This is a genomic window from Psychroflexus sp. MBR-150, from assembly GCF_053628795.1.
This window is the reverse complement of the sequence record NZ_JBRJHB010000014.1, coordinates 1-57,671: the sequence shown is the minus strand read 5'-3', so window position 1 is coordinate 57,671 and position 57,671 is coordinate 1. Positions and strand designations below refer to the sequence as shown.

At 32.9% G+C, this 57,671-nt stretch carries 50 protein-coding genes (1 of these 50 running past the window's edge); 28 read left to right on the top strand and 22 right to left on the bottom strand.

Going from position 1 to position 57,671, the window contains the following annotated elements:
• Together ACSSV5_RS08895 and ACSSV5_RS08890 are read right to left on the bottom strand one after the other, a co-directional pair.
• On the bottom strand, positions 1-1,755 hold the 5' portion of the coding sequence (locus tag ACSSV5_RS08895) for a PIG-L family deacetylase (RefSeq protein ID WP_454245589.1). 735 nt of this gene lie to the left of the window's left edge; the window shows 1,755 of its 2,490 coding nt (coding positions 1-1,755); the start codon lies at positions 1,753-1,755; its stop codon lies beyond the left edge, outside the window.
• A gap of 903 nt (positions 1,756-2,658) precedes the next feature.
• Positions 2,659-4,005, bottom strand: a complete 1,347-nt coding sequence (locus ACSSV5_RS08890; protein WP_454245588.1) for an MBL fold metallo-hydrolase — start codon at positions 4,003-4,005, stop codon at positions 2,659-2,661.
• A 417-nt stretch (positions 4,006-4,422) separates the two neighbouring features.
• Between ACSSV5_RS08890 and recF the strand changes: the two genes are divergently transcribed.
• From recF to ACSSV5_RS08870, 4 genes are all read left to right on the top strand, one after another.
• Complete coding sequence (recF, locus tag ACSSV5_RS08885) at positions 4,423-5,532, top strand: DNA replication/repair protein RecF (protein ID WP_454245587.1); 1,110 nt, start codon at positions 4,423-4,425, stop codon at positions 5,530-5,532.
• The gene (locus ACSSV5_RS08880; protein ID WP_211066404.1) at positions 5,519-5,941 is read left to right on the top strand and encodes a hypothetical protein; all 423 of its coding nucleotides are present in this window, start codon (positions 5,519-5,521) and stop codon (positions 5,939-5,941) included. Before recF ends, ACSSV5_RS08880 begins: the two co-directional genes overlap by 14 nt.
• 5 nt (positions 5,942-5,946) lie before the next feature.
• On the top strand, positions 5,947-6,240 hold the full coding sequence (locus ACSSV5_RS08875) for a DUF721 domain-containing protein (RefSeq protein ID WP_211066403.1): 294 nt from the start codon (positions 5,947-5,949) through the stop codon (positions 6,238-6,240).
• A 95-nt stretch (positions 6,241-6,335) separates the two neighbouring features.
• Entirely contained in the window at positions 6,336-6,512 is a 177-nt protein-coding gene (locus ACSSV5_RS08870; protein ID WP_454245603.1) for a CAL67264 family membrane protein, read from the top strand.
• A 666-nt stretch (positions 6,513-7,178) separates the two neighbouring features.
• Here ACSSV5_RS08870 and ACSSV5_RS08865 read toward each other — a convergent pair.
• Complete coding sequence (locus ACSSV5_RS08865; protein ID WP_211066402.1) at positions 7,179-7,625, bottom strand: CYTH domain-containing protein; 447 nt, start codon at positions 7,623-7,625, stop codon at positions 7,179-7,181.
• Positions 7,626-8,005: 380 nt separating this feature from the next.
• On the opposite strand from ACSSV5_RS08865, the gene ACSSV5_RS08860 reads away from it, so the two are divergent.
• From ACSSV5_RS08860 to ACSSV5_RS08850, 3 genes are all read left to right on the top strand, one after another.
• Positions 8,006-8,395 carry a pyrophosphohydrolase domain-containing protein gene (locus tag ACSSV5_RS08860; protein ID WP_454245586.1) on the top strand — a complete coding sequence of 130 codons (390 nt, stop codon included), beginning with the start codon at positions 8,006-8,008 and terminating at the stop codon, positions 8,393-8,395.
• Between the two features lie 78 nt (positions 8,396-8,473).
• Positions 8,474-10,237 carry a TonB-dependent receptor gene (locus ACSSV5_RS08855; protein ID WP_454245585.1) on the top strand — a complete coding sequence of 588 codons (1,764 nt, stop codon included), beginning with the start codon at positions 8,474-8,476 and terminating at the stop codon, positions 10,235-10,237.
• Positions 10,238-10,305: 68 nt separating this feature from the next.
• Positions 10,306-11,433: a hypothetical protein gene (locus ACSSV5_RS08850; RefSeq protein ID WP_454245584.1), complete on the top strand. Its 1,128-nt coding sequence runs from the start codon at positions 10,306-10,308 to the stop codon at positions 11,431-11,433.
• Positions 11,434-11,488: 55 nt separating this feature from the next.
• Here the strand turns inward: ACSSV5_RS08850 and ACSSV5_RS08845 are convergent, their stop codons facing one another.
• Positions 11,489-12,190, bottom strand: a complete 702-nt coding sequence (locus tag ACSSV5_RS08845; protein ID WP_454245583.1) for a DUF4294 domain-containing protein — start codon at positions 12,188-12,190, stop codon at positions 11,489-11,491.
• Positions 12,191-12,283: 93 nt separating this feature from the next.
• On the opposite strand from ACSSV5_RS08845, the gene ACSSV5_RS08840 reads away from it, so the two are divergent.
• Positions 12,284-13,357 (top strand): M42 family metallopeptidase, encoded by a 1,074-nt coding sequence (locus tag ACSSV5_RS08840; protein ID WP_454245582.1) that lies wholly within the window; start codon positions 12,284-12,286, stop codon positions 13,355-13,357.
• 404 nt (positions 13,358-13,761) lie between these two features.
• Here the strand turns inward: ACSSV5_RS08840 and ACSSV5_RS08835 are convergent, their stop codons facing one another.
• The gene (locus ACSSV5_RS08835; RefSeq protein ID WP_454245581.1) at positions 13,762-16,302 is read right to left on the bottom strand and encodes an ATP-dependent Clp protease ATP-binding subunit; all 2,541 of its coding nucleotides are present in this window, start codon (positions 16,300-16,302) and stop codon (positions 13,762-13,764) included.
• A 228-nt stretch (positions 16,303-16,530) separates the two neighbouring features.
• Between ACSSV5_RS08835 and gyrA the strand changes: the two genes are divergently transcribed.
• Both gyrA and ACSSV5_RS08825 read left to right on the top strand, forming a co-directional pair.
• Positions 16,531-19,086 (top strand): DNA gyrase subunit A, encoded by a 2,556-nt coding sequence (gyrA, locus tag ACSSV5_RS08830; protein ID WP_454245580.1) that lies wholly within the window; start codon positions 16,531-16,533, stop codon positions 19,084-19,086.
• A gap of 37 nt (positions 19,087-19,123) precedes the next feature.
• Positions 19,124-20,389 (top strand): tetratricopeptide repeat protein, encoded by a 1,266-nt coding sequence (locus ACSSV5_RS08825; RefSeq protein ID WP_454245579.1) that lies wholly within the window; start codon positions 19,124-19,126, stop codon positions 20,387-20,389.
• Between the two features lie 72 nt (positions 20,390-20,461).
• On the opposite strand, the gene hpf is transcribed toward ACSSV5_RS08825, so the two are convergent.
• A complete protein-coding gene (gene hpf / locus ACSSV5_RS08820; protein WP_454245578.1) occupies positions 20,462-20,764 on the bottom strand; it encodes a ribosome hibernation-promoting factor, HPF/YfiA family in 303 nt (100 codons plus the stop codon).
• 245 nt (positions 20,765-21,009) lie between these two features.
• On the opposite strand from hpf, the gene ACSSV5_RS08815 reads away from it, so the two are divergent.
• Genes ACSSV5_RS08815 through ACSSV5_RS08785 form a run of 7 tightly spaced genes read left to right on the top strand, consistent with a single transcriptional unit; the run spans position 21,010 to position 31,603 of the window.
• Entirely contained in the window at positions 21,010-22,953 is a 1,944-nt protein-coding gene (locus tag ACSSV5_RS08815) for an alpha-1,4-glucan--maltose-1-phosphate maltosyltransferase (protein WP_211066277.1), read from the top strand.
• Positions 22,953-24,587 (top strand): trehalose synthase, encoded by a 1,635-nt coding sequence (locus ACSSV5_RS08810; protein WP_454245577.1) that lies wholly within the window; start codon positions 22,953-22,955, stop codon positions 24,585-24,587. The genes ACSSV5_RS08815 and ACSSV5_RS08810 overlap by 1 nt, the downstream gene beginning before the upstream one ends.
• On the top strand, positions 24,580-26,484 hold the full coding sequence (gene glgB, locus ACSSV5_RS08805; protein WP_454245576.1) for a 1,4-alpha-glucan branching protein GlgB: 1,905 nt from the start codon (positions 24,580-24,582) through the stop codon (positions 26,482-26,484). Before ACSSV5_RS08810 ends, glgB begins: the two co-directional genes overlap by 8 nt.
• A gap of 48 nt (positions 26,485-26,532) precedes the next feature.
• On the top strand, positions 26,533-28,944 hold the full coding sequence (locus tag ACSSV5_RS08800) for a glycoside hydrolase family 31 protein (RefSeq protein WP_454245575.1): 2,412 nt from the start codon (positions 26,533-26,535) through the stop codon (positions 28,942-28,944).
• Positions 28,934-29,854: a DUF368 domain-containing protein gene (locus tag ACSSV5_RS08795; protein ID WP_454245574.1), complete on the top strand. Its 921-nt coding sequence runs from the start codon at positions 28,934-28,936 to the stop codon at positions 29,852-29,854. Before ACSSV5_RS08800 ends, ACSSV5_RS08795 begins: the two co-directional genes overlap by 11 nt.
• Positions 29,855-29,856: 2 nt before the next feature.
• Positions 29,857-30,882, top strand: a complete 1,026-nt coding sequence (locus tag ACSSV5_RS08790) for a DUF368 domain-containing protein (RefSeq protein ID WP_454245573.1) — start codon at positions 29,857-29,859, stop codon at positions 30,880-30,882.
• Complete coding sequence (locus ACSSV5_RS08785) at positions 30,875-31,603, top strand: shikimate dehydrogenase family protein (protein WP_211066283.1); 729 nt, start codon at positions 30,875-30,877, stop codon at positions 31,601-31,603. Before ACSSV5_RS08790 ends, ACSSV5_RS08785 begins: the two co-directional genes overlap by 8 nt.
• 1 nt (position 31,604) lies before the next feature.
• Here the strand turns inward: ACSSV5_RS08785 and ACSSV5_RS08780 are convergent, their stop codons facing one another.
• Genes ACSSV5_RS08780 through ACSSV5_RS08770 form a run of 3 tightly spaced genes read right to left on the bottom strand, consistent with a single transcriptional unit; the run spans position 31,605 to position 36,463 of the window.
• Positions 31,605-33,329 (bottom strand): sodium:solute symporter family protein, encoded by a 1,725-nt coding sequence (locus ACSSV5_RS08780; protein WP_454245572.1) that lies wholly within the window; start codon positions 33,327-33,329, stop codon positions 31,605-31,607.
• A gap of 5 nt (positions 33,330-33,334) precedes the next feature.
• Positions 33,335-33,718 carry a Rid family detoxifying hydrolase gene (locus ACSSV5_RS08775; protein WP_454245571.1) on the bottom strand — a complete coding sequence of 128 codons (384 nt, stop codon included), beginning with the start codon at positions 33,716-33,718 and terminating at the stop codon, positions 33,335-33,337.
• A 15-nt stretch (positions 33,719-33,733) separates the two neighbouring features.
• Positions 33,734-36,463 (bottom strand): putative LPS assembly protein LptD, encoded by a 2,730-nt coding sequence (locus ACSSV5_RS08770; RefSeq protein ID WP_454245570.1) that lies wholly within the window; start codon positions 36,461-36,463, stop codon positions 33,734-33,736.
• A 66-nt stretch (positions 36,464-36,529) separates the two neighbouring features.
• Here ACSSV5_RS08770 and ACSSV5_RS08765 point away from each other — a divergent pair, with 66 nt between their 5' ends.
• Genes ACSSV5_RS08765 through ACSSV5_RS08745 form a run of 5 tightly spaced genes read left to right on the top strand, consistent with a single transcriptional unit; the run spans position 36,530 to position 41,247 of the window.
• Positions 36,530-37,684 (top strand): N-acetylmuramoyl-L-alanine amidase family protein, encoded by a 1,155-nt coding sequence (locus ACSSV5_RS08765; RefSeq protein ID WP_454245569.1) that lies wholly within the window; start codon positions 36,530-36,532, stop codon positions 37,682-37,684.
• Between the two features lie 30 nt (positions 37,685-37,714).
• Positions 37,715-38,662, top strand: a complete 948-nt coding sequence (locus ACSSV5_RS08760; RefSeq protein ID WP_247653607.1) for an MlaD family protein — start codon at positions 37,715-37,717, stop codon at positions 38,660-38,662.
• An 8-nt stretch (positions 38,663-38,670) separates the two neighbouring features.
• Positions 38,671-39,996, top strand: a complete 1,326-nt coding sequence (locus ACSSV5_RS08755) for a 4Fe-4S dicluster domain-containing protein (protein ID WP_454245602.1) — start codon at positions 38,671-38,673, stop codon at positions 39,994-39,996.
• 15 nt (positions 39,997-40,011) lie between these two features.
• Positions 40,012-40,449: an HAD family acid phosphatase gene (locus tag ACSSV5_RS08750; protein WP_211066287.1), complete on the top strand. Its 438-nt coding sequence runs from the start codon at positions 40,012-40,014 to the stop codon at positions 40,447-40,449.
• Between the two features lie 6 nt (positions 40,450-40,455).
• Positions 40,456-41,247, top strand: coding sequence for a (Fe-S)-binding protein (locus tag ACSSV5_RS08745; protein ID WP_454245568.1), 792 nt, complete (start codon positions 40,456-40,458; stop codon positions 41,245-41,247).
• Between the two features lie 78 nt (positions 41,248-41,325).
• Here the strand turns inward: ACSSV5_RS08745 and ACSSV5_RS08740 are convergent, their stop codons facing one another.
• From ACSSV5_RS08740 to ACSSV5_RS08725, 4 genes are all read right to left on the bottom strand, one after another.
• Positions 41,326-43,506 carry a polyribonucleotide nucleotidyltransferase gene (locus tag ACSSV5_RS08740; protein WP_454245567.1) on the bottom strand — a complete coding sequence of 727 codons (2,181 nt, stop codon included), beginning with the start codon at positions 43,504-43,506 and terminating at the stop codon, positions 41,326-41,328.
• A gap of 142 nt (positions 43,507-43,648) precedes the next feature.
• Positions 43,649-43,918 carry a 30S ribosomal protein S15 gene (gene rpsO, locus ACSSV5_RS08735; RefSeq protein WP_211066290.1) on the bottom strand — a complete coding sequence of 90 codons (270 nt, stop codon included), beginning with the start codon at positions 43,916-43,918 and terminating at the stop codon, positions 43,649-43,651.
• Between the two features lie 86 nt (positions 43,919-44,004).
• Entirely contained in the window at positions 44,005-44,376 is a 372-nt protein-coding gene (locus tag ACSSV5_RS08730) for a DNA topoisomerase IV (RefSeq protein WP_211066291.1), read from the bottom strand.
• Positions 44,377-44,393: 17 nt separating this feature from the next.
• Entirely contained in the window at positions 44,394-44,792 is a 399-nt protein-coding gene (locus tag ACSSV5_RS08725; RefSeq protein WP_454245566.1) for a helix-turn-helix transcriptional regulator, read from the bottom strand.
• 286 nt (positions 44,793-45,078) lie between these two features.
• On the opposite strand from ACSSV5_RS08725, the gene ACSSV5_RS08720 reads away from it, so the two are divergent.
• Both ACSSV5_RS08720 and ACSSV5_RS08715 read left to right on the top strand, forming a co-directional pair.
• Positions 45,079-46,233, top strand: a complete 1,155-nt coding sequence (locus tag ACSSV5_RS08720) for a M14 family zinc carboxypeptidase (protein WP_454245565.1) — start codon at positions 45,079-45,081, stop codon at positions 46,231-46,233.
• A 130-nt stretch (positions 46,234-46,363) separates the two neighbouring features.
• Positions 46,364-46,843 carry an Lrp/AsnC family transcriptional regulator gene (locus ACSSV5_RS08715; protein ID WP_454245564.1) on the top strand — a complete coding sequence of 160 codons (480 nt, stop codon included), beginning with the start codon at positions 46,364-46,366 and terminating at the stop codon, positions 46,841-46,843.
• A gap of 54 nt (positions 46,844-46,897) precedes the next feature.
• Here ACSSV5_RS08715 and ACSSV5_RS08710 read toward each other — a convergent pair whose 3' ends face one another.
• The gene (locus tag ACSSV5_RS08710; RefSeq protein WP_211066295.1) at positions 46,898-47,251 is read right to left on the bottom strand and encodes a hypothetical protein; all 354 of its coding nucleotides are present in this window, start codon (positions 47,249-47,251) and stop codon (positions 46,898-46,900) included.
• Between the two features lie 149 nt (positions 47,252-47,400).
• Between ACSSV5_RS08710 and ACSSV5_RS08705 the strand changes: the two genes are divergently transcribed.
• Positions 47,401-48,900, top strand: coding sequence for a DEAD/DEAH box helicase (locus tag ACSSV5_RS08705; protein ID WP_211066296.1), 1,500 nt, complete (start codon positions 47,401-47,403; stop codon positions 48,898-48,900).
• Here the strand turns inward: ACSSV5_RS08705 and ACSSV5_RS08700 are convergent, their stop codons facing one another.
• The 3 genes from ACSSV5_RS08700 to ACSSV5_RS08690 all read right to left on the bottom strand — a co-directional run bounded on the left by ACSSV5_RS08700 (position 48,901) and on the right by ACSSV5_RS08690 (position 52,124).
• A complete protein-coding gene (locus ACSSV5_RS08700) occupies positions 48,901-49,521 on the bottom strand; it encodes a YqaA family protein (RefSeq protein WP_211066297.1) in 621 nt (206 codons plus the stop codon). It abuts the gene before it with no gap.
• 80 nt (positions 49,522-49,601) lie between these two features.
• Positions 49,602-50,813, bottom strand: a complete 1,212-nt coding sequence (locus ACSSV5_RS08695; RefSeq protein ID WP_211066298.1) for an MFS transporter — start codon at positions 50,811-50,813, stop codon at positions 49,602-49,604.
• 48 nt (positions 50,814-50,861) lie between these two features.
• Positions 50,862-52,124, bottom strand: a complete 1,263-nt coding sequence (locus ACSSV5_RS08690; protein ID WP_454245563.1) for a mechanosensitive ion channel family protein — start codon at positions 52,122-52,124, stop codon at positions 50,862-50,864.
• A gap of 191 nt (positions 52,125-52,315) precedes the next feature.
• On the opposite strand from ACSSV5_RS08690, the gene ACSSV5_RS08685 reads away from it, so the two are divergent.
• Positions 52,316-52,477 carry a hypothetical protein gene (locus tag ACSSV5_RS08685; protein ID WP_454245562.1) on the top strand — a complete coding sequence of 54 codons (162 nt, stop codon included), beginning with the start codon at positions 52,316-52,318 and terminating at the stop codon, positions 52,475-52,477.
• Between the two features lie 133 nt (positions 52,478-52,610).
• Here ACSSV5_RS08685 and ACSSV5_RS08680 read toward each other — a convergent pair whose 3' ends face one another.
• On the bottom strand, positions 52,611-52,817 hold the full coding sequence (locus ACSSV5_RS08680; protein ID WP_211066301.1) for a DUF3368 domain-containing protein: 207 nt from the start codon (positions 52,815-52,817) through the stop codon (positions 52,611-52,613).
• 268 nt (positions 52,818-53,085) lie between these two features.
• Positions 53,086-53,343, bottom strand: a complete 258-nt coding sequence (locus ACSSV5_RS08675; RefSeq protein WP_454245561.1) for a UPF0175 family protein — start codon at positions 53,341-53,343, stop codon at positions 53,086-53,088.
• A gap of 79 nt (positions 53,344-53,422) precedes the next feature.
• Here ACSSV5_RS08675 and ACSSV5_RS08670 point away from each other — a divergent pair, with 79 nt between their 5' ends.
• Both ACSSV5_RS08670 and ACSSV5_RS08665 read left to right on the top strand, forming a co-directional pair.
• Complete coding sequence (locus ACSSV5_RS08670; protein ID WP_454245560.1) at positions 53,423-54,457, top strand: IS630 family transposase; 1,035 nt, start codon at positions 53,423-53,425, stop codon at positions 54,455-54,457.
• 294 nt (positions 54,458-54,751) lie between these two features.
• Complete coding sequence (locus ACSSV5_RS08665) at positions 54,752-55,462, top strand: SDR family oxidoreductase (protein ID WP_454245559.1); 711 nt, start codon at positions 54,752-54,754, stop codon at positions 55,460-55,462.
• 52 nt (positions 55,463-55,514) lie between these two features.
• Here ACSSV5_RS08665 and ACSSV5_RS08660 read toward each other — a convergent pair whose 3' ends face one another.
• From ACSSV5_RS08660 to ACSSV5_RS08650, 3 genes are all read right to left on the bottom strand, one after another.
• A complete protein-coding gene (locus tag ACSSV5_RS08660; protein WP_211066305.1) occupies positions 55,515-55,637 on the bottom strand; it encodes a type II toxin-antitoxin system PemK/MazF family toxin in 123 nt (40 codons plus the stop codon).
• Positions 55,638-56,116: 479 nt separating this feature from the next.
• The gene (locus ACSSV5_RS08655) at positions 56,117-56,446 is read right to left on the bottom strand and encodes a hypothetical protein (protein ID WP_211066306.1); all 330 of its coding nucleotides are present in this window, start codon (positions 56,444-56,446) and stop codon (positions 56,117-56,119) included.
• A gap of 57 nt (positions 56,447-56,503) precedes the next feature.
• Positions 56,504-57,232, bottom strand: a complete 729-nt coding sequence (locus ACSSV5_RS08650; protein WP_454245558.1) for a hypothetical protein — start codon at positions 57,230-57,232, stop codon at positions 56,504-56,506.
• Between the last annotated feature and the right edge of the window lie 439 nt (positions 57,233-57,671).

Sequence of the window (57,671 nt, the reverse complement as noted above, 5' to 3'; positions counted from 1 at the left end):
TTCGTCATTAGATTGAACTAGAATTTTAGCATCAACTTTTTCAGTGTTTTTAGGCGGTGTGATTTTAAAATCAAAAGTTTTAGTTTCATCTAATTCAGTCAATTTGACATCATAATATTGAGGTTCAACTTTCCAAGATTTTGGTAAATCTAAACTCACTTTACCATTAAAAGATTTGGTGTAAGATTTTATTTGAATTCTAAAATTATTTGAATTTCCATTTTTGAAAATCGCTACTTCTTTTAAAGGTTTAATAGATATTTTTGGCAGAATTTCAAAATTTTCAAATACTTCTCCATTAATGGGATTATTGTATTTATAAACCACATCAGAATAAAAAGTAATATCTGTGTTTTCTATTTCGAGATTATACTTCAACTGATAAGGATTTGGTGTTTCGGGCAAACCTATTAAATTGGGGTTTGTAACTTGATAAAGTCCTTTTTTTGGCGGTAAATTTAGCCAATAGGGTAAAGTGTTTTTATTGTCAATATCGACATTAAAAGTCTTGTAAATCGCTTGGTTGTTTTTTAATGTTGTTTTGTTTGAAAACAAACTTTCTGAATCCATTTTAATATCTAAGAGTTTGACATCAATTGGACTGCGGTTGATAATTTCTGTATTGACTTTAATATTTTCATTTGAGTTTGCATAAGCATTTTCGCTGATACTTTCAATATATAAACCAAGACAAGCCTTGATAATGGATTTGATTTGCTGAGTTTTAATGCGTTTCCAGTGTTCATTATCAAGTTTTTGGATGAGTTGATAAGTCTTTACTAAATCTGGCACGCTTTGGAAAGGTTTAGAAAAATCGTAATTAGCGATAATCTTTTCAACAAGTTGTTGTATAGGTTGGCCACCTTTAACGCGATTCCAAGACGTATCAACGCCTTCAAAAATATTTTGATTATCAGGCAAATCACCTTTGATGATCTCGAGATATTCTAATTGTTCTCCGCGTCTTGGCGTGTTGCCAAACGCTTGAGATTTGTGTTGACTTCGGCTAAGAGCAGCAATTTCAGAATTAGACAAACCCAAATCGGGATAATATTCGCCAATATCAAACGACATTAGATTAGGTTTATCAGCTTTTTTAAAAGCTTTTTGACTGCCATAAAACCACCACGAGGTGTTAAAAAACAAACGTTTGGCTTGCCAAGTTTGAGTAGATTTTAATTGGTTTTTAAATTGATTTGAATCTGCTGCCAAATCAAAAGCTTCCATACTCAACATTGCCGAAGCCGTATGATGACCGTGCGTGGTGCCTGGAGTGCGGTGGTCGAAACGGTTGATTATAACATCGGGTTTTATGTTTCTTATCGTCCAAACCATATCGTGAAGTATGCTGTCTTTATTCCAGATATTGAGTGTTTCTTCTGGCGATTTAGAATAGCCAAAATCAATGGCTCGAGTAAAGCGTTGTTGACCGCCATCAATGGAACGTGCTTTGAGCAACTCTTGCGTGCGGATAAGTCCCAAAGCTTCTTTTAAGTCAGAGCCTAAAAGATTTTGACCGCCGTCGCCACGTGTAAGTGCGAGATAATAAGTTTGAGCGTGAACTTTATTAGAAAAATAAGAGATTAATCTGGTATTTTCATCGTCAGGATGTGCAGCAACGTAAAGAACTGTGCCGAGAAAGTTTAGACCTTTTAAGTCTCTATAAATTTCTACAGCGTTTGGTTTAGATGGCGACTGAGCTGAAAGAAATGAAAAATGACAACACAACAGAAGAAACCAAAACCGTATTTGCATAAAATTTTTAGTTTCAAATATAATAGCTTTAGTCGAGTTGGATTGATGTTTAGGTTTCTTTAACTTTATCAGGTCTGAACTAAAAATGAATTGCAGTAAAATATTTAATTTTTATTCAAATTTACATTCATACCATCAAACTTCAGCAGAAAGACTTTATAAAAAAAGCATTATCAATGTTTATATCAAAGATGCCTTTGATTATACACAATCTAAAAATTTGTTTAGAAATATACTACTTGAAGAAAAATTTATCAAGTGCTTTTTTAATTCTTTATAATTATAAACCGAAAAATTTGAAGAATTATCTATTTATCTGCCATAACAGGTTGAGAAATATACTCATTTTTTTCTGGCATATTAAATTTTGGTTTTTTACAAGTACTTTGTGAACAATTATTGCAACTAAATTTAAGTAAAATTGCATTGATGAGAAGTAAAATTGATAAAATTATTATCCAATACATAGTTTGGTTTTACTCAATAGAGTTAAAAAAGAAAGAATAGTTGCGTCTAAAACCAAAAAAAAATACAAAATTTTATAATCAGTATTTTTATTCTTAACGGTTTAAACTGTTTTATATTTTATGGTTAATTGGTTTCATTCAGCAATATTGAGCCATTCTTTAATTTTTTCCCAATATTATATTTTGAAAATAGATGTTAAAAAATGTTTTTGTTTTTAGATGTTTTTAAAATCGATTTAAATTGCTTGATATATAAATTCAAACTTTTTGCGTTTTTTTAAAACCATTGGTAAGCATAACGGCAATCTCAATTTTCTTATACAAAAATAGGCTTGATTATTTGAGTTCCAACAAATTGATTAATCCATTTTAAATCTTTTCTCAGATTGATTTCAACAAGGATGATTAAAATATTCAATTTAACATTTTGTATGGCTTATGATTTAAATTCTTCGATGGCAAAGCTTAAATCATAAACTTCTGCATTTGGTTTTGCTTTGTTTAATATGGTATAACCAGTAGCACTTCTGTAGCCAGCAGCACAATGAACTACAATAGGTTTGTCTGTGGCAATGTCTTGTGCAGATGCTCTTAGCTTGTCAAGCGGATAATGTAGTGCATTTTCAAAAATCATTCCTTGTTTTGTTTCGCTTTCATTTCTGATATCAATAACTGTATATTTATCAGTGTTTGACTTGAAGTAATCAAGGTCTAAATTCAGGTCTTTTTTAAGATTTTTATCATCTAAAGTCACAACAGATAGAATCTGACTTTCATATCCAATTTTTGCTACTCGCTCTAAAATATTTTGATAGTTTTCAACACTTTGGATTACAATGTGAAATTTTTCGTTGGGTTCTATTACTGAGCCTAACCAAGTCTCAAATTTATCATTTTCGCTACGTGCCATGATGTTGACACTGTTAGGTAAATGACCTGATTTAAAAACATCTTCATTTCGCACATCAACAACTAAAGCATCATCTTCTATACGATTCACTTTTAAACGAAGCGGTATAGACCACACATTTTTCATAAAATCATCAGCTCCAGCTTTGTTTAATTCAACATTAAAACCAAAATAACTTGGCACAAAAGGTTGATCAGATAATAATTCTTCTACAAAATGTTCTTTTGTTTGTTTTTTAAAAGCCCAATTAGTAATACGTTCGTTACCTAAGGTGGTATAAGGTTTGTTGCTCATATTTTTTCCACATAAGCTTCCAGCACCATGAGCTGGATATACAATAACGTCATCATCTAACGGATTAAATTTATTTTGAATGCTGTGATACATATCTTTAGCCAAGGAAATTCTAGTGGCTTTCATATCACCTGAATTTTCTCTGAGGTCGGGGCGTCCTACATTGCCAACAAATAAAGTGTCACCTGAAAACAAAACTTGCTTATGCGTCTGTGTATCTTTAGTGAGAACACAAATACTATCTGGCGAATGTCCTGGCGTATTGATTGCTGAAAAATTAACGTGATTTAAATTAAATTCATCGCCATCATCAAAAGTTTCATGAGGATAATCTGCGTTTAAAAATTTACTAACGTATATTTTAGCACCTGTTTCCTTGTGAATTTGTAAATGGCTACTTACAAAATCAGCATGGGGATGAGTTTCTATAACTGCTACAATTTTAGCCTTGTGCTGCTCTGCAAATTTGTAGTAGGGTAGTGGATTTCTACTCGGATCCACCAAGGCAATCAAATCTCCACAAACTATTGCATAAGAATAATGAGAAAGACTATAATCTTTAAATTGTTCAATGTGCATTTTAAAAAATTTTACTACAAATTTACAAAGCTTTGAATAAAATAGGTTTTATTGGTGATAAAAAATGACTCTAATCAATTAAAAATTTGATAAATGCGTGAGTTCGGTTATGTTTAGGCTAAGCAAGAATAGGTCAATTCAAATGCTTTTTTCAACCAAAACACTTGTTTTTGATAGTATTTGTTGCATTATCTTTAGCATATGTTAGGCCTTGATTTGATAATCATATAACCTACCTGATATAGCTAAATATTGGTTTGGTTTTCGTGAAGCTCATCCGATGTTTTAAGTGCTTTTACAGTCTTTATACTTTTCATGACTTTTTAAAAAAAAATTAATATTTATAATTGATTTATTTCATAGACCTAATAAACTATAATTTGTAGTTTTGAATAATTATAAACATTTCTAATTTCTATGATTTTAAAATCTTTGTCTTTACTTCATTATAAAAATTTTGAGGCATTCGAATATAAATTTGATTCAAAAATCAACTGCATTGTTGGCGAAAACGGCAAAGGCAAAACCAATATTTTAGATAGTATTTATCATTTGGCTTATACCAAGAGTTATTTCAACCCGATCACCAGTCAAAATATTCAGCACGGTCAAGATTTTTTTGTCATTGATGGTCAATTTGAACGTCAATCCAAAACTGAAAACATTATTGTCTCTTTTAAAAAAGGAGATAAAAAAATTGTAAAACGCAACGCCAAAGCTTATGATAAATTGAGTGAACATATCGGATTTATCCCCGTTGTGATTGTTTCGCCAACCGATAGAGATTTGATTTTAGAAGGCAGTGATGTGCGACGAAAATTTATGGATAGTGTGATTTCTCAAGTCGATAAAGTTTACTTAAACAAACTTATTAAATACAATAAGATTTTATCTCAACGCAACGCTTTATTAAAATATTTTGCAGCCAATCGTACCTTTGACAACACTACTTTGACGGTTTATAACGAACAAATGCAAGATTTAGGGCAATATATTTATGATGCTCGAAATCAATTTATCAAAGATTTTGAAACCATTTTAACCCAGCGTTACCAAGAGATTTGCCAAAAAGACGAGCCTATTCAAATCACTTACAAAAGTCAATTGCACGAGCGATCTTTTCAAGATTTATTTGAAAAGCATCTACAAAAAGATATGGCATTGCAATACACCAGCGTTGGTACGCATAAAGACGATTTATTGTTTGATATCAAAAATTATCCGGTTAAAAAATTTGGCTCACAAGGACAGCAAAAATCATATCTCGTTGCCCTAAAATTTGCCAAATACGACTATTTAAAAGGCAGTCAAGGTTTAAATCCAATCTTGCTCTTAGACGATATTTTTGATAAATTGGACGAAAACCGTGTCAAGCATATTGTCAACATGGTTACTCAACAAGATTTAGGACAAATGTTTATCAGCGATACACATCCCGAAAGAACCGAAAACGTAGTCAAAGCTCACGCCAAGCAATATAAAATGATTAACTTAAACCAATTTAAATTTGCTTATGAAAGTCTTTAAAATAATTTTTGTTTTATCTTTTCTGTTAACCTCTTGTCAAAAAGAGAAAAATTCGGTTGAATTAAAACACTTGAACGGTTATTGGGAAATTGTTCAAGCCCAAAACCCTTATGGTAAAAATATCATTTACAGCATCAACACACAAGTTGATTATTTTGAAATTAAAGACAGTTTGGGTTTTCGAAAAAAACTAAAACCCGACCTAAACGGCAACTACAAAACCACAAAAGCCTTAGAAGAATTTAAAATCATCAACGAAAACGACAGTTTAAAACTTCAATACAAAACGCCTTACGACACTTGGAAAGAAACCATTTTAAGCCTTAATGACAGTTTGATGCTCATAAAAAATGAGAAAGACTTTCTCTACACTTACAAAAGATTTAAACCCATAAACATCACCGAGTAATTATTATGGACAACGAATACAACACCAAGAAACTAAGTGAACTCTTAAAAATATTCACTGATAAAAAAGGACTCAACAATGGTTTAAACCAAATTGAAGTTCAACGTGCTTGGAAAGACCAAATGGGACCAGCTATAGACAAATATACCACCAAAATCCATCTCGATAGAAACACCTTATTTGTCAGATTATCTTCCGCCGTTTTGCGTGAAGAGTTAAGCTATGGTAAATCTCAAATTATCAAAAATTTAAATGAAAGTTTAGGGCAACAATTGATTAAAAAAATAGTTTTAAGTTAGTCAGGTAAAAATCCTAATAGTAAAAAATATTAAATATTATCCTTACATTTGCTTAACATTAAATTGATATAAAACACAATTAGTATATGGCAATGATGAATAAAAATACTGTTTTAGGTTGGGCGACTTTAATCATGATAATTGTAGGTTTAGGTCTCATCGGTCTTGGTGCTTTCAAATATGAAGACGTTGCTGGTTGGGGTTTCGCAGCAGTTGGCATTGGTTTTTTTGCTATTGCCTGGGTGTTCGATGCCTTAAAAGGTAGAGTTTAGAAAATTTTGAGATTACCAATTTTATTCTGTTGAATGTTTTTTTTAAATCATCAGCACATTCGTGGCTCAAAAAAACAACATTAGTGTATTCGTGGCTCAAAAAACAACATTAGTGCATTCTTGGCATTAAAAAAAAAATCATTAGTGCATTCGTGGCATTTAAAAAAAATTCATTAGTGCATTCGTGGCTTCATAAAAACCAACATTAGTGCATTCGTGGCTCAAAAAAACAACATTAGTGCATTCGCGGCATTTAAAAAAAATTCATTAGTGCATTCGTGGCATTTAAAAAAAATTCATTAGTGCATTCGTGGCTCAAAAAAACAACATTAGTGCATTCGTGGCTCAAAAAAACAATATTAGTGCATTCGTGGCTTCATAAAAACCAACATTAGTGCATTCGTGGCATTTAAAAAAAATTCATTAGTGCATTCGTGGCTTCATAAAAACCAACATTAGTGCATTCGTGGCTTCATAAAAACCAACATTAGTGCATTCGTGGCATTTAAAAAAAATTCATTAGTGCATTCGTGGCTCAAAAAACCAACATTAGTGCATTCGTGGCTTCATAAAAAACAATTCTTGAATAAAAATAATAGTGCATTCGTAACAAAAAAAGCTATAAATTCACAAATAAAGTTGAAGGCTTGTGTTTAATAATCAATCTTAAAGCTGAGAATTATAATAAGCCTTGTTGCCCGTAACTTCTTGTCCTAACCAGTTGGGTTTAGGGAAGTTTTCATTCTCGTGTGGAAGTTCAATTTCTGCAATGACCAAGCCATTATGCTTAGCATGAAACTCATCAACTTCAAAAGTGTGATTATCAATAGCAATCTCATAACGGGTTTTGTGAATGATAGGCATTTCACAAAGTTGGAGCAAGTCTTGAGCATCTTTTACATCAATTTCTTTTTCCCATTCTAAGCGAGACAAACCGTTTTGAGAAGAAATGCCTTTTACGGTTATGAAGCCTTTGTTGTCTTTAACTCTAATTCTGACGGTTCGCTCAGGATCGCGATTTAAAAAACCTTGCCGAATGGTATAAGATTTATGAGCTTCTTTTTTAAAAGCATCAGATTTCACTAAAAACTTGCGTTCAATTTCCGTTTGCATATTTAGGACTTCAGAAAAAATTTCATCAAAAATAAAATCAGCACAAAGGTTAAAAATCCAAGTAGAATATAAAAACTGCCTTTGTAATATTTTTTGTGTAAAACCTTATCCTTTTTGTAACTAAAAAGCATCAAAACCACAAAAGCCACGACAAAAAACGCTGCAAAAATCCACTGTCCCGTTGAAAACATTTCTCAAAATATATATTTCAAAAGTAAGCTTTTCAAAGCTTGAAAATCGATAACATGTCGTAAATTTGATAAATAATTGATATAAAATGATTTACAATAAAAAATCAAAATCGTTTAGAAGATCTAATTATGAAAATTCTATATTTGTAATAGATAAATAATTGTTACAAATCAACTAAAATAAAATATATGATTCAAAAACCACTTCAAGCGGTAGCAAAATTTCATAAAGCATTTGGACTTGGTATAAAATTTAAACCTACGGCTTCATTAGGTCATCAAAAAAACAAGCTTCGATTTGATTTGATGAAAGAAGAAAATGAAGAATATCTTGAAGCTGCAGAAAAAGGCGACTTAGTTGAGGTGGCAGATGCTTTGGGAGATATGCTATACATTCTTTGTGGCACGATTATAGAACATGGGATGCAAGATAAAATTGAAGCCATTTTTGACGAAATACAAAAAAGCAACATGAGTAAGCTAGGCAAGAACGGTAAACCAATCTACAGAGAAGATGGTAAGGTCTTAAAAGGATCAAATTACTTTAAACCTAATTTTAAGGATATTTTAAAAAGTTGATAACATTAAAATATTTTGAGCTTTCTTTAGTTATGTATTACATCAAATCGGCGATATTTGTATTGCAAAATTTAACCTATGAAATTCAGCAGTCTTTTTATAACATTAGTTTTTATTTTTAACAGTTATATAATGTTTTCTCAAAGAAGAAACGATACTATTAAAGCTGAAAAATTAATAATAATTAAACAATATTCTCCAACCCTAAACGATGCTTTTAAAATAAAATCTAAACCCTCAGTATCAGATTCGATCTCAAAGAGTCAAAAAGATGTAAAATACAGTATTTTTTCGGTTCCTGTTGCTTCTACTTTCACACCCGTTAAAGGAACTGCTAGCTCTATAAAACCACAAGCTTTGCCTTATAATTATCAAAATTATGCCCGTTTAGGTGCAGGTAATTTCACCAACATCTTAGGTCAATTTTATGGCAGTTTGATGCTTAACCGCTATAAAAAATTAAACATAGAGTTTGAGCATTTTTCGTCTTCTGGTGGCATTGAAGATGTGCTCTTAGATGATGATTTTTTAGATACAAATTTAGATTTGAATTTAGAATCAGCTGAACGCTATTTTAGGTGGGATGCTGGTATTGGTGTTGATTATAAAAGATATAACTGGTACGGTATAGATGAACAAAATCTCAATGTTTCACCCAATAGCATACAACTATTTGATACAGATATTTCAGCTATTGATCCTTTGCAAACCTACTTGGGTTTAAAAGCTTATGGACAATTAGAGTTTGAAGATAGTTTTCTGAAAAATGTGAAATTAAATCTTCAAAATTTTTCAGACGATTACGATTCTTCAGAAAATCAAATTACTCTGACAAGCGATTTTCAATTCTATTTAACGAATAAAATTTTAGACCTCAACTTAGAATTAGATTACCTATCAGGAAGTTTTGACCAATCTTTTAATGATCCTCAGCAAGGAATTGATTATGGATTTTTTACGGCAGCTGTCCAACCTTCAATGCAGTTTGAGTTTGGTGATATCAACCTTGATTTAGGTCTAAAAGCCACAGTTTTAAACGACACAGAACTCAGTGACACTGAATTTTTTGTCTATCCTAAAATTAAAGCCTCTTACAAATTTACAGACGAACTTATGTTTTATGCTGGTGCTGACGGTGATTTAAGTCAGAATCCTTACAGAAGTATTGTCAACCAAAACCCATTTGTATCGCCAACTTTATCCTTACAACCTACAGATAATGCCTATACAGGTTTTGCTGGTTTAAATGGAAAAACAGGAAGCTTAAGCTATAACTTTAAAGTCTCTTATAAACAAGAAAACGACTATGCTTTTTTTATAGAAAACCTCGATGTGTATGGTTTTGCTCCATTCATGCCAACCAATAATTATGAATATTCTAATTCATTTGGATTAGCCTATGACGACTTGTCAACTCTTGGCATAAATGCAGAAGTCAACTACGCCGCATTTGATGACTTTAATGTTGGACTTTCAGCACATTATTTTAATTACTCAGTTGATAATTTACCTGAAGCAACTTATCTTCCAGAATTTAAAGTTGATGTCAATGCCAATTATCAAATAGGCGAGAAGTGGTATTTGCACTCTACACTGTTTTTTGTTGGTGAGCGTAAGAGTCTGCAATATGCAATTTTACCCTTTGATGGCATTGGCTTAGTTTCTGAAACCGTTGATAGTTTTGTGGATTTAAATTTTGGTGTTGAATACCAATTTTCAGAACGTCTCGGATTTTTTGTTTCTGGACAAAACTTACTTGATGACAATTATGAGCAGTGGCGAAATTTCAAAGTGCAAGGTCTGCAAGTTCTTGGCGGTTTATCCTATCAATTTGATTGGTAAATTTCTTAACGTTTTAGAAACATTAAATACATTCTGTCAACTTAGATTTGCGATGTCATTCAATAATCATGGGGAAGAATTATAAAACAAGACCAAATTTTCGGCTTTTTGATATTTTTATAGAAGAAAAAACTTTTATTATTATTGTTATTGTTGGTTTTATTTTAGCTGGTGCTTCTACATCTTACAACTGGCAAATTGCGATGTGGATAGGTTTCATGTTTGCTGCTTACGCTGCCGTAGCCAACGATAGTATTCAAACCATTGGGACGTTTATAGAAAGTAATTCAGACAAGAAATGGTGGTATCTTTGGTTGTTTATCGGGATCATATTTTTAGCTACAGTTTGTTTTAGTTTTTTTTATTATGATGGCGATGTAAGTTATCAACGCCTACAAGTTACAAATGAAGACGGTGGACTTATGTTTCCGCATCCTAAAGAGTTTTCGTTTTTTCAAATTATAGCACCATTAGTTCTTCTGATTTTGACAAGGTTGAGAATGCCCGTTTCAACTACATTTTTATTGTTGAGTGTGTTTAGTGCTTCATCTTCAGGCATAACTTCAATAGTTTATAAAAGTTGGACTGGCTATATTTTAGCCTTTATTTTATCTTTTTTAATTTGGAATTTAGCTTATGACTTTATCAGAAAGCGTTTTAAATCTAGGCAATATAACAAAGCTTGGACATATGTGCAATGGGCTGTAAGTGGGTCGTTATGGTCGGTTTGGATTATGCAAGATGGTGCAAATATTGCAGTGTTTTTACCTAGACAGCTAGAGTTTTATCAATTTATAATCTTTTCTGCAACCATTTTTATAGGACTTGGGTTGCTGTTTTATTTTAGGGGTGATAAAATTCAACAAATAGTGAGTGAAAAAGCTAGAATATCAGACGTAAGAGCGGCTACCTTGGTTGATTTTTCTTATGTTATTTTATTAATTTATAAGCTATTTATCTCAAATATTCCAATGAGTACGACTTGGATATTTTTAGGTATTATCGGTGGGCGAGAAATTGCTATAAGTTTTGCTAGAAAGAAAAAAGGCAATAAACATAAGAAGAAAGCTTTCAATCTTGTGCTAAAAGATTTTGGTTCTGCTATGGCTGGGCTATTAATATCGGTTGCCCTTGCTGCAGGTGTTAATTCAAGTATAAGAGACGATATCTCTAATCTATTTGAAGGTTTGTTTTGATTGAATTTGCTTAGTTATATTTTTTTTTATTACTACAATATTTTTTTATACATCATTAATCAACTTTTTCTTTGGGATGTGATTTGTTGTTTTGCCATAGCTCTAAGAGATCCAAATAATCAATTTCAAAAGCAGGCTCGTGTTTTTCTAAAACACCATCTTTAAAAGAGCGTTGCAAAATATCTTCGATAAGGTAGTCTTCTTTCACCTCATAAGGATTGTATTCTTCTTTAAGTGAAATATTAAACAAACTTGCCGTGGTATTGTACCAAAACGCACGCCATCCACTTTTTAGTTCTTTAACCAAATCAAAAGTAGTAATGCCCGTTTGTCTGTGCATGAGTTTAACCAATATTTGTCCTTCAGTTTTGGTAAGCTTTTTTAACTGATTGGTAAACTTGCCTTCAATATACTTTTGAATACGTTTAGTATAGCGTCTTTTTTTTCGTTTAGAGTCTAATGTTTCTAATCTAGCATTGAGTTTTTCAAGTCTATCAGCAGCCAAAACAGCATAAGGCCAAACCTTTCTAGTCTTTCTTCTCAAAATCAGATAATTTCGCATTTCAGATTTGGAGTCAAACTTTAAAGGTTGAAACACTATAACTTCGTCTAAAGTGATTTCATTAACCACTAAAGAGTCGCGTTCAATAATAATCATTTTTTTAGGGGCAGAAGTTGGTGAGTAATCCTCTACCTGTGCATTTATAACTTGATAAACACCACACCAAATCAAAACGATAAATAATTTAATTTTCATAGTTAATGTTGACCAAAAATTATTCCAAAAATAGATTATTATAAGAAGTCAGTATTTTAAAATTGATTAATTTCGCTCAAAATTTTACACTTTATGAATAAAAAATCACTTGAATTTTTAGAACAATACTTAAACAACGCATCTCCAACTGGTTATGAGTCTGAAGGACAAAAACTTTGGATGGAGTATTTAAAACCTTATGTCGATGAGTTTATCACAGATATTTATGGCACAGCTGTTGGTGTAATCAATCCAGAAGCCAAATACAAAGTTGTTATAGAAGGTCATGCTGACGAAATTTCTTGGTATGTCAACTATATAACCGATGAAGGTTTGATTTACGTCATCAGAAATGGCGGTAGCGACCATCAAATAGCGACTTCAAAACGTGTTAATATCCATACAAAAAACGGTATAGTTAAAGGTGTTTTTGGTTGGCCTGCAATTCACACCCGAGATAAATCTAACGAAAAAGCACCACAACTTGATAACATTTGTATTGATGTAGGCTGTTCTAATAAGGAAGAAGTAGAAAAACTTGGCGTTCATGTAGGTTGTGTGATTACTTATCCCGATGAATTTTTTGTACTTAACAAAGATAAATTTGTGTGTAGAGGTTTAGATAACCGCATGGGCGGATTTATGATAGCTGAAGTAGCTAAAAAACTAAAAGAAAACAAAATTGAACTTCCTTTTGGTCTTTATATCACCAATTCGGTTCAAGAAGAAATAGGTTTACGCGGTGCTGAAATGATTACTCAAAACATCAAACCCAACGTGGCTATTGTTACCGATGTGTGTCATGACACCACAACCCCTATGATTGATAAAAAGAAAGAAGGATTAACCAAGATAGGTGATGGTCCAGTGATCAGTTATGCTCCGGCAGTTCAAAATAACTTAAGAGAATTGTTGATTGAAACGGCTGAAAAAAATAACATTCCATTTCAACGCATGGCAGCAAGCCGAATGACTGGTACAGATACCGATGCCTTTGCTTACAGTAATGGCGGTGTAGCTTCAGCTTTAATTTCTTTACCTTTAAGATACATGCATACTACGGTAGAAATGGTACATCAAAAAGATGTAGAAGCCGTGATTGAACTCATTTACCATTCTTTACTTAACATTAAAGAAGGTGATGATTTTAGTTATTTTAAAAATTAAACAAACCTCCCCTGTCATTCCGAGGCAAACGCAGTGACGAGGAATCTCCCAGTGAACCGAACCTCCCTTGTCATTCTGAACGAAGCCTGCGGAGTGAAGAATCTTTTGGTGAAACGAAAACCAATCTTGTCATTCTGAACGGAGCCTGCGAAGTGAAGAATCTTTTGGTGAAATGAAAACCAATACGTGAAAGAGAGATTCCTCCTGCCGTCGGAATGACATTCCCCTGTCATTCTGAACGGAGCCTGCGGAGTGAAGAATCTTTTAGTGAAACGAAAACCAATACGTGAAAGAGAGATTCCTCCTGCCGTCGGAATGACAACCTGCCGTCGGAATGACATTCCCTTGTCATTCTGATACCGAAGTCTCGGTAGAGGAATCTCTCAGTGAAACAAACTTAAGAATTAGTTTGCAGGCTGATGTTGAATATCAATGATCAATTCTTTAGCTTCTTTATCAAAATCCATTTTGATATGATCGCCTTCAGAAATATCTGAATTGACAATTTTTTCAGCTAAAGCATCTTCAATATATTTCTGAATAGCTCTATTTAAAGGTCTTGCACCATATTGTTTATCAAAACCTTTTTCGGCGATATATTTTTTAGCATCATCAGTCAAATCAAATTCATAGCCCATTTCATCAATACGCTTAAAGAGTTTATCAAGTTCAATATCAATAATTTTAAAGATATCTTCTTGCTCAAGGGCATTAAATATCACCACATCGTCAATTCTGTTGAGAAATTCTGGAGCAAATGCTTTTTTGAGTGCACCTTCAATGACTTTTCTAGTATTAGAATCTTCTTGCTCTTTTCTCGCTTTAGTGCCAAAACCAACACCTTGACCAAAATCTTTGAGTTTTCTCGCCCCAACATTTGAAGTCATGATGATAATGGTGTTTCTAAAATCAATTTTTCGACCTAAGCTATCGGTAAGATAGCCATCATCAAGAACTTGCAATAGCATATTGAATACATCAGGATGGGCTTTTTCAACTTCATCGAGAAGCACAACCGCATAAGGTTTGCGTCTCACTTTTTCGGTCAATTGTCCACCTTCTTCGTAACCAATGTAACCAGGAGGAGCACCGATGAGTCTAGAGACCGCAAATTTTTCCATATACTCGCTCATATCGAGACGGATAAGTGCACCTTCATTATCAAATAATTCTCTGGCAAGCACTTTTGCCAATTGGGTTTTGCCAACGCCAGTTTGTCCAAGAAAGATAAACGAGCCAATAGGTTTGTTAGGGTCTTTCAGTCCAGCTCTGTTACGCTGAATAGCTTTTGTAACTTTAGCCACCGCTTCATCTTGACCGATAACTTTACTCTTGATAACTTTTGGAAGTTGAGCTAACTTATTGCTTTCTGTTTTAGCAATTCGATTGACAGGAATACCAGTAATCATAGAAATAACATCTGCAATATGGTCTGCAGTAACGGTTTCTCGATTTTCTTTAGAATGTTTGTCCCATTCCTCTTGGGCAAGTTCTAATTCTTGTTCAACAGCTTTTTCATCGTCTCTTAATTTTGCAGCTTCTTCATATTTTTGTTTTTTGACTACAGAGTTTTTATGATTTCTGATATCTTCAAGCTGTTGTTCTAAATTGAGGATTTTTTGGGGAACTTTAATATTAGTAATATGAATTCTAGACCCAGCTTCATCTAAAGCATCAATAGCTTTGTCAGGCAAAAATCGCTCTGTCATATAGCGAGATGTCAATGTGACACAAGCTTCTATAGCTTCGTCAGTATATTTCACATTGTGGTGATCTTCATATTTACCTTTAATATTATTTAATATTTCAATGGTTTCTTCTCTATTAGTTGGTTCAACAATAATTTTTTGGAACCGTCTTTCAAGAGCACCGTCTTTTTCAATATTTTGACGATATTCATCTAAAGTTGTAGCACCGATACATTGTATATCACCTCTTGCCAAAGCGGGTTTAAACATATTGCTGGCATCTAAACTTCCTGTAGCACCACCAGCACCGACTATGGTATGAATTTCGTCTATAAACAAAATGATATCGTCATTTTTTTCGAGTTCGTTCATCACAGCTTTCATCCGTTCTTCAAACTGACCTCGGTATTTGGTACCTGCAACCAAACTTGCTAAATCAAGAGTAACCAAACGTTTGTCATATAAAATACGAGAAACTTTACGCTGAATAATTCTCAAGGCTAAACCTTCGGCAATGGCACTTTTGCCAACACCAGGTTCGCCTATAAGCAAAGGGTTGTTTTTCTTTCTACGACTTAAAATTTGAGAAACGCGTTCAATTTCTTTTTGTCTTCCTACAACGGGGTCAAGTTTACCTTCTTCTGCCAAGACTGTAAGATCGCGACCAAAGTTGTCTAAAACAGGAGTTTTAGATTTCTTGGAAGTGGTGCTTTTTGAAGTTTTGCTACTTTCAAAAGGATTTTTTCGCTTATCATCATCAGATTCGTCTGAAATTGAGCTTGCTTGTGGAGATTCAATAAAATCGTCTTCCATACCTTTTAAAGCTTTAAACTTTTCTTTGACCACATCATAATCTATTTTCAACTTGTTGAGCAACTTTGTCGTTGGGTCATTGTCATTTCTCAAAATACACAACAATAAATGAGCCGTATTGATTGAAGAACTTTGGAACAATTTGGCTTCTAAAAAAGTAGTTTTTAAAGCCCGTTCAGCTTGTCTTGTTAAGTGCAAATTCTTTTTTTCATTAGAAACATGAACAGGATTAGGCTCAGTAGGATTTAAAATTTCTACTTTACGCCTTAAGTGGTCTAAATCAATAGCTAATGTGTTTAAAATATCTATAGCCATACCATCGCCTTCTCTTAAAAGACCTAATAGCAAGTGTTCTGTTCCTATAAAACTATGCCCAAGTCTAAGAGCTTCTTCTTTGCTAAAAGCAATTACATCTTTTACCTTTGGTGAAAAATTATCATCCATATGTTTATTTTCTTTTTTTTCTTAAAATTAATAGCATAAATTACGCCATACATGACAGCAAGTAACAATTTTTTTACTTAAATCGCTCATAAAATATTATTAAGTTATCAACGAATATATAATAATTCTTTGTTAATAAAAAATTTGTAAAAGCTTCAAATAAAGAAATTACTTTTTAAAAATTAATTAAATTAGCAGATTGATAATAAATAATCCAAATTAAAAAAAATGTCAGATAAAGAACAACTTATTCCTATCAATATTGAGGATGAGATGAAAACAGCCTACATTGATTATTCGATGTCGGTTATTGTTTCAAGAGCACTACCAGATGTAAGAGATGGTTTAAAACCTGTTCACAGAAGAGTGCTTTTTGGTATGCACGAACTCGGTATAACTTCTAATAAACCTTACAAAAAGTCAGCACGTATTGTCGGTGAAGTTTTAGGTAAATATCACCCACACGGCGATACTTCTGTTTACGATACAATGGTCAGGATGGCTCAAGAATGGAGTATGCGTTATCAGCTCATCGATGGCCAAGGAAATTTTGGTTCTGTTGACGGAGATAGTCCTGCTGCAATGCGTTACACAGAAGCGAGAATGCAGAAATTTAGTGAGGAAATGCTCTCTGATATCGACAAAGATACCGTTGACCACCAACTCAATTTTGACGATACTATCAAAGAACCCACAGTTTTACCAACCCGTATTCCTAATCTTCTTGTCAATGGTGCTAGCGGTATAGCGGTTGGGATGGCTACCAATATGGCTCCCCACAACCTTTCTGAAGTGGTCGATGGAACAATTGCTTATATAGACAATAGAGATATAGAAATTGATGAGCTTATGCAGCACATCAAAGCCCCAGATTTTCCAACTGGAGGAACTATTTATGGCTATGCTGGCGTTAGAGAAGCCTATAAAACAGGTAGAGGTAGAATAGTTATGCGTGCCAAAACCCATTTTGAAGAAGTCAATGGCAAAGAATGTATCATAGCTGACGAAATTCCTTACCAAGTCAATAAAGCGGATATGATCAAAAAAACCGCTGATTTGGTCAATGATAAAAAACTGGATGGCATTTCTTTAATAAGAGATGAATCAGATAGAAACGGTATGCGAATTGTTTACTTTTTAAAACGCGATGCTGTTCCTAATGTGGTTTTAAACACCTTGTTCAAACACACCGCTCTTCAATCGAGTTTTAGCATCAACAATATTGCATTAGTCAAAGGCAGACCACAAATGCTGAACCTTAAAGATTTGATCAGCAATTTTGTTGAACACCGCCACGACGTGGTTGTGCGAAGAACTAAATTTGAACTTAAAAAAGCTGAAGATCGGGCTCACATTCTTGAAGGTCTTATTATTGCATCAGACAATATTGACGAAGTCATTGCTTTGATTCGCGCTTCTTCAAATGCTGATGAAGCCAGAGCTAAACTTATAGAACGCTTTGAATTGACAGAAGTTCAAGCCAAAGCTATTGTTGAAATGCGATTGAGACAACTCACTGGTTTGGAGCAAGACAAATTAAGAGATGAATATGACGAACTCCTAAAAACCATTGAAGACCTTAAAGATATTTTAGTTAGTGAAGACCGAAGAATGAACATCATCAAAGAAGAATTGGAAGAGATTAAGAAAAAATTCGGCGATGAAAGACGTTCAAACATTGATTATGCAGGTGGTGATGTCAGTATGGAAGATATGATACCTGATGAGCAAGTCGTCATTACTATTTCTCATGCTGGCTATATCAAAAGAACACCACTGTCAGAATACAAAACACAAAGTAGAGGAGGTGTTGGCCAAAAAGCTTCAACAACAAGAGATGAAGACTTCTTAGAATACATTTTTGTCGGCACTAACCATCAATATATGCTGTTTTTTACTAAAAATGGAAAATGCCACTGGATGCGTGTTTTTGAAATTCCAGAAGGTAGCAAGACTTCTAAAGGAAGAGCGATTCAAAACCTGATGAATATCGAACCTGATGATAGAATTCAAGCATTTATCTGTACTCAAGATTTAAAAGATGAAGACTACGTCAATAGTCATTATGTCTTGATGGCAACCAAAAAAGGGCAAGTGAAAAAAACCTCTTTAGAACAATATTCTAGACCTCGTACAAATGGTATTAATGCCATTACTATAAGAGAAGGTGACGAATTGCTATCAGCAAGCTTAACAACAGGTGATAGCCAAGTGATGCTAGCTCTAAAAAGCGGAAAAGCAGTGCGTTTTGAAGAAGGAAAAACCAGACCTATGGGCAGAACAGCCTCTGGTGTTAGAGGAATAACGCTTGCTGACGATAACGACGAAGTAGTTGGTATGATAATTGTAAATAACCCAAAAGAAGAAACCGTGTTAGTGGTTTCAGAAAACGGTTATGGTAAGCGAACCTTTATAGATGATCCAGAAACTGGTGACCAAATTTACAGATTGACCAACCGTGGTGGAAAAGGCGTGAAAACCATATCTATTACTGAAAAAACTGGACATTTAGTCTCGTTAAAATCTGTAACTGACCAAGACGATTTGATGATTATCAAAAAATCAGGTGTTGCCATAAGAATGTCGATGAGCCAATTGAGAACTATGGGAAGAGCTACACAAGGGGTAAAACTCATCAATATTAAAGATGGAGATGCCATTGCTGCTGTTGCCAAAATTATGGTTGATGATGAAGATAAAGTTGAAAATGTTGATGATATCAAAACCCAAGACGATAAAACCCAAGACGATACAAATAACGAAGAAACAAATTCAGACGCATAATTTAAATAAAAGAAAACAAAACCCAAAATTTTAAATGATGAAAACAACAATTTTTTCACTATTATTAATGTGCTTTGTCATAACAACTTATGCACAAAAAAAAGAAATCAGAAAAGCTGAAGATGCTGTAGAAGACAAAGCATTTGACGAAGCTAAATCTTTGCTAAAACAAGTAGAAAACACTTATAAAGAAGAAAATGAAAAATGGCAATCAACCTATTTGCTCACTAAAGGTAAAGCCTATCTCGCCAATGGTATAGGATCTCCTTTTGAAGACCTGAAAATAGCAGCTGAAGCTTTTCAACAAGCCATTGAGTTGGGAAAAGATGTTGAAGAAGCCCAAAAAGGATTAGATGACGTTAGAGCAGCCTTGGTCAACAGTGCTGTAGAAGACCAAGAAAAACAAAAAGACCTTATAGCTGCCGATAAGCTTTACAAAGCTTATGAATTAGGAAAACAAGACACATTATATCTTTACTACGCCGCATCTAGTGCAGTGAATGGTAGAGATTATGACAGAGCCTTAAAATATTATAAACAACTTTTAGACCTCAACTTTGATGGTTCTCAAGTCCTTTACCAAGCAACGAATGTTGAGACAGGAGTGGTTGAAACTTTTGGCAATAAAACTCTTAGAGATGCATCTGTGAAGTCTGGCTCTCACAAAGATCCAAAAGATATTAATTCACCTTCAAAAACAGGCGAAATTGCTAAAAATATATCATTGATTTATATTGAACAAAACAAGCCCGAAAAAGCAATTGAAGCCATGAAACGCGCAAAACAAGAAAATCCAGACGATGTTGCTTTAATGCAAGCAGAAGCTGATTTGTATTACAATTTGGGCAATATCAAAAAGTATAACGAAATCATGTCTTCAATTGCAGAAAAAAATCCTAACGACCCAATTGTGTTTTATAATCTTGGAGTCAGTGCTGAAAAATTAGAAGATTTTGATAAAGCCAAAAAAATGTATCAAAAAGCCATTGAATTAGACCCTGAAATGGCCAATGCCTATAACAATATTGCCAGTATTATCTTGGCAAAAGATAGAGAAATCACTGAAGAAATGAATAAGTTAGGTATGTCGCCTGCTGAAACCAAAAAATACGATGAGCTAAAAGCAGAAAAAATCAAAGTCCTTAAAACAGCTGTTCCTTATCTAAAGAAAACCATTGAGTTAGACTCAACAAACATCAATGCTATGAAATACTTGAAGAGTATTTACTATCAAACTCAAGAAAATGATAAAGCTGAAGAAATTGATAAGTTGATTAAAGAAGCAGAAAGTAAACAAGAATAGTTTAAATATTATTCAGTATAAAAAAAAGCGGTTGAAACATTTCAACCGCTTTTTTTTTGATGCTACCCCAAATTAATGCGTAGTCATTTTTTCTTTCTTCTTCTGAAGTTGACGCTTAAGTTCATCTATACTTTTACTGATTGCAGCTTCAAAGTTTTTTTCATTTGAAGAGGTAAAAATATTTTGCCCAGGTGCACTGATTTCTATTTCACATATCATTCCACTTTCAGGACTAGAAGTGTTTTCTTTTTTGAAATAGACTTCAGCTCTAACAATCCAACTGTATCTGTCCTTTAATTTGTTTAGGCGTTTTGAGGTAAATTCTTCAAGACGTTCACTTGCTGATACATGTACATAATTAAAATTAATATCCATAACTTTTGTGTTTAAGTTTTTACTAAGATAACAATAAATCACAAAGTTATTAAATCCTTTTCAACCTTAACTGATTTTTATCATAGTTCAAAACTTTTGGCTAAGCTTGTTAGACAATTTTCATACAACAAAAGGCTGTATATATTCTAGAAATGGTATCGATTAGTTTTAAATTTAAAAATTATACAAGCTTTTTTTTGTAAAACATTTAAAAATTCCCTTACTTTAACGTCAAAACCAAAATAATGATTAAACAGCAACGTATTGTCATCGAAAATGTAATTCCACAACTCAACTGTGGTCATTTTTTTATAAAACGTGTTGTTAACGAAATTGTCAACATTTCAGCAGATATTTTAGGAGATGGACACGATGTTATTCAAGCTGAAGTTGAAGTAAAACATCAAGACAATAAACACAACTTTTCTGTAAGATTGCATCCTGAAGTCAATGATGTGTTTAAGGGCTTTTTCCACGTGGTGCATCAAGGTTTCTATACCTATAAACTCAGAGCTTGGGTTGATCACGCTTTAAATTGGCACCACGGGATTTCTGCAAAAATTGCCGCTGAAACCCACGTCAAAAGTGAACTTCTCGAAGGTGTTCAATATTTGGAAGTTTTGAAAGATAAAATCAGAAATGAAGATGATTTGAATTTTGTCAAACATTTAATTGACTTATTTCAAGACAAAAACCAATATCAAGAAGCCTGCAATAACGCAATATCAGAAAGGCTAAAACAACTCTTTATTGATTATCCTACAAAAAAGTTTGCTACAGAAACACAAGATTTTCAAATCTATGTGGATAGAGAAAAAGCAAGATTCAGCACTTGGTATGAGTTTTTTCCACGTTCATCTTCACAAAATAAAGCTCAACACGGAACATTTAAAGATTGTGAACGCTTGTTAGAGCGGGTTTCAAAAATGGGTTTTGATACTTTGTATTTTCCACCAATACATCCTATTGGAGAAAAAAACAGAAAAGGAAAAAACAACACCACTCAAGCGGAGCCTGACGATTCTGGCGTGCCTTGGGCAATTGGCTCAAAACTTGGTGGTCACAAAAGCATTCATCCTGATTTGGGTAGCCTTGACGATTTCAAAACACTTATTCATAAAGCAAAAGAACTCGGTATTGAAGTGGCAATAGATCTGGCATTTCAAACAGCTCCAGACCATCCTTACCTTACTGAACATCCCGAATGGTTCAAGTTTAGACCTGATGGAAGCATTCAATATGCTGAAAATCCACCTAAAAAATATCAAGATATAGTCAATTTTAATTTTGAATGTCAGGCTGTTGATGAACTGTGGAATGAACTATTAAGCATTGGCTTATATTGGGCTGAGCAAGGCATTAAAGTATTTAGAGTGGACAATCCACACACCAAACCCTATAGATTTTGGAATTGGTTCATAGACAATATCAAAAAAGAATATCCAGATACTTTGTTTTTGTCTGAAGCGTTTTCAAGACCTAAAGTAATGCAACAGTTGGCAAAACAAGGCTTTAGTCAATCTTATACTTATTTTACCTGGCGCGTGGATAAAGGCGAATTAATTGAATACATAAACGAGCTGACCAAATCAGAAATGAAAGAGTATTTTAGACCTAATTTTTGGGTCAATACACCAGATATCAATCCTTATCATTTACAAGGGGCTAATGAAACTATGCACATCATCCGCTACGTGCTTGCAGCAACTTTATCCAGTAGCACAGGAGTTTACGGACCTGTTTTTGAACAAATGCACAACGAAGCGGTGATTGGCAAAGAAGAATATCTCAATTCTGAAAAATATGAAATCAAACATTGGGATTGGTTTGTTGAAAATAAAATCACCCATTTGATTTCTAAAATCAACCACATCCGAAAAACCCAATTGAGTTTACAACAAACCAATGATATAGAATTTTGTAGCATTGAAAATGAAAAACTTCTCGGCTACTTGAAATGGAATCAAGAAAAAAATAATTTTGTTTTGGTGGTTGTTAATCTCGATTCGTATTACACTCAAAAAGGGATGTTAAGATTACCTTATGAAGCTTTAAAACTCAATGCTGGTCAACATTTTAAATTAACCGACCTCATTACTGATGATTATTACGATTGGTATGACGAGTGGAATTATGTCGAACTTAACCCTTCATTACCATTTCACATTTTTAAATTAGAAATAGCTTAATGTCAGAAAAAAAAGACCATATCAATAATATATTTAAATATGATTCCCAGTGGGATGATCTATTCAACAACAAGAGATTTATCAATGAATTTTGCAGTGATGTTTTAGAAGATTATATCCAATTGCAACGCTGGTATGGTGGTAAAGCCAGTGCATTAAAATATATAGGTATTGAAGATTTTTTTAAAATTGAAGACGAAAACGATTTATTTTATGGTGTAGTTTTAGAAGTTAATTTTAAAGAAGCATTTGTTCAAGAATATTTTATGCCCATTGGTTTGGTCAAAGAAAAAGATTATGTTGACCACAACATCATTGCAAGAATAGATTTGAATGGCGAACGTGGTTATCTCGTTGATGCTACACTTTTAGAATCCTTTAGAGCTCAAATTTTTAATAAAATAGTCGAAGGCGATAAGCATAAATACAATCAAGTTGAATATCGACGCGGTCGAAAATGCAAAGATAACGCATATAAAAGTTCAAAGTTTTTAAACGCAGAACAGAGCAATACCTCAATTGTTTTTAATGACAAATACATTTTAAAGTTTTTTAGACGAGTTTACACCGACCAAAACCCAGATTATGAAATCAGTAAATACCTGACTAACAAAGGTTATTTTACAAATACACCAGGCTATTCAGGAAGTATTACACTGAGATTTAACGATAAAAATATTATGACCTTAGCTTTGATGCAAGAGTTGATCCCTAATCAAGGTGATGCTTGGGAATATTTTGTCAACAATATTGAAAAAGCCTATAAAAAACTCGCTGAAAATAATTACAATATCAAATCGCTAAAAATCCTTAAAAAATACAAACAAATAAGCTTAAATGATATCGATCCAAAACTGCTTCAGTGGTTTGATAAAGAGATATTTGAAGATGTTGAAAAATTAGCTCTCAGAACTGCCGAAATGCATATCTCACTAGGCATGGAACGCATCAATGCCAGTTTTACACCAACGCCATACACTTATGATTACACCGTTTGGCTCAAAAACCGATTGATGTATATGTTAGACAACCGTATCAATCTTTTAGAAAACAATATACACAAACTCGATGGTATGATGCTTGAAATGGCAAACGACCTTTTGGACAACAAAAAAGAAGTGAAAAAACGCTTTTTAGATTTTGACGAAAGTAAACTCAAAAGCGAACGCATCCGTGTACACGGAGATTATCATCTCGGGCAAGTGCTTGTTCAAAACCGCGATTTCTATATCATTGATTTTGAAGGCGAACCCGAAAGTACCATTCGAGACCGAAAAGTTAAACAACCACCGCTTAAAGACGTTGCAGGTATGTTTAGGTCGTTTAATTATGCCATTTATGCCACTATATTTAATAACCTCAACCAATACAATCATTCCAGAGAAGAATTATTTCACAGTGCAGAAGTAATCTATACTAATATGGTAGGTGTGTTCTTAAACACTTATATTCAAAAAGTTCAAAACAACAATTTGAATATAGGTTATCTCAAAGAAATTGAATTTTTATTAGAATATTGTTTGCTTGAAAAAGCCATATATGAATTAGGTTATGAACTTAATGCCAGACCGCGTTGGTCTATTATTCCGCTTAAAGGAATTGTAAACATTTTAAAACACAACAAAAATGAATAAAGTCAAAGTACACAGCTTATTTTCAGATTTTGATATTGAGCTTTTCAAATCCGGTAAACACTATAGGCTTTATGAAAAATTAGGCTCTCACTTGATGACTGTTGATGGAGTAGAAGGGACTTATTTTGCTGTTTGGGCTCCATCAGCCAAAAAAGTATCTGTTATAGGCAATTTCAACTATTGGATTGAAGGCGAACATCAATTGAATGTCAGATGGGACGAAAGTGGCATTTGGGAAGGTTTTATACCTGGCGTAAAACAAGGCGATATCTACAAATACAAAATTCTTTCTCATAACAACGACATCAAAACTGAAAAAGCAGATCCCTTTGCTAAACGTTGTGAACATCCACCAAAAACTGCTTCTGTGGTTTGGAAATTAGACAAAAAATGGAAAGACGGTACTTGGATGCAAAACAGAAAATCTAAAAACTCAATTAAATCTCCATTTTCTGTATATGAAGTCCACTTGGGATCTTGGAAAAAAATAGTTGAAGAAGACAGGAGTTTAAGCTTTTTAGAATTGGCAGAAGATTTGGTAAAACATGTCAAATCACTCAATTTTACTCATGTAGAATTTATGCCCATTATGGAATATCCATACGACCCGAGTTGGGGTTATCAAATTACGGGCTATTTTGCACCAACCTCAAGGTTTGGTTATCCAGAAGAATTTATGAGTTTGGTAGAAAAATTTCATCAAAATGATATTGGAGTCATTTTAGATTGGGTACCATCACATTTTCCCGAAGATGCTCACGGTTTAGGCTTTTTTGACGGTACGCACTTATATGAACATCCACACAGAAACAAAGGTTATCATCCTGATTGGAAGTCATTGATTTTTAATTACGGTCGAAATGAAGTCAAGGCTTTTTTGATCAGCAATGCTTTGTTTTGGTTAGACAAATACCACGTTGATGGCTTAAGAGTTGATGCCGTAGCTTCAATGCTTTATCTTGATTATTCCAGAGAAGAAGGCGAGTGGGAACCAAATATTTATGGTGGAAACGAATATCTTGAAGCCGTCTCATTCATCAAAGAATTTAACGAAGAAGTTTATAAAAATTATCCAGATGTTCAGACCATTGCCGAAGAATCAACGAGTTATCCAAAAGTTTCAAAACCTACATTTTTAGGCGGTCTTGGCTTTGGGATGAAATGGATGATGGGTTGGATGAACGATACTTTAGAGTATTTCTCTAAAGAACCTATTTACAGAAAACATCATCACAACGAATTGACTTTTAGCTTGAATTACGCTTTTACTGAAAATTTTATGTTGCCCTTATCTCACGATGAAGTTGTTTATGGCAAGCGGTCTTTAGTTAATAAAATGCCAGGCGATCAGTGGCAAAAATTTGCCAATTTAAGATTGCTATTTGGCTATATGTTTACGCATCCTGGTACAAATTTAATTTTTCAAGGTGCCGAATTTGGACAATACGACGAATGGAATTTTCAAAAAAGCTTGGATTGGCATTTATTAGAAAACAATCTTAATCAAGGTATTTTAGAATTAGTCAAAAAACTCAATTCAGTTTATCAATCAGAATCAGCCCTGTATGACCAACAATTTATACCCGAAGGTTTTCAATGGATTGACTATAATGACGCAGAAAATTCAGTTTTATCCTTCATCAGAAAAGACAAAGATGAACACAAATTAATCGTGGTTTGCAACTTTACACCTGTACCACGTGAGAACTATCGTATTGGTATTGAGGGTGTTAAATCGATTAAGCTCCTACTTAACTCTGATGATAAAATCTACGGCGGAACAGGCTATTACAAAAATTCAAATCCAAAAGTTGAAACCGTAGAACATCACGCCAAAAATACATCGGTAAATCTCGACTTACCTCCTTTAGGATTTTTAATTTTTAAAGCGGTTTAAACAAACCAAATCTTATATTTGCGTTGTGAAAAATCAATCACTTAAACTATGATAACAAACACCGAGTTGCATTTGTTAGGAAATCAATTTCCTGATGAAATCGTTTCTTTTGATCAAAATGTTGATAAATTATATTTTAAAACCAAAAACAATATTGTTTTAGAACTTAGCGTATTAAGAGACAGTGTTTTAAGATTTAGATATGGAACAAGAGGACAGTTAGAAGAGGATTTTTCTTATGCTATTTCTGATAAAATCATCAAAGGATATAACAAACTTGAAGTTTCTGAAGATGTTGAAAACTATATCGTTACCACATCAAAGTTGGTCTGTAAAATAGAAAAGAAAAGTCTTCAAAAGAAAATATATGATATTAATGGTCAGCTTATCAATGAAGATGAGTTGGGATTTCATTATGAAGAGTTTTACGAAAAAGGCGGCAACGTTGTGAAAATGAGTAAAATAACTCAAGAAAAAGAAGCCTTTTACGGCATGGGTGACAAACCTATGCATTCTAATTTAAGAGGTAAACGCATTCAAAACTGGCCAACAGACGAATACGCCTTTACCAAAGATAAAGATCCAATATACAAGGCTGTTCCATTTTATATAGGTATGCATCATCAACAAGCATACGGGATTTTTTTTGACAACTCATTTAAAACATTTTTTGACTTTTGTCAAGAACGGCACAACATCACGAGTTTTTGGGCTCAAGGTGGTGAGATGAATTACTATTTTATTTATGGCCCAAAAATGGAAAACGTAGTCAGCAATTATACAAATTTAACAGGTCATGCTGAACTACCACCATTATGGGCGTTGGGCTATCATCAATCTAAATGGAGTTACTATCCTGAAAGTCGATTTAGAGAAATTGCTCAAAAGTTTAGAGAACTTAAAATTCCTTGTGACGGTATTTATCTCGACATTGATTATATGGATGGTTTTAGGTGTTTTACTTGGAACAAAGAATACTTTCCAGATCCGAGAAAAATGGTCAAAGAATTGGCTGATGATGGTTTTAAAACCATTGTAATAATTGATCCAGGAATAAAAATTGATGATGAATACGACATTTATAAACAAGGTATTGAAAAAGATTATTTCTGCAAACGTGCTGACGGACCACATATGATTGGTAAAGTTTGGCCTGGTGAATGTTGTTTTCCTGATTTCACAAAACCAGAAGTGAGAGAATGGTGGGCAGATTTATATAAAGAATTGATTTCAGAAGTTGGTGTCAAAGGCGTTTGGAATGATATGAACGAACCTGCGGTAATGGAAGTACCTAACAAAACTTTTCCCGATGATGTCAGACACGATTACGACGGTCATCCTTGTAGCCACAGAAAAGCACATAATGTTTATGGCACACAAATGGCAAGAGCCACTTTTGAAGGCGTCAAAAAATATGCTTATCCTAAAAGACCTTTTGTGATTACTCGTTCAGCTTATAGCGGTGCTCAGCAATATGGCACGTCATGGACAGGCGACAATGTAGCCACGTGGGAACACTTGTGGCTTGCCAATGTTCAAATTCAGCGTATGAATCTATCAGGAATGGCGTTTACAGGCTCAGATATTGGTGGATTTGCAGAGCAACCCAACAGCGAATTGTTTGTCAGATGGATTCAACTTGGGGTGTTTCATCCGTTTTGCAGAACGCACTCAAGCGGTCATCACGGCGACCAAGAACCTTGGAGCTTTGATGATGAAGTGACTGACATCACCAGAAAATTTATTGAGCTACGCTATACGCTTTTACCTTATTTATACACAGCATTTTATCAGTATTCAACAGAAGGAATTCCTATAGTAAAACCTTTGGTTTACTTTGATCAAGACGATCCACAAACCCATTTTAGAACAGATGAATTTATTTTTGGAAACAAAATTTTAGTTTGTCCAATTTTGGAACCCAACTCCAAAGGGCGACGAATGTATTTTCCGAGAGGCGAGTGGTATAACTTTTGGGACAATACACGTTTTAGCGGTGGTAAAGAAATGTGGGTCGATGCTGATATGGACAGTCTTCCTGTGTATGTCAAAGCTGGTGCTATTATTCCGAGATATCCTGTTCAACAATACGTTGGAGAACTTGAAATTAAAGAATTAAAACTTGACATCTATTTTAAATTTGGCGAAGAAAAGTCACAAGTTTACGAAGATGCTCAAGATGGTTACGATTATCAAAATGGGCGATATAGCTACAGAAATTTTAAACTAACTGGCAAAAAAGATGATTTAATCATCACTCAACACAAACTCGGAAAGTATAACACCGAATACGATTATTTTAAAATTAATTTGATTGGCTTGCCATTTGATATATTTGAAATTGAAATTGACAACGTAAAAGTGAGTTTAGACGAATTAGAATTTGATGAGTCCAAAACCAATTTCAAAATCACCAAGAATTTTTCTGAAATTCACATCAAATCAAACAATGACCGATAGAAAGTTTAAAGATTATATTCTTGTTTCTCTCAAAGGAATAGCCATGGGTGCAGCCGATGTTGTACCTGGCGTTTCTGGTGGGACAATTGCCTTTATTACTGGGATTTACGAAGAGTTGGTCACCAGCATTAGCAATGTTGATTTTAGTTTATTAAAAACTTGGAAACAACGCGGTTTTTTAGCAATGTGGAAACAACTCAACGGTTCTTTTTTGTTGTCATTAATCATCGGAATTGGCATTAGTATTTTGTCTTTGATGAAATTGATGAAATATCTCTTAGAAACACATCCTGTGATGGTTTGGTCGTTTTTCTTTGGCTTGGTTTTGGCCAGTGTTTGGTATATTGGCAAGCAAATTCCGAAATGGAAATTGAGCTATATCATTGCTTTAATCATAGCTTCGGTTGTGGCTTATTTCATTACAACTTTGACTCCAGCTGGTGAAACGCAAAGCTTGTTGTATTTGTTTTTTTGTGGTGCTTTAGCCATTTGTGCTATGATTTTACCAGGCATTTCAGGTGCATTTATTTTGGTATTGTTAGGTGCTTACAAGCAAATTATAGAAGCTGTCAGTAATTTAGAAATCAAAACTGTAGCCGTTGTTGTTGCTGGAGCGATTGTTGGATTGCTTTCTTTTTCTCGACTTTTAAAATGGCTGTTTCAACGTTATGAAAACTTGACTCTCTCTATTTTAACCGGTTTTATTATTGGGTCTCTCAATAAAATTTGGCCGTGGAAAAACATTATTGATTCAGAAATTATACACGGTAAAGAAGTTATTTTAAGTCAAAAATCAGTTTGGCCTAATGCTTTTGAAGGCAATCCACAAATTTTATCAGCAGTTGTTCTATCTATTTTGGGTTTTGTGCTAATTTTAATCTTAGAAAAGTGGTCGTATAAGAAGTCATAAGTATGGAAGCCACTCGCAGTTTTACAGACAAAATTCTGCTCGTAGTAAAAGGAATTGCTATGGGTGCAGCTAATAAAGTTCCAGGCGTTTCTGGAGGTGTTGTTGCTTTTGTGGCTGGCTTTTATGAAGAGTTTATTTATTCCTTACAAAAATTTAATACCAAAGCTTTAAAGTTGATTTTTAATGGAAGGTTTAGAAGCTTTCTACAATATATCAATTACAAATTTATCAGCCTTCTCGTTTTAGGTATGATTATCAGTTATTTCAGCGTATCAAAAATATTAGACTATTTGATATTAAGATTTGAAATATACGTTTGGGCTACATTTTTTGGAATGATTTTAGGTTCTATTTATTATCTCAGTATTGATTTTAACTTAAAGTCAAAAGCACAGATTTTGTTTATTATTTTAGGTACAATTTGCGGTTTATTCATTAGTTTTTTAGAGCCAGCAACACAAAATGATAACCTTTGGTTTGTGCTACTTTGTGGCTTTGTCAGTGTTTCTGGTATGACTTTGCCGGGTTTATCTGGTTCGTTTTTGCTTATCTTGATGGGAAATTATGTGTTGCTTTTAGTCGATTCTGTCAATGCACTTTATGATACTATAGCTGAAATTATTCAGTGGGATTTTAACTTTGTCGATAATGCTCAACGCATTCATTTACTAAAAATATTAGGGGTTTTTACAGCAGGTTCAATCTTAGGATTAGTGAGTATTTCTCATATTTTGGGTTATGTGATGAAACGTTTTAAAGATATTACTTTTGCAATTATCATTGGGTTTATTACTGGAAGTCTGGGCGTGGTTTGGCCTTGGAAAGAAAAAATATATGATAGAAATAAATTTGGCGAAATTTTGTATGATTCAAATCATCAACCTATCATTAAAAATTATCAACGCTTTTGGCCAGATTTTAGTTCATCATCAACCTATATCGCTATTTTTTTTATACTTATTGGTGTTTCTGTTATTTTATTTTTAGTTTGGTATGATAAACGAAATAAGACATCACGCTATGCTTAAATACGGTTTAATAGGAAAAAATATAGCCTACTCATTTTCAAAAACTTATTTTAATCAAAAGTTTAAAGACTTAAATATTGATGCCGTTTATGAGAATTTTGATATCGATAATATTTTAAAAATCAAAACTGTATTGAATCGCGAAAAAAACCTTAAAGGTTTAAATGTGACTATTCCATACAAAGAAAGTGTAATTGAATTTTTAGACGAATTAGATAAAACAGCAAAAGCCGTTGGAGCGGTAAATACCATCAAAATTGTGAACAATAAGTTACACGGTTTTAATACCGACGTTTATGGATTTATGACCTCGCTGTTTCCTTTGTTAGAAAAACACCATCAAAAAGCCTTAGTTCTAGGATCTGGTGGTGCTTCAAAAGCGATTTGTTATGCCTTAAAATCTTTTGATATTAGCTATAAAATAATATCAAGACAACCCCAACAACATCAAATTGGTTATGCAGATATCGATGAAAAATTAATGAAATCTCACTATCTAATTATCAACTGTACGCCACTTGGCACTTATCCTAATATAGAAGATGCACCAAATATTCCATATCAATATTTAACTTCAAAACACTTGTTGTATGATTTGGTTTACAATCCTAAAATCAGCACGTTTTTAGCTCAAGGTAAAGCACAAAAGACCAAAATATGCAACGGCTACAATATGCTAAAATTTCAAGCTGAAAAAGCCTGGAAAATTTGGAATCAATAATTTATATCTTTTTCCAAAATTTATAAACCACTATCGAACAAATCACACATATCAATGCTGAAAATAGAGTAGAAGTGAAGTTGCCAAAAATAGCTTGTCCAATACCAAAAAGAAGAGCATAAACACCGATAGTTGCAGCCAAAAATGAACTGATTTGGTATCTGAAATTATGAAATTTTGACGTGTTATTAAACGCTTTTTGATCAAAAGATTTTAAGGTTTCTTTGTTGCTCGGGTTTGTCAATAAACTTACGCATATCCATGCCAAACTAGTGATGACAACACCATAGATGAGTTCTTCGTATTGCTGAATTTCAAACCAGAAATAATCATTTTTCTTATTGATAAAAAACACCAAAGCAATAACAAATGAAACCAACATTGCAGTAATTTCACTATAAGGATTTATACGATACCAAAACCATCTCACAATAAATAGCAAGCCCGTTCCGGCACCGATCTGCAAAAGCAAGTCAAAGGCGTCTTTAGCTTCTTCTAAAACAAAAGCCAACAAAGCTGATAGCAACATCATAATCAATATAGAAAGTCTTCCAATGAGGACTTGCTGTTTAGAAGAAGCTTCAGGTTTGATAAATCTGACATAAAAATCGTTGACAATATAGCTACTGCCCCAATTCAAGTGGGTTGAGATTGTACTCATAAATGCTGCAATGAGCGATGTAACAACGATACCGATCAAACCCGCGGGTAAAAGCTGAAGCATAGCCGCATAAGACAAATCATTTTTGATAAATTCAGGACTAAGGTTTGGATATGCATGTTGAAGGTCAACGAGATTTGGATAAATCACAATTGAAGCCAAACCCATAATGATCCACGGCCAAGGTCTGATGGCATAATGCATGACATTAAAAAACAAGGTAGCCAAGGTGGCGTGTTTTTCGTTTTTTGCAGCCAGCATACGTTGAACAATATAGCCACCGCCGCCAGGTTCAGCACCAGGATACCAAACACTCCACCATTGAACGGCTAATGGAATTACAAAAAGCGGAACATAAACTTCTGGTTGATTAAAATCAGGAAACATACTGAGTTTATCTTGAATATCAACCTGTTGTATTAAATTTTGAATACCACCTATCTCAGGTCTATTGACCACATAAATACTGGCCCAAATGCTACCTGTCATTGCAATAATAAATTGAACAAAATCAGTAATCAACACACCTTTTAAGCCACCTAACATTGAATAAAAGGCTGTAATGCTACAAGCAATAATTAAAGATTTTGTTGCAGAAAAACCAAAAAGAACATGACCGATTTTGATGGCAGCTAAACAAACCGTTGCCATAATTACGATATTAAAAAACACACCAAGATACAAAGCTCTAAATCCCCTTAAAAATGAAGCACTTTTGCCGCTATAACGCAACTCATAAAACTCCAAATCGGTTGTGATACCAGTTCTACGCCAAAGTTTAGCATAAAAGAAAACCGTAAGCATTCCTGTCAATAGAAAACTCCACCACACCCAATTGCCACTGATGCCATCTTGTCTAACGATTCCAGCAACCAAACCTGGCGTATCGGCAGCAAATGTTGTTGCCACCATAGAAACCCCAAGAACCCACCAAGGCATATTTCTGCCAGACAAAAAGAAGTTTGAAGCACTTTTGCTACTATATTTTAAGGTGTAAATTCCTATAAATAAGCTTAAAGCAAAAAAGCTTCCAACAATGGCCCAATCTATAAAGGATAAACTCATAGGCTTTAGTCTGTACCAGCTATGAGGCTAATTTCTATATTGACATCTTTAGGCAACTTGGCAACTTGAACCGTTTCTCTTGCGGGTGCATTTTCAGGTTTAAAATATTGACTATAGACTGAATTGACAACTTCAAAATCTGACATTTCTTTTAAAAATATACTCACTTTAATAACGTGTTCAAAATTCAAATTGGCTTTGTGAAGAATGGCTTTTAAATTTTTAAAAACTTGATGCGTTTCTATTTCTATAGAATCTTGAACTAAATTTCCATCCAAATCCAAAGCAATTTGTCCAGAAGTGAATAGTAAGTTTCCAAATTTTACAGATTGATTATATGGACCGATAGGTTTTGGTGCGTGGTTAGAATTGATGATTTGCTTTGTCATATGTTGTCTGTTTTATTAATTTAAAGTTCTGTCGGGTTCACGATTTTTATCATATTTAATATCTCTAAATATACCTGATTTTATACCGATAAAGAAAAACCAAGATCTTCTATTTCCAATAGGTTGCCAGTTAAAACTCATTTGCCAACTTTTTAAATCTCTACTAAATCTAAGTTGAGTAAATGTAAACCCAGGATTGACCAAGTCAAAGCCTGACGAACCTCCAATTGACCAACGTGGTGACAAATCAATATCACCTGAAAACATAATAGAATGACTAGAAATTTCATTTTGTCTAGCCGTATTGTTATAGGTCATAGTATATTGAAAATTAAGTGACCAAGGTGGTTTGTAGTTATAAAATTCGTTCTCGTCGGTTTTGGGTTCGTCTTTTTTACCTCTTGGGTTTAGACGATTGTTTAAAGGATTTCCACTACCGAACAAATCATCAGGGCGTCCACCATTTAAAAATGTGTCGTCATTTAAGTTTTCTTCTTCTTCTTCGTCTTCATCATCATCTTCTCCTTTTGTAAAATCTTTATCAGATAGTCTATATCCGAAACTCATGTTAGCACGTGTCAACCTAAACAGACTTCCACCGTTGTTTATATTCAAAGTATTGATACGTCTATTATTACTATCTAAAGCATAAATATCTAATGCACCATTAAAATTGATGTTTAATTTTTCATCAAATAAAGGAATATTTCCTCTCACAGATATTGGACTTAATTTTAAAGAATCGGCTGCAAAATTATAACTGGTATTAAACCCGAGATTACTCAATAGTTTTACTTTTTTGTAAGCTTCATCGCCTGTTAGTGTAGTATCTTTTTTTCTAACTTTGGCTTCAAAATCATTGGTTAAACCAAAAGACATACTACTGGAAAAATTAGGGTTTGGAGATCCATATAATGTGCCGTCAAATCGCGATACTTGTCGTGTTCTATCAGGAGCTGTTCCAACACCTGGAATAGTAATTTGTTCAAAAAACTCATCAAAACCAGGATTGATAGAGTAGGAGACACTTGGTCTCATGACATGCCGAATGGCTTTGATTTTTTTATCATCACCAAATTTAAACATCCCATAAACGGTTGTTCCAATACTAGCTTGTGCATTGTAAGTTCGGTAAGAATCAAATCCGTTGATGGTATCGCGTTGAATAGTTTGCGTTTCTTCGTCAAAAAAAGGGTCAAAGGTTTTGAACACCCAAGTTTCTTGATAGTTAACACCAGTTGACATACTAAAATGCTCAAAAATTTTAAAGTTTGTGGTAATAGGAATGCTGTGTTGTAACCCCATATTCATATCTTTAAACATTTGGGACTTAAAAAATAAAGAATCTGTAGTTTGAATACGGTTTTCTCCTCTTAAATTATATTGAAGGTTAATGTTTTCTAAGGCTCCTTTTTTTGCTCTAAATTCAGGTTCAAACGGATAAATACGATTGATGCTAAACTGTAAGGTCGGCAAGGTCATGTTAATTTGTTCTGTATTAGTATTTTGACTATGCGTAGCAGAAAGTGTTAAATTCATACCTGGCTCACCTTCAAATGTTTTGGAATAGGATACAGAAGAATTAAATGAATTGTTTAAAGTATTACCTGTATTAAGTTGATTGATAGATTGTCTTAAATATTTACTAGAACCCACATTAACCGAAGCCGAAAACCTAGAACTCGGATTAGCTTTTTGGTCTTGACTATGATTCCATGTAAGGTTAAAAATCTGCTGTTCAGAAAAATTAGGAAAACCACGTTCTTCAGTTAAAAGTCTTTCAATTCTAAGACTAAATCTGCCACCAAAACTGTATCTCAAAGCATAGTTAGAGTCAAATCTTAAACCATAACTACCATTAGAATAAATATCGCCAAGCACTTTTAAATCCACATAATCGTTGATAGCAAAATAATATCCACCATTTTGAAGACCAAAACCACGATTTCTACTATCAGCATAAGACGGAATGATAAACCCAGAAGTCTGTGAGTCTGATAGTGGAAAAAAACCATACGGCAAACCAATAGGTGTGGGAACGTCAGCAATATACATGTTGACCAATCCTGTAACTACTTTTTTGTCAGGGACAAATTTTATTTTTCGGGCAAGAAAATAATATTCTGGATTTTCAATATCTTCAGATGTGGTAAACTTGGCGTTGCGCATATAGAAGACCGAATCGTTTACCCGTTTTGAAGCTTCGGCAATAATATTCAGTTCGCCATCTTTGGTTCTTGAATTATAGATCAAAGCTTTTTTGGTTTTATAATTAAAGAAGATACTATCAGGTTCTACAACATTGCTTCCTTGTTTAAAAACCGGTCGTTGGGTATAACCCGTTGAATCTTTTATTCCAGCGGCAAACACGTTGTCATTATTGTTATTCAAGATGATAATACCTGCAGTTAGCTCAATATCACCATACACAACTTTGGCTTTGTCATATAGATACATTTTGTTTTCAGCCCTTGAAAGACGTTGATAAGCTGCAGCTTCTTTTTTTACAATATCTGTAAGTGCAGCACTATTTACGGTGTCTGTCTTTACGCTATCTTTGACAGTAACAGGTTGTAGTCTTATAATATTTTTTGATTGAAAATCTATTGTATCTTTTTGAATAATGTCTTTCTTATGAAGACTATCTGGTGTTGATGGCAAGTCGTTATTATCAATTTGGGCATGAATATTGAGACTAAACCCAATACAAATGAATAAAAGTATATGTAGTATTCTTGCCTGCAAGATTTATAGTCGTATTTTTGTTTTTAAGATAGCTTTATAAAAACCGTCAAAATTACATATTATTAAATGAATAGATTACAAAAATTAAAATTAAAGCTTCAAAGTGATTTTAAAATTAACTTACTCCAAAAACACTTGGCTTTTGCGTTTATTGTTATTTTAAGTGTATTTAATAATTTTCAAATTCAAGCCCAATCTCAACAGCTCTTTAAAGTTGTTATCGATGCTGGTCATGGTGGAAAAGATACAGGAACCCATGGATATGGCGTTTATGAAAAAGATGTTGTGCTTGATGTGGCCTTAAAAGTTGGTGCAAAACTTAGACAACACAAAGATATTGAGCTGATCTATACACGACAAAAAGACGAGTTTATCGGTTTAAACGAAAGAGCCGTTATTGGCAACAAGGCCAAAGCAGATTTGTTTGTATCAATCCATTGTAACGGCGTAAGAAGCAGCTCGCCATATGGTAGCGAGACCTTTGTTTTAGGGCTTCACCGAAACCAAGATAATCTTGAAGTTGCTATGAAAGAAAACCAAGTGATCGAATTAGAAGAAAATTACGAAGAAAAATATGGTGGATTTGATCCTAAATCACCAGAATCTTATATTGGGTTTAGTTTAATGCAAGAAGAATATTTAGACCAAAGTATTTTGTTGGCAGATTATATTCAAAAAAACTTTACTCAAAATTTGAAACGAAAAAATCGCGGGGTAAAACAAGCTGGATTTTTAGTTTTAAGAGAAACATATATGCCTAGTGTTTTGGTGGAGTTAGGTTTTTTATCAAATAAAAGTGAAAACAATTTTTTGAAATCAGAAAAAGGGCAATTGCATTTGGCAGAGCAAATTAGTCAGGCCATCATCAATTATAAAAATGCACTTCATATTGAAAGTGAAGAAGAATTAGTAGCATCGTCTGATGTACAAAAAAACAAAGATACAAGCGACGAATACAAAGCCACATTTTACGTACAAATTGCTGCTACAAAACGTAAAATTAAAGCAAGTTCTGAAAATTTTAAAGGATTATCTCCTATTTCAAGAGTTAAAGAAGGCGATTTGTATAAATATAGATTTGCAGAATCTCACTCTCATAAGTATATACAAAACAAGCTTTTAGAAGCAAAAGACAAAGGTTATAAAGGTGCATTTATCATTGCCTACTTAGGCGATAAAAAAATTAGTATTGAACAAGCCTTGAAAACCCAAATCAAATAATTATTTTTACCCTAACTAAATTCATCGTCTGTGAAAATTTCTAAAGAACTAAGAGTTGGTCTTATGGCTATTGTTGCGATAGCTTTACTCATATTTGGGTATAATTTTTTAAAAGGAAAAAACATTCTTGAAGATTCAAGAACTTTTTATGCAGTTTACGACCAAGTTGAAGGTTTGAAACCATCTTCTGCTGTTACCATCAACGGTCTTCAAATTGGTTCTGTGACCAACATCAATATCAGAGATGACGCAAAATTGGTGGTTACTATGAACATCAAAAATAATTTTCCTTTTGCTGAAACAAGTATTGCTAAAATCTATGGTGGTGATTTAATTGGTGGAAAATCTATTGCTATTGTTCCAGACTTTAAAAACAATGAACAAGCCAAATCTGGAGACACCCTACAAGGCAAAATAGAAGCAGGTTTATTAGAACTCGTAAACGACCAATTATCTCCACTACAAACTAAAGTAGAAAGTGTAGTAACAAGTATAGATACCATGGTGCGGTCTGTCAACTATGTATTAGATATAAGAACAAGAGAATCTATTAAAAAATCGATTAATGATTTTAATAAAACCGTAAAACACCTAAACTCAACTACTGAAAATGTAGATTTTGTTTTATCAGAAAACCTTGATGATATTCAAAATGTGATAAAAAATGCTTCTGAAACATCAGAAAGATTAAAGCAATTTTCAGATACTTTATCTAAAGTAGAAATCAATAAAATGGTGAATAATATCAATACAACAATAGCTAACATCAACAATATTACCCAAAAAATTGATAGTGGCGATGGAAGTTTAGCCAAATTCATAAACGATGATAGACTATATGTCAATCTCGAAAAAGCTTCAAAACAACTTGAAGAATTGTTGCAAGATATAAAACTCAATCCTAAACGATACGTACATTTTTCTGTATTTGGAAAAAAGAATAAAAAATACGAAAAACCAGAAAATCGAGACCAATAATTAATATGATGACTTATATTCCACAAATACTATTTGTTTTAGCTTTAGCATTTTCAATTTGGTTTTTTGCTCGAAATATCAAAAGGCTAAGAAGAAATATTCTGTTAGGTAAAGATATTGATAAATCCGACCAAAAGCCAAAACGATTAAAGAAAATGATACGTGTTGCCTTAGGGCAATCAAAGATGGTTACCCGACCTGTTGCAGGAGTTCTGCATGTTTTGGTCTATCTTGGTTTTGTGATCATCAATATAGAAGTTTTAGAAATTATTATTGATGGTGTTTTAGGCACGCATCGCATATTTGCTTTTTTAGGACCAGTTTATGATGTTTTAATAAGTTGCTTTGAAGTTATAGCCTTATTGGTTTTAATCAGTGTAATATTATTTTGGATACGACGTAATATTCTAAAAATCAAACGTTTTTGGTCTAAAGAAATGACTTCTTGGCCCAAAAATGACGCTAACAATATTTTATACTTTGAAGTTGTGTTGATGGTGTTGTTTTTAACTATGAATGCTACAGATTATCAATTGCAACTAAACAATGCAGAACATTATAGCCAAGCTGGTGCATTTCCCATCAGTCAATATTTAATGCCGTTGTTTGATGGATTATCAAACGCAACGCTTATGGCAATAGAACGTTCAGCATGGTGGTTGCATATCCTTGGTATTCTTTTCTTTCTTAACTATTTATACTACTCAAAGCATTTACACATTTTATTGGCATTTCCTAATGTTTATTATTCAAAACTAAAACCCAAAGGTCAATTTAGCCACAACGAAACCGTGGCTAAAGAAGTTAAAATGATGATGGATCCCGAAGCTGATCCATACGCAGCACCAGCTGAAGATGAAGATGATGTGCCTGAAAAATTTGGTGCAAGCGATGCCATTGATTTGAATTGGTTTCAACTTCTAAATGCTTATACCTGCACAGAATGTGGTCGATGTACTTCTGAATGTCCAGCCAATCAAACAGGTAAAAAATTATCGCCACGAAAAATAATGATGGATACCAGAGATAGGATAGAAGAAATAGGTGAAAACATCAACAAAAATGGTGAGTTTAAACCTGACGATAAACAACTTTTAGACAATTATATCAGTAGAGAAGAGTTGTGGGCTTGTACCACTTGCAATGCTTGTGTAGAAGCTTGTCCAGTTGGTATTGACCCGCTTTCTATTATTATGGAAATGAGACAGTATTTAGTCATGGAAGAAAGTGCAGCACCTGCAGAATTAAATAATGCTATGACCAATATAGAAAACAACGCTGCACCGTGGCCATATAATCAACAAGACCGTTTAAATTGGGTTCAAGAAATCTAACCAAAAACATTTAAAATGTCTAACAAAAAACAAGACGACAAGCTTTTACAAAAAACCTTAGATGGCGACAAACATATAAGCCCGATGTTGCCCGATCATATCAAAAACTATTTAATTGATATTGATGGTACTATAACAGAAGACATCCCAAATGAAGAACCCGAACGTATGGCAACTTGTGAGCCATTTCCTGATGCCTTAAAAACATTGAATAAATGGTATGAAAAAGGACATCGCATCTGTTTTTTTACTTCAAGAACCGAAGAACATAGAGAAATAACAGAAAAATGGCTTAAAAAACACGGGTTTAAATACCACAGTTTGCTTATGGGCAAACCTCGTGGCGGAAATTATCATTGGATTGATAATCATTTAGTTAAAGCCACAAGATACAAAGGAAAGTTTACAGATTTAGTGATGAAAAACGTCAACATACAAGTATTTAAAGATTAGTGAATTATGAGTGAAAATATAAAAGTACCGACAATGGCAAACCTTATGGCAGAAGGCAAACAACCCGAAGTTTTGTTTTGGGTAGGTTGTGCTGGAAGTTTTGATGATAGAGCCAAAAAAATCACAAAAGCTTTTGTGAAAATACTTAACAAAATCAATATTGATTTTGCAGTTCTCGGAACCGAAGAAAGTTGCACAGGCGATCCTGCAAAACGTGCTGGAAATGAATTTTTGTTTCAAATGCAAGCTGCAACAAATATTGAAGTTCTAAACAACTACGAGGTAAAAAAAATAGTAACAACTTGTCCGCATTGTTTCAATACTTTAAAAAATGAATATCCCGCTTTAGGCGGTAATTATGAAGTTGTTCATCACACACAATTTTTAAAACAACTTCTCGATAAAGGTCAACTTAAAATAGAAGGTGGCGAGTTTAAAGGCAAACGTATTACATACCACGACCCGTGTTATCTCGGTCGAGCTAATGGCGAATATGAAGCACCACGAGAATTGTTAAGAAAGTTAGATGTTGAACTTGTGGAAATGAAAAGTTGCAAAAGTAGAGGTTTATGTTGTGGTGCTGGAGGAGCTCAGATGTTTAAAGATGCCGAGCCTGGTGACAAGGAAGTCAATGTACTCAGAACCGAAGAAGCTATAGAAACAAAACCTGAAGCCATAGCTGCTGGCTGTCCTTTTTGTAACACTATGATGACTGACGGTGTAAAAATCAAGGAAAAACAAGATAGCATCAAAGTTTATGATGTGGTTGAGATGATAGCAGAAGCTAGTGATTTGTAAGATTTGTTTATATCACATTAAATAAAAAAAAGCCTGTCCAATAAATGACAGGCTTAGGTTTGAAAGTTTATAAATAAATTATTTTTTATGCTCTCTTCTTGAATTATCTCTATTAGGTCTTGATGGTCTTTCTTTGTAACCTTCTGGTTTAGGAAGTAAGGCTTTTCTAGAAACTTTTTCTTTTTTAGTTCTTGGATCAAAACCAAAGTATTTAACGTCTATAACATCACCAACATTAACCACATCGGTAACATTGTCTGTTCTGTCCCATGCCAATTCAGAAATGTGAAGTAAAGTTTCATTTCCTGGAGCATCAACATATTCTACCACAGCACCAAAATCGAGAATTTTAATGACTTTTACTTCATAGACACTTCCCTTTTCTGGTTTAAAAAGCATAGCTTCTATTTTTGCTAGAACTTTATCTATACCTTCTTGATTGGTTCCTAAAATTTCAACAATACCACTTTCAGTTTCTTCATCTTCATTGATAACAATAGTAGTGTTTGTTTCTTTTTGTAATTCTTGAATGGTTTTGCCACCAGGTCCAATTAAACTACCAATATAATCGCCAGGAATTGTGGTAGTTACAATTTTAGGAGCGTGAGCTTTAACAGATTTGTTTGGCTCAGCAATGGTTTCGGTAATTTTGTTCAAAATATGTAATCTACCTTCACGAGCTTGATTTAAAGCTTTAATCAAAATATCGTATGATAAACCTTTTACTTTAATATCCATTTGACATGCTGTGATACCATCTTCAGTACCTGTAACTTTAAAGTCCATATCGCCCAAATGATCTTCATCGCCTAAAATATCAGATAGCACTGCGTATTTTTCTCCTTCAGAAATCAATCCCATGGCAATACCTGAAACTGGTTTTTTGAGTTGAATTCCAGCATCCATCAAAGACATTGTTCCAGCACAAACCGTTGCCATAGAAGAAGAACCATTAGATTCTAAAACTTCAGAAACCACTCTTACAGTGTAAGGACAATCGTCTGGAATCATATTTTTCAAGGCACGTTGAGCTAAGTTGCCATGCCCAATTTCACGTCTTGAAGTTCCTCTAATAGGATAAGCTTCACCAGTACAAAAAGGAGGGAAGTTGTAGTGTAAATAAAAGGTCTCTTCGCCTTGATAAGTCGGGTTGTCAACCATATTGGCTTCTCTAGAAGTTCCTAAAGTAGTTGTAGCCAAGGCTTGAGTTTCGCCTCGAGTAAATACAGCAGAGCCATGAGTTGAAGGTAAATAATCAACCTCGCACCAAATCGGTCTGATTTCAGTAGTTTGGCGTCCGTCTAAACGTATTTTTTCGTTAAGGGTTAAATCTCTAACGGCATTTTTATGAACTTCTTTAAAGTATCTTGAAATCATACCGCCAAACTCTTCTTTTTCTTCTTCTGTAAACAAAGCTTTGACATTGTCTTCAATTTCAGAAAAAGCTTCTGAACGTTCTTTTTTTGACAATCCTTTTTTGGCTACATCATAACAAGCTTGATATGCGGCATCGTGAACTTTTTGCTTTAAATTTTCGTCCTCTTTAGCGGTTTCGTATTCACGAGTTGGTTTTTTGCCTACTTGTTCAACAAGTTTTCTTTGAACTTGGCATTGTTTTTTGATGGCTTCATGAGCAAACTTAATAGCTTCGGTCATATCTTCTTCAGAGCATTCAAGCATTTCACCTTCTACCATGGAAACGCTGTCTTCAGAAGCACCAACCATCATATCGATATCAGATTCTTCAAGCTGAGAACGGCTGGGGTTGATGATAAATTCACCATTGACTCGACCAACTCTAACTTCAGAAATAGGATACTCAAACGGAATGTCTGAAAGTTGAATAGCAGCAGAAGCAGCAAGACCAGCAAGGGCATCGGGCATCACTTCGTCATCATGAGACATAAGTTGAATCATAACTTGAGTTTCAAACTTATAATCACTTGGAAATAAAGGTCTTAAAACTCTATCAACAAGACGCATTACTAAGATTTCTTCATTGCTTGGTCGGGCTTCGCGTTTCATAAAACCTCCAGGATAGCGACCTGCAGCAGCAAATTTTTCTCTATAATCTAAAGTTAAAGGAAAAAAGTCCATACTTGTGGGATTATAAGATGATACAACTGTGCACAGCAATACTGCATTGCCCATTCTGACTTCTACAGCACCATGAGCTTGTTTAGCGAGTTTTCCAGTTTCGATAGAGATTTCTCTACCTTCGCCGAGGTCAATAACCTCTTTAAATGTTTTTGGAATCATAATAATTTTAATTTAAGTTTCCGTCTTTCGTGACGGTCCGGTTGTGTTGTTGATGCGTTGTAAAGACCAAAGGAAACTCAAATCAGGAAAGCAAGTTTAATCATAAAAAAAAAGGGGCTTTTGCCCCGTTTGGTTATCAAATCTATTTTCTTAAACCTAAATCTTTCACAATAGTTCTATATCGTGTAATGTCTTTTTTCATTAAATAGTTGAGCAAATTTCTTCTCCTACCAACTGTTTTTACCAAAGCTCTTTCAGAATTGAAATCTTTTTGATTGTGTTTTAAATGATTGGATATGTGCTCGATGCGTTTAGTCATCAATGCAATTTGTCCTTCAGTTGAGCCGGTATCTTTCTCGTTTTTACCGTGCTTAGCAAATAATTCTTTTTTTTCTTCTGTGGTTAAGTACATGCAAATATTATTTCAATGATTATTATGTATATTAATAGTGGGTGCAAATATATGACATTTTTTTTACTTACAATAAAGCTTTTGCATCATTTTATTTTAATAGCTATACCTGTTTCTTTCTGTGTTTCACCTACAACATTATATTCAAATCTATATGAGTTTGAAGTTGTATTAAGAATTTTCATATGAATCTGGTATTGATCTAAGATACTTTTTGGATTTACTGGTGTAAGTATGAATTCACAATCATTAAGCCATCTGATTTTAGACGTATCAGTTTTGCCTTTATATATCTCTATTTGTAAACTATCACTACGGACAAATATTGTTTTTTCAAGACTTCCATCTACCAAAGCTTCGTATTTATATCTACCAATTTTAAAATTATCACAATCGCGTTGAGGAGAATAACAGGAACTTAAACTGACTACTATTATAATCAATAAATAATATTTCATAGGTGCAAAAATAAAATTTATTCGGCTTTGTAAGATTTAAAAGACCCATTTTTATAAAAAATGACTATGCGTTCTATATCGTCGGATGTTTTATCTTCTTCATTTTTATTTGCCTGTAAGGTTTCGCTTTTTGTATCAACGACAGAATCAAAATGAGATAGAGAAGTAGGAGCATTTGTTGCTTTTTCTTTTTTAGGAAAACTGCCTTTTCCATTTAATAACCAATACAGTTCTACTTCGGGAAAAGTTTTTACAACACGCATTACAAAATCTAAACTCGGTTTATTTCTTCCAGACAATAGATGAGAAATTGAAGCACGACCAACATCAATTTTTTCAGCAAATGCAGAAGCGTTTAAGCCGTAATGTTCAAATATTATTTGGAGGCGTTTTGAAAAGTCTTCACTGTTTACCATTGTAAATTATTTTGCAATCCTTTATTGAATTACAAATGTAAATAAATTATTTTGATTGATGACAACTAAAAATAGGAGTTATAAAATATTAAATTAACACTTGATTTAAAATAATATAAAATGCTGATATTTAAATTTATAAGTTACATAAATAACTTAAATGGAATCATTCCTTAATCCGATTCTATCAAATGTTTACAAGAATAAAAAACAACATAAAATTGTTTACTAATGTTTAATTTTAAGAGTTTACATTTGTAAAATTATAAAAGTTTACATTTGTAAAATGGAAATATGTTTTAATTATAAAGAAATTGAAAACACATATTCTAAGTTTGAATGTTCAGACTTTAGAGATCGATATATTCCATTTGAATTATTTGAGAAGTATCTAAAAAAAAATATAGCTAACACATTTAGCACAGATATTATAGGATATTCTGAACAACATAAACCAATATACAGAATAGATGTCGGTCAGGGTTCTCAAAAAGTATTAATTTGGTCACAAATGCATGGCAATGAAAGCACCACGACCAAAGCACTTTTAGATTTTTTGAACTATGTACAGCTGAATCGCTCTCATTTTAATGTTCAAAGTCTGTTAAACTGCTGTCAATTAAGAATTGTACCGATGTTAAACCCCGATGGTGCTTCTTTATATACGCGAAAAAATGCAAATGATGTTGATTTAAATCGTGATGCTTCAAACAAAACCCAAAAAGAAACCAAGTCTTTTTTTAAAGCCTTAAATGAATTCAAACCAGATTTTTGTTTTAATATGCACGATCAACGGACTATATTTAGTGCAGGTAAGAAAGAATATCCAGCAACCTTATCGTTTTTGTCGCCTTCGTATGATGAGCAATTAAATGTTAATTATGCTCGTAGAATCGGGATGAAGCTTATTGTTGCCGCTTATGAGGTTTTAATGCAAACTATACCTGATCAGATTGGTAGGTATGATGATACTCATAATATAAATTGCTTTGGCGATTATATTCAACATATGAATATTCCAACAGTTTTGTTTGAAGCGGGTCATTTTGTCAATGATTACCAAAGGAATGAAACTCGAAAATACGTGCTTTTAAGTTATCTTAAAATGTTAGAAGTCGTAGCAAACAACAATATCCATAGCTATATTGATGAAAAGTATTTTCAAATTCCTTTAAATCAAAAATTATATTACGATTGCATCATTAAAAACGTTAAAAACTCTAATTCAAATTTTATAGGAATTCAATTTACAGAACACCTAAAAAATAAGAAAGTTATATTCCAGCCTTATGTTACGAGCCTTGAGGATTTATCTTTATGCTATGCACATAAATATCTTAATGCAGAACATAGTAATGTTTTTATAAACGATTCTAATGAACTGAAAACCAACTTACTCATAAAAAAATTAAATATCAATCAAAAACTTGTGAACTTATAATTTTATTTTTTTTAAAGTTACGAAAACCTTATAGTATTTCATAAAAAACATAAAAAACACTTGCTAATATTGATAAATATTGAAAAAAAAGCATTATTTTTGTTTTTTTAATTTATTAAAACCATATGATATGCCAAAAATGAAATTAGACGAAACTGATCATCAGATTTTAGCAATGTTAATTGAAAACACCAGAACGCCATTTACGGATATTGCTAAAAAACTACTTATTTCAGCAGGAACAGTACATGTTCGAGTTAAGAAAATGGAAGATGCTGGAATAATTACAGGGTCTAGTTTAATCGTAGATTACAAGAAATTAGGTTATACATTTATTGCTTATTTGGGTATATTTTTGAAAAAAACTTCTCAAACTCAATTTGTTATCAATAGAATTTCTGAAATTCCAAATGTTACTGTAGCAAATATAACTACGGGCAAATACAATATTTTCTGCAAATTGAGAGCTAAAAACACTGATCACGCCAAAAGTATCATTTTCAAGATAGATGATATTGAAGGGGTTCAACGAACCGAAACCATGATTTCATTAGAAGAAAGCATCAATGATAAAAAACGTTTGATACATTCTATTTTTGAAGAATTGTAAATCAAACAATCTGTTTTTTTTTTTTTTAAAGCTACTGTTTGAAGTGGCTTTTTTTTATAGTTCCATCAATCGATTATATTCTCGGAGTTCTTGTAGATTAATTTTGTTATTTGAATTTTTAATCAAATCCATAAAATACACAAAACTTTCAACACCTGTAATTAACTGCACATCTTCCTCTTCGCCTTCAAGAGGTTCATCTGTTGGGATAGGAATGATAAAGTTTTCATTCTCTTCAATATGTTCATAAGCTAAACGAAGTGCCTTTGCAACTACGGGAAGCTTTTCTTTGACAGCATAGGCTCTTAAGTCTTTTAATTCTTCTACAATAGATATAGAAACCGAATCATTTTGTTGTACTTCGCTGACAATGTGTTCTATTTTTTGTTGTGCTTTTTTGTTTTTCAAAATATCATATTTAAAGGCACAAAAATAAATTATTTATGAGATTATTGGCCTTAAAAACGTTTTTTAATGCTTTTTAACCTTTTAAATTTTAGTTAACTTTTATTTCTGCTTATTTTTGCAAACCTTTTAAACTAAAATAACACCTCTTTATGTTGACAAAAACAGCTGATAAAACCCTTTATGACTATCAAGAGAAAGATCTTGAAAAAATATTTGACCATATCGAGAATGAAAAAAACGATTTTAATTTATTGTATCAGTTACCTACAGGTGGAGGAAAAACTGTTGTTTTTTCAGAAATTGTAAGACGCTATATTAATAAAACAGGTAAAAAAGTGATTGTGCTTACTCATAGAATAGAGTTGTGTAAGCAAACTTCAAAAATGCTTAAAGAATTTGGCGTTCACAACAAGATCATTAACTCCCAAGTTAAAGAACTCAGCGATGACAATGACTATATGTGTTTCGTCGCTATGGTAGAAACGCTTAATAACCGCCTTAATGATGAAAAAGTAACTTTAAAAAATATTGGATTAACCATAATTGACGAAGCACATTATAATTCATTTACCAAACTTTTTAAGTTTTTTGAAAAAACCTTTTTACTCGGAGTAACAGCTACACCGTTAAGCTCGAACATAAAATTACCCATGTACAAAAACTACGACAAACTTTTGGTGGGTGAGTCTATTCCTTCTCTGATCAAGCAGGGTTTTTTAGCTAAAGCAAAAACTTATACATACAACGTTGGCTTAAGTCAACTTCAAGTTGGTATTAATGGTGATTATACAGTAAAATCTTCAGAAGATTTGTACACCAATATGAATATGCAAACCAAACTCTTGCAAGCTTATGAAGAAAAATGCAAAGGCAAAAAAACGTTGATTTTCAATAATGGTATCAACACCTCTTGGTACGTTTATCACACTTTTAAAGAAGCAGGATACGAAATTAAGCACTTAGACAATACACATAATAAAAAAGAACGAAAAGCTATTCTTAAGTGGTTTAGGGAAAAACCCGACGCTATTTTAACTTCTGTAAGTATTTTGACAACAGGCTTTGATGAACCTACAGTAGAAAACATTATTTTAAATCGTGCAACAAAATCTTTGACTTTATATTTTCAAATGATAGGTCGTGGCTCGCGTAAGTTACCAAATAAAGATACGTTTAATGTGATTGATTTAGGAAATAATTTTGCACGTTTTGGTCCTTGGGATGCCAAAGTAGATTGGCAAATGATTTTTAAAAATCCTGATTATTTCTTAGAAAATGTAGTTTCTGACGAAGAAATTGAAAGCCAGTTTGTTTATGAAATGCCCGAAGAAGTTCGAGAAAAATTCAAAAACACTGAAGATATAAGTTTTGATATTAAAAAACGCTATGACGAAACGGTAAACAACGGTGAAAAATCAAAATTAGTTCTTGAAGAATCTATAGCTCAACACGCACAAATGTGTGCAGAAAATTCTGAAGATGTATTTGATGCTCGTATTTTAGCCAGAGAGCTTAAAGAAGATATTCAAGACCGTATCAAGCAATATTCTAGATGTATAATTAGAAATACAAAAAACTACAGAGATTGGCTTTATGAAGATTATACAAGAAAATTACGATCAAAAATAAATGAGATTTTTATGGACTAATTAAAGTACACCAAAAATTAAGAGTCCATAAATTAAAAACCGTAAAAAACGCAATAAACCAAACACCAAAAAACTTCCAAAAGGAAACTTTATAATGCCAGCTGCAATACTTGAAATGGCAAAAGGCAAGGGGAGAAGTGCACCAGCTATAATCAACAATCCACCCCATTTTCTCATGTTTTTGATATGTTTAGCCATTTTGACTTCCAAATAGACAAAAACTTTTGGAATATTTGCAATACCACGACCAAAAAAATAAGATAAAACACCACCGAGATACGATAGAGTTGCTAGAATACTCAAGAAAAACCAAGGATATTCATTTTTACCACTCCAAGCAATAAAAATTTCAGGCGGAATTAAGCCTAAAATAGATTCAGATGCAAAAAACACTCCAAATACTCCTACGGGGTGAAAGTTTTCTGTAATATACAACAGGATATCATTGACATCTATCACAAAAAAATGTATGCAGAGTAGTATCACTACAAATACTATAACAGGTGGTGTAGCTTTAAGTAAACTTCTTCCTATAAAATTATAAAACCCCGTATAAGTATAATACTGATGCAGTAATTTCCAACGTGGTTTTTTTTGATGTTTTTTTGGAGTGTTTTCCATTAAAAATAATTAAAATTACAAATGTAGTTTTTCAAAAAATATCTCATTAACTTATAAGATAAATAATTATTGTTTATATCTTATAATTCTGTTTTAATTTTTGGTATATATTTTATTCGCTGAGCATTCAAAATACAAAGTAAAACAAAAATGGATAAGCTGATCATAATAATTTTTATGCTTAATCCCATATCGATCATTTGACCGATAAGCAATGGACCAAGAGCTGTGCTGAGCACCATAAACATTGTGAATAAACTTCTAATGGTTCCTAATTTTTTAACTCCGTAAATTTCAGCCAAAACCGACGTTTTTATGGTGCCTGACATCCCAACGGTAATTCCCATCAAAATCAAAAAGACAAGTGCACCAACAATAGAATTGATATAAGCAAAAGCCAGCAAACCTAATATAATTGGTATCAAATAAAACCTAAACAAAGTTTTAGCCGTAAATCGGTCAACCCAAAGCCCACCAAAAAGCGAAAACAACAATCGCGTTATGGCATAAACCGTAAAAAATGAAGCATACAAGGCAACATTCCATCCCTTTTGTTCTACAAAAACGTATTGATAAAAAACCACTGCAGTTGTCGTAAAACTCAATACAAAACTCGTAGGCATCAAAATTAAAAAACGCTTGTCTTTTACAATATCAAAAAAATCTTTGAACAGAGTTTTGGAACTCGGTTTAAATTTATTGAGTTGTTGATCAAAATGACTTAAATCTGTAAATTTCAAACGAATTAGATACAGCAATAATAAAACACCACTGCCAATCATTGCGATACGCCAATTAAAATACGCAATGGTACTGACTATGATAATTGGCAAAATGGCTTCACCAACCGAAAAACCCAATGTAGAAAAACTAATAGCTTTGCCACGGTCTTTATCATAATATTTGGATAAAATCGTAAAACTGATATGGCTTAACATACCTTGACCGCTTAATCTTAAGCCTATTAACGCTAAAAATACAAAAGCCAAGTGATAAGAAAATCCCATCAAAATACAGCACAATGCCAAAGCCAAAATGGTAAAAAAACTGACTTTCTTAACAGGTATATGATCAACCGTATGACCTATACTGAGCATAATTAATGACGAAGCCACCGTGCAAATAGCGTAAATTGCACCAAAAGTTCCTTCTGTAATCTCAAAAGTTTTTGTGATGTGAATAACATAAAGTGAAATTAAATACGTCTGTCCAAAACTTGACAAAAACGTCAATAACCACCCAAAACTCAAAGGTTTTAAATTATAGCGAATAAATTTCAAAAACTGAATCATGCCTATTTTCCAAGATGCAAAAATAGGGTTTTAAACCGCGTTGAGACGTTAAGTTTTAATTAAATCTAAGTCTTTACCGCTTGGAAGTTCAAAGGCTTCAAGCTCAAAATAAGGGATAGATGCCAGCAGATGATCAAAAATATCGGCAATGATATATTCGTAGTTTTTCCAAATTTTATCCACACTAAAACAATAAATTTCTAATGGCACGCCTTGAGCGGTTGGTGCCAGTTGTCGAGTCATAATGGTCATATCATCACTCACAGCAGAATTTTGGTGCAAATATTCATCAATATATTTTCTAAATACACCAAAATTGGTTTGGTTCCTGCCGTTAATAGTCAAGCTTTTATCTATGTTATTAGATTTGTTGTAGTCATCAATATCAGCTTGTCGATGTTCTATATAATCACTAATAAGCTGAATACCTTTAAGCTTTTGAAATAAATCTTCATCAACAAATTTTATGCTGTTGGCTTTGATGATAATAGCCCGTTTTATTCTTCTACCGCCAGATTCACTCATTCCACGCCAGTTTTTAAACGAATCTGATATCAAGTAATAGGTTGGAATAGTGGTGATGGTTTTATCAAAATTTCTCACTTTCACAGAAGCCAAATTGATTTCAAACACATCGCCATCGGCACCGTATTTTTCCATCGTGATCCAATCGCCTATTCTTACCGTGTCATTAGCTGCTACTTGAATACTGGCTACAAAACCGAGAATAGTATCTTTAAATACCAATAAAATGACTGCTGAAACCGTTCCTAAACCAATTAAAAACTTCATCAATGGTTTACCAGTAACAATTGAAAAAATAATGATAATCCCAATAATCCAAAGCAAAATCATAAAGACTTGAATGTAGCTTTCTATAGGTTTATCTTTAAAATTGTCAAGTGTTTTGAGATAATCTTTTATGGTTTTTAAGAAGCTTCTTATGGTCCAAATCGTAAACACAACTAAAAATATTTGAACAATCTTGCTTACCACATTTTCAAAAACAGGAAAATCTATATATAATTCGTCTGTAAAAGCAGATATAATGTAAAAAACAAGAAGATTTGATAGGTTGACAAAAGTTTTATTTTGAACCAACAAATCATCAAAATGGGTTTTAGATTTTTTGGCAAATCTATTGACCAAATTTAAACCAACGCCTCTCAAAATTCTATATAATAAATACGATAGAATGACAAGGATGATAGTATTTACTAAAGCATTTAAAATCAGTAGGTATGTATCATTAAAATCTGTATTAGATTTTATTATATCATAAACAAAATGAATAGGCGTTTGCGGTTTCATATGAAAGACATTTTGAATTCAAATATAAATTAATAAAATCGTTATTCAATATTTTATTATGCTTAAGAATTTACTAAGTTTAAAAATCATTCTGTTTTTAATTGTTGTATTTCTGGTAGCATTTCTCATTTTTAAAGATTTTATTTTAGGAAATGAACAAGAAGAATACCACTATAAATTAACCAGAATTTATGCCATCATCATTAATTCATCATCCTAACAATAAAGATTTTTACATACTCGACGGCTGGCATATGAGATTACTCATTTTAGATTCTACATTAAAACCTAAAACCATTTGCAACCTCAATGATGCAGAATTACCACAAGCAGAAGGTTTAGCATTTTTATAAAGACAAACACTTTATATCAACAGAATCCAATCAAGGCGTTACACCACATATTTATGAGATTGAACTTAATCAATAGCTTGGTTTTATCAGTTTTACAATTGCGTTTTGGTTTAAGTTAATAAATCAAAAAAAATTAATTTTCATTTACTTGTTCAAGTATATAAAAAATTAATTTCTTACTAATCCATACATTTTTATTAGTTAATTCGAAAAGTATAGGTTTTATTTCCTCAATAATCCCATTTTTTTTGGCTTTAATTAAAACACCAATGGTTCCAGTTACTTTTAATTTTGAATGCATAGCGTGATATCTACCAAGTTTTTCATCGATAATAATCAAATTTGCGTCCAATTCTGTTGCAAGTATTATTGTTTCAGCTTCACCAGCGTCTAAATCAAGAAAAAAAATTAAGTGCTGTTTTATCCTTTATATCAACAATTTCTATCCAATCGATTTTGGATAAATCTTGATAGTATGCTTTATCTTTTCAGCTTCAATCTCTTGATATACAGCATTTGGTATAATCACTTTAGTATATAATTGTTTTAAAATATCTAAAAGTGATAATTTTAGTAGTGAAATTATAGGCGTTGTATTTGAAACAACTTTATGCATTTGAAATATCATCTCTTAAATTGTCATAGTCATATTGACTAAAAAGAGAAACTTTATATTTTGATAATAATTCAATAAAATCTATTCTGCTTATTCCTAATACATTGGCGGCTGTACCAGACGATATTTTCCCCAACCCAAATAGTTTTACCAAAGAACTGATTTTTATTTCATTCTCAAAATCTTTATCACTCAATTTTAAAGAATGGGCTAAAGATTTAGGATATTCTATTTTTATCATACCATCCATAACTCTTTTTAAACAAAAATACTAAATTTGAATTATTAACATAGCGGTAATATATAGTAATATTTCTTATAATAGCCACATGGAAAAAACAGACTTTAGAAAACTTACAAGTTCAGAACGTTACCAGTTTAGAAAACGTGCAGTAACTTTAGTAAAATCAGGAAAAAAACAAAAAGAGGTCGCTTCATTATTTGGAGTCAGACCAGCAACAGTTAGCAGTTGGATGAAATCTTATAAGCTTGACGGCAATAAAGCTTTAAAGGAAAATACCAGAGGTGTTAAATCCGAAGACAAAAAATTGCTTTCTACGGCTCAAGAAAAAGAGATACAAAAGATGATAATAGATGTTATGCCAGATCAATTGAAATTAGACTATGCTTTATGGACAAGAAAAGCCGTTAAAGAACTTGTTGAAAGAGAATTTGGGGTTGTTTTAGCTGTCAATACAATGGGAGATTACTTGAGGTCATGGAGATTCACGCCCCAAAAACCAAAGAAACGAGCCTATGAACAATGTCATAAGAAAGTTCAAAAGTGGATAGATGAGGAATATCCTGCAATTAAAGAACGAGCAAAGAAAGAATCTGCTGAAATTCAATGGGGAGACGAAACTGGTGTAAGGAACTCAAATCAGCACGGTCGTTCGTACGCACCTAAAGGTAAAACCCCAGTTAAAAAACACAAAGCTCAGTGCTTTTCAGTCAATATGTTTTCAACTGTAACAAATCAAGGTCAAGTCAGGTTTATGCTATATACAGGAAGTATGAACGCTGATAGGTGCATTGAATTCATGTCAAAACTCATTGAAAATAAAGAACAAAAGGTGTTTTTGATTTTAGATAATCTAAGGGTGTATCATAGTAAAATTGTAAAACAATGGGCGGAGGAGAATAAAGAAAAGATAGAACTCTTTTACTTACCTTCTTATTCTCCAGAGAAAAATCCTGATGAATATTTAAACTGTGATTTAAAATATGGCTTGTCTGAAAAACCTGCTCCTAAAAATCAGAAACAACTACAAGATAATATAGAAAACCATATGAATATGCTATCTCAAAATAGTGAAAGAGTAAAGAAGTATTTTCATCATTATGACATCAAATATGCTGCATAAAAAATTACGGTATATAGCCGTCAGGTTAATAATGGAATATTTTTTAGAAATTGAGACATAAAATTCGAAATCAAGTAGAATTTGTGTTTTACTAAAACCCTTAATTCCCTTAACTTACTTCTTAATGGTTTTCCTAAAAAATAAAGTATAGATAATTTTAAGCAACCTTAGCGAAACAATTGCGAACCAAGAGATTAAAATAACACGCAACACAAAGAAGGTTAAACCTTTTTTAAATCAAGGTTGAGTTAAAACATAAATTTTACTTTTGGGATAACAAAAAACACAAAAATTATGAAAGGAAAAGTAGCATTTATAACAGGTGGTTCAAAAGGAATTGGTTACGGCATAGCCGAAAGTCTTGCACAAGAAGGCGTTCACAGTGTGTTAACCAGTAGAAGCCAAGCCAATGCAGACCAAGCTGCCAAAGAAATTTCTTCAAAATACAACGTCAAATGTCTTGGCATAGAAGCCGATGTTCGCGATTACAAAGCCGTAAAATCTGCAGTTGACCAAGCTGAAAACGACTTTGGGCAAATTGATTACGTCATCGCCAACGCAGGCTTGGGTCGTTTTGGAAGCATTGAAGAACTCACAGTAGAGCAGTGGCAAGAGGTGATTGATACCAACCTAAGCGGCGTGTTTTACACCATAAAATCTTCCGTCGAAGCCCTCAAAAAGACCAAAGGCTATTTTATCAGCATTTCCAGTTTAGCAGGCGAAAACTTTTTTGCAGGCGGTGCAGCTTACAACGCTAGCAAATTTGGTGTTACTGGATTTACACAAGCCGTAATGCTCGATTTAAGACAAGAAGGTATCAAGGTCACAACCATAATGCCAGGTTCGGTTTCAACCCATTTCAATGGCAATCAACCAGACGACAGCGACGCCTGGAAAATACAAACCGAAGATTTGGGCGAAATTGTTGTTGACCTTTTCAAGCTCAATCCCAGAACTTTACCCAGCAAAATTGAAGTCAGACCTACACAACCGCCAAAAAAATAAAAATATATTTTAACAATTTTGACCATGTCTTGACAACGCTTTGCGTTCGAATTTAGTTAACCAATGTTTCTTTTATAACACTCTTGCAATTCGCTATTTCAGCTTTCGTTAATCGGTCAAATTTTCTTAGAATACGAGTTTTGTCAATTGTTCGAATTTGGTCAATCGCAATCATTCCGTTTTTTCTTTTCTGACTAACGTAAAATTATATCACTATAAATCAGTTATTTATATTTTATTCAACATTTCAATTTTCAATCCAAATTCACTCATTTTTCGTTAGCCGAGGGACTAAAGTTTCTATGAGTCTATGAGGGATTCTGACTAACGTAAAATTATATTACTATAAATCAGTTGTTTATATTTTATTCAACATTTCAATTTTCAATCCAAATTTACTCAATTTTACGTTAGCCGAGGGACTAAAGTTTCTATGAGTCTATGAGGGATTACTGGCAACGGTCTTGTATATGGCTCGTAGCGTGCAAATTAGAAAATTATTTTCGGATTGAGCTCAAGCCAGATTTTTAAATTTTACTATTTATCTTTTTTATTGGAAATCGTCAAATTTAAAAATTTGGCGACTTTCCAAATATACCTTAACTTTGATTTAGCAACTAACTAGCTATGAGATATATACGTTGTTAGCAAAAGTTATTTACACACTAATTTTTTCTTTTGTTCAAGATAAAATGTTCCAAAACCAAAAAAACCAAAAATAAGGTTTAGGATTGATAAGGTTTGATCGTAGCTATTTATCCAAAGTAAATTTATTATCGAAAACAAAATATATAATAAGAACGGAAAAAATAAAAAATCCTTTTTCACTATAAAATTTTTATTTACTGGATAAAGAAAAACACCTAAAAAAGTAAGACTTAAAGTTATTAGATAAAATGAAAAATTATCAAGTGCCAAAAACAATAAGCTAACAAATACGGTCATTAAACCAATTAAAAATAATGTAAAAATTATCTTTTTCATAATAATAATAATAAAATTAAAGGATGCTGTTGTACAACAGCATCCTTAATTAAACAATTACTCTTCGCAATCTTCATTTACAGCTATCGACACAACTGCACCTTGAACAATAGACCAAAGTGGACCACCGAACAAACCTGTTGCAGCACCTACCGCATCAGCTGCAATTACTCCAGAACTGCAAGATATTTTCATTCCCGAAGAACGATTACTCCATAGCTCATTTGATGCAATCAAAACTTCTTTATATGTATTTAAAAGTTCTATTTCATCTTTACTTTCCGTATTGTAGGATTGAATTGAACTTAATTTATTTTGAATAGTACTATCGTCCAACGTTTGATTTTTTATAAATTCAGAGAATTTGACTGAAACATTTTTATCTTTTGTAATCTTTGAAAAAGCCTTATCTATAATTTGCTCTAAACGTCTTTGATTAATTGAAGTATCATTATAGGCATCTCTCAAGAAATTATATTCTTCTGAAATTTCAAATTCTGTCATTAAACTCGGATAATGTTCAGACATTAAATCAATAACAGACTGCTCGATTTCTTTGACGGTTTTTTTATCACCATTGCCATTATTGAGATATAAATTGACAGCAATGTTGTGATACTCTCCAATCTGTTTAGCATCCAAATTTTTATTCAAGGATTGTTTAAACTCTAATTCTGATTTATCGATTGTAGAAGTCTCTGATAAATCATCTTTACTACAAGAGATTAAGGAAGTGAAGAATAAAAATAAAATAAAGTTTAAAATTGAAAATTTAAAAGTTTTCATAACAAAAAAATTTAAGTTAATAATTAAAAAAATATTTTATGATTTTTGGATATAGTGGCTGGTCAGACCTAATTTAACCTATTGAATATTTAAACAGAATTAGCAACTGAAATGCCAAAACAATACTATGTGTCAAAATGGCAGAATGAAGTTTTTTTCTAATTTTTGCTAACGTTCTCGCATATCGCTTCGTTGCGGGAAAATTAGTAATTATTTTTCAATTTTATAATTTAACTTCCAGAAAATCCAAAAACCCTGATTTCAGACAAAACGCCGCAATGAGCGATATGCAATGTTGGCAAAAGTAGTGTGTCCTGCGTTACTTGGGGATACAAGATAGTGATTAAGTTCATTGAAAACAAGTAACATAACTGTAATTGAGATGAGAGTCTCATTGGTATTTAGAAACGACCCTGGCATTTGTTTCAGGTGGATTCAC

Excerpts from the sequence above, each read along its gene's own strand:
- ACSSV5_RS08815 (WP_211066277.1), top strand. The coding sequence starts at position 21,010 with ATGATTAAACAGCAACGTATTGTCATCGAAAATGTAATTCCACAACTC.
- ACSSV5_RS08835 (WP_454245581.1), bottom strand. The coding sequence starts at position 16,302 with ATGGATGATAATTTTTCACCAAAGGTAAAAGATGTAATTGCTTTTAGC.
- ACSSV5_RS08650 (WP_454245558.1), bottom strand. The coding sequence starts at position 57,232 with ATGAAAACTTTTAAATTTTCAATTTTAAACTTTATTTTATTTTTATTC.
- ACSSV5_RS08690 (WP_454245563.1), bottom strand. The coding sequence starts at position 52,124 with ATGAAACCGCAAACGCCTATTCATTTTGTTTATGATATAATAAAATCT.
- ACSSV5_RS08845 (WP_454245583.1), bottom strand. The coding sequence starts at position 12,190 with ATGAAAATTAAATTATTTATCGTTTTGATTTGGTGTGGTGTTTATCAA.
- ACSSV5_RS08880 (WP_211066404.1), top strand. The coding sequence starts at position 5,519 with ATGAAAGTCTTTAAAATAATTTTTGTTTTATCTTTTCTGTTAACCTCT.
- ACSSV5_RS08725 (WP_454245566.1), bottom strand. The coding sequence starts at position 44,792 with ATGGTAAACAGTGAAGACTTTTCAAAACGCCTCCAAATAATATTTGAA.
- ACSSV5_RS08670 (WP_454245560.1), top strand. The coding sequence starts at position 53,423 with ATGGAAAAAACAGACTTTAGAAAACTTACAAGTTCAGAACGTTACCAG.
- ACSSV5_RS08850 (WP_454245584.1), top strand. The coding sequence starts at position 10,306 with ATGGGGAAGAATTATAAAACAAGACCAAATTTTCGGCTTTTTGATATT.
- ACSSV5_RS08685 (WP_454245562.1), top strand. The coding sequence starts at position 52,316 with ATGCCATCATCATTAATTCATCATCCTAACAATAAAGATTTTTACATA.
- ACSSV5_RS08750 (WP_211066287.1), top strand. The coding sequence starts at position 40,012 with ATGTCTAACAAAAAACAAGACGACAAGCTTTTACAAAAAACCTTAGAT.
- ACSSV5_RS08785 (WP_211066283.1), top strand. The coding sequence starts at position 30,875 with ATGCTTAAATACGGTTTAATAGGAAAAAATATAGCCTACTCATTTTCA.
- ACSSV5_RS08665 (WP_454245559.1), top strand. The coding sequence starts at position 54,752 with ATGAAAGGAAAAGTAGCATTTATAACAGGTGGTTCAAAAGGAATTGGT.
- ACSSV5_RS08765 (WP_454245569.1), top strand. The coding sequence starts at position 36,530 with ATGAATAGATTACAAAAATTAAAATTAAAGCTTCAAAGTGATTTTAAA.
- rpsO (WP_211066290.1), bottom strand. The coding sequence starts at position 43,918 with ATGTACTTAACCACAGAAGAAAAAAAAGAATTATTTGCTAAGCACGGT.
- ACSSV5_RS08780 (WP_454245572.1), bottom strand. The coding sequence starts at position 33,329 with ATGAGTTTATCCTTTATAGATTGGGCCATTGTTGGAAGCTTTTTTGCT.
- ACSSV5_RS08840 (WP_454245582.1), top strand. The coding sequence starts at position 12,284 with ATGAATAAAAAATCACTTGAATTTTTAGAACAATACTTAAACAACGCA.
- recF (WP_454245587.1), top strand. The coding sequence starts at position 4,423 with ATGATTTTAAAATCTTTGTCTTTACTTCATTATAAAAATTTTGAGGCA.
- ACSSV5_RS08865 (WP_211066402.1), bottom strand. The coding sequence starts at position 7,625 with ATGCAAACGGAAATTGAACGCAAGTTTTTAGTGAAATCTGATGCTTTT.
- hpf (WP_454245578.1), bottom strand. The coding sequence starts at position 20,764 with ATGGATATTAATTTTAATTATGTACATGTATCAGCAAGTGAACGTCTT.
- ACSSV5_RS08695 (WP_211066298.1), bottom strand. The coding sequence starts at position 50,813 with ATGATTCAGTTTTTGAAATTTATTCGCTATAATTTAAAACCTTTGAGT.
- ACSSV5_RS08860 (WP_454245586.1), top strand. The coding sequence starts at position 8,006 with ATGATTCAAAAACCACTTCAAGCGGTAGCAAAATTTCATAAAGCATTT.
- ACSSV5_RS08755 (WP_454245602.1), top strand. The coding sequence starts at position 38,671 with ATGACTTATATTCCACAAATACTATTTGTTTTAGCTTTAGCATTTTCA.
- gyrA (WP_454245580.1), top strand. The coding sequence starts at position 16,531 with ATGTCAGATAAAGAACAACTTATTCCTATCAATATTGAGGATGAGATG.
- ACSSV5_RS08675 (WP_454245561.1), bottom strand. The coding sequence starts at position 53,343 with ATGGATGGTATGATAAAAATAGAATATCCTAAATCTTTAGCCCATTCT.
- ACSSV5_RS08655 (WP_211066306.1), bottom strand. The coding sequence starts at position 56,446 with ATGAAAAAGATAATTTTTACATTATTTTTAATTGGTTTAATGACCGTA.
- ACSSV5_RS08825 (WP_454245579.1), top strand. The coding sequence starts at position 19,124 with ATGAAAACAACAATTTTTTCACTATTATTAATGTGCTTTGTCATAACA.
- ACSSV5_RS08745 (WP_454245568.1), top strand. The coding sequence starts at position 40,456 with ATGAGTGAAAATATAAAAGTACCGACAATGGCAAACCTTATGGCAGAA.
- ACSSV5_RS08730 (WP_211066291.1), bottom strand. The coding sequence starts at position 44,376 with ATGAAATATTATTTATTGATTATAATAGTAGTCAGTTTAAGTTCCTGT.
- ACSSV5_RS08890 (WP_454245588.1), bottom strand. The coding sequence starts at position 4,005 with ATGCACATTGAACAATTTAAAGATTATAGTCTTTCTCATTATTCTTAT.
- ACSSV5_RS08870 (WP_454245603.1), top strand. The coding sequence starts at position 6,336 with ATGAATAAAAATACTGTTTTAGGTTGGGCGACTTTAATCATGATAATT.
- ACSSV5_RS08715 (WP_454245564.1), top strand. The coding sequence starts at position 46,364 with ATGCCAAAAATGAAATTAGACGAAACTGATCATCAGATTTTAGCAATG.
- ACSSV5_RS08660 (WP_211066305.1), bottom strand. The coding sequence starts at position 55,637 with ATGATTGCGATTGACCAAATTCGAACAATTGACAAAACTCGTATTCTA.
- ACSSV5_RS08800 (WP_454245575.1), top strand. The coding sequence starts at position 26,533 with ATGATAACAAACACCGAGTTGCATTTGTTAGGAAATCAATTTCCTGAT.
- ACSSV5_RS08720 (WP_454245565.1), top strand. The coding sequence starts at position 45,079 with ATGGAAATATGTTTTAATTATAAAGAAATTGAAAACACATATTCTAAG.
- ACSSV5_RS08875 (WP_211066403.1), top strand. The coding sequence starts at position 5,947 with ATGGACAACGAATACAACACCAAGAAACTAAGTGAACTCTTAAAAATA.
- ACSSV5_RS08855 (WP_454245585.1), top strand. The coding sequence starts at position 8,474 with ATGAAATTCAGCAGTCTTTTTATAACATTAGTTTTTATTTTTAACAGT.
- ACSSV5_RS08700 (WP_211066297.1), bottom strand. The coding sequence starts at position 49,521 with ATGGAAAACACTCCAAAAAAACATCAAAAAAAACCACGTTGGAAATTA.
- glgB (WP_454245576.1), top strand. The coding sequence starts at position 24,580 with ATGAATAAAGTCAAAGTACACAGCTTATTTTCAGATTTTGATATTGAG.
- ACSSV5_RS08705 (WP_211066296.1), top strand. The coding sequence starts at position 47,401 with ATGTTGACAAAAACAGCTGATAAAACCCTTTATGACTATCAAGAGAAA.
- ACSSV5_RS08810 (WP_454245577.1), top strand. The coding sequence starts at position 22,953 with ATGTCAGAAAAAAAAGACCATATCAATAATATATTTAAATATGATTCC.
- ACSSV5_RS08740 (WP_454245567.1), bottom strand. The coding sequence starts at position 43,506 with ATGATTCCAAAAACATTTAAAGAGGTTATTGACCTCGGCGAAGGTAGA.
- ACSSV5_RS08790 (WP_454245573.1), top strand. The coding sequence starts at position 29,857 with ATGGAAGCCACTCGCAGTTTTACAGACAAAATTCTGCTCGTAGTAAAA.
- ACSSV5_RS08775 (WP_454245571.1), bottom strand. The coding sequence starts at position 33,718 with ATGACAAAGCAAATCATCAATTCTAACCACGCACCAAAACCTATCGGT.
- ACSSV5_RS08795 (WP_454245574.1), top strand. The coding sequence starts at position 28,934 with ATGACCGATAGAAAGTTTAAAGATTATATTCTTGTTTCTCTCAAAGGA.